The sequence below is a fragment of the Candidatus Pelagibacter sp. PS_41 genome (assembly GCF_059417725.1).
This window is the reverse complement of sequence record NZ_CM182062.1, coordinates 57,672-114,631: the sequence shown is the minus strand read 5'-3', so window position 1 is coordinate 114,631 and position 56,960 is coordinate 57,672. Positions and strand designations below refer to the sequence as shown.

Sequence of the window (56,960 nt, the reverse complement as noted above, 5' to 3'; positions counted from 1 at the left end):
TAACACCAATTCGAATAGAGCAGCCATTATTTTTGGCAGCACTTAAAACATCGTGAATTTTTAATTTGTCTCCAATATTTCCTGGATTAATTCTTAGACATTTTGCTCCATTTTCAGCTGCTTCTATAGCTCTTTTAAAATGAAAGTGAATGTCGGCTATAATGGGTACAGAAACATACTTGGTAATTTCTTTAAGTGCCATTGAAGATTCTTGATCTGGGCAGGAAACTCTTACAAGATCAGCTCCCTCTTCATGAATATCATTTATTTGTTTTATAGTAGCCTGAATATCTGTTGTCAAAGTATTGGTCATTGATTGAACAGATATAGGATTGTCCCCACCAACCTTAACATCACCTACATTGATGACTTTAGTTTTTTTTCGATGGATATCTCTAAATGGTCTAAGGCTCATTAATTAATCTAATTTAAATTCTTTATGAAGTGCTGCTACAGCTTTTTTTATTTGTTTATTAGAAATTAAAACTGAGATTTTAATTTCAGATGTTGAAATGACCATAATATTAATTTTTTTAGAAGCTAATGCTTGAAACATTCGATAAGTAATTCCAGGAGTAGTAATCATGCCCACACCAACAATGGAAACCTTCGAAACATTGTTGTCATATGAGAATTTTCTAAAAGAAATTCTTTTATTCTTTTTAATTATTTTTTCAGTCTTTTTCAAATCCTCAGATTTAATTGTAAATGTTAGATCTGTTTCTTTTCCATTTAATGATATATTTTGAACAACCATATCAACATTAATTTGATTTAGTGATAATGGTTTAAAAACAGCTGCAGCCACACCTGGTTTATCTTTAACACCTACTATTGTAACTTTTGCATCATTTTTTGTAGATGTAATTCCTGTAATTATTTGATTACTAAATATTTTTTTAGTTCTGGTAATTAATGTTCCTCTTTTTTTTTCAAAAGATGATTTTACTGAAAAATTTATATTATTTAATTTAGCATCTTGTACTGAAGTTGGCTGCATAACCTTTGCCCCAAGTGATGCCATCTCTAACATCTCATCGTATGAAATTTTAGAGATCTTTTTTGCTTTTGAATAATTTCTTGGATCTGTTGTATAGACACCATCTACATCAGTATAAATATCACATGCATCTGCATTGAAGAATTTTGCAAGCATTATGGCTGAAGCATCTGTTCCTCCTCTGCCAAGTGTTGTTATTCTACTATCTAAATTAATTCCCTGAAAACCAGTTATGATAGGAATACCACCTGTTTTCATAAAAGTTAGTATTTTAGTTTTATTGATTTTACTTATTCGTGAAGCGCTATAAGGACCTTCAGTAATTATTGGAAGTTGCCAAGACATCCATGATCTTGCTTTCAAACCTAAATGTTTAAGTCTGCCAGCAATTAATGCACACGCAGCTTGCTCACCTGATGAAAGTAAAACATCATACTCTGCAGAGTCAAAATTATTGCTTAATTCTTCTGTTTTTCTAATAAGATCATTAGTGGTTCCACTCATTGCAGAAGAAACCACAATAACATTAAGTTTTTTTCTTTTATATGAAGAAATTATTTTTGCTACTTTTTTTATTCTATCTATATTTCCAACAGACGTTCCGCCAAACTTTAATACTACAATTTTCATTGATAATTTTGTTTAATTTTTATTTGATAAAATACATCTTAATTGTTATGTCCACAAGTTATCTATTATGAATTCAATAAATAAAAAAGAAATAGAAAAATTTTCAAGAATTGCCGAAGAATGGTGGAATCCTGATGGAAAATTTAAACCTTTGCACAATTTTAATCCTATAAGAATTAAATATATAAAAGAAAATATTATTAAAGATTTCAAAATTAAAGACTTAGATAAACCTTTAAAGAATATTAAATTGTTAGACATTGGTTGTGGAGGTGGCTTGTTATCTGAGCCAATGCAAAGATTGGGTGCTGATGTAACTGCGATAGATGCTTCGAAACAAAATATAGAAGTTGCTAAATTTCATGCAAAAAAAAATAAACTTAAAATTGATTATAAAGTTAGCTCACCTGAAAAATTAAAAACTACAAATAAATTTGATGTGATTTTGAATATGGAAATAGTTGAACATGTTAATGATATAGATTTTTTTATTAAAGAGAGTTCTAAATTATTAAAAAAAAACGGTATAATGTTTGTTGCTACATTAAATAAAACATTAAAATCATATATTTTTGCAATTATTGGCGCTGAATATGTTTTAAAATGGCTTCCAATAGGGACACATGATTGGGAAAAATTTGTAAAGCCTAAGGATTTAACAGAGATTTCAAAAAGAAATAAACTATTATTAAAAAAATTAGATGGTATGCAATTTAATATATTAAATAATAGCTGGAAGGTCAGTGATGATACTTCAGTAAATTATATTACGAAATTTATTAAAACTTAATTAGTATTTTCTTTTATCCAGGGAATTACCTCGGCCTCTATTCCCTCTTCTCTCAATTCATTTATATCTTCCTTGGTAGCAGTGCCATAAATTCCTTTAGAAAATTTTTTATCTTTATAGTGGATAGATCTAGCCTCATAAGCAAAATTTTCACCAACATATTGAAAATTTTTTTTTATAAATTCTTGATATTTATTTATTGTTTTTTTGATATCTTTATATTTTTGGCTTGATGTATCAATACCAATATCTTTTTTAGACATTAGTACATTCGGTGACATCAAAGTCTTTTCAACATTTGGTGAGTTGCAAATATGACAATTGAGAAATTTTTTCTTTTTAAGTTTTTCATACTCTTTAGAAGTTGAAAACCAACTATCAAAAGTTATTTCACAATCTTTACATGCAAGCTTATATTTGATCATACTTTATAGATAATAACATAACTATTTAATTCAATATTAAATTAACTTCTATAATCTGCATTAATTTCTATATATTTTTTTGTTAAATCCATAGTGTAAGCTGTGAAATATTTTGATCCTGAATTCAGGCTAATCGAGATATCTATTGTTGAGCTCTTCATGTATGTTGCAACTTGACTTTCATTATAATTACTAAAAATTTTTCCATTTTCTACAACTTTTATATCGCCAAAATTAATTGATAATTTATTTGTATCAAAATTTATTCCTGATTTGCCAATTGCCATTATTATTCTTCCCCAGTTTGGGTCTTCTCCAGCAATGGCTGTTTTGACTAAATTAGAATTTGCAATGGAAAAAGCTACAGATTTTGCATCACTCTGAGTTTTTGATTTTAAAACACTTATTGATATAAATTTAGTAGCACCCTCTCCATCTGCAACTATTCTTTTGGATAAATTTAATAATACTGAGTGTAAAGCTTTATCAAAATTATAAAGATTTTTATCTGTAATATTCTTAATTATTGGATTTTTTACTTTACCAGTTGAAAATATTGAAACCATATCATTTGTGCTGGTATCACCATCACATGTAATTGCATTAAATGTTGTATCAATATTTTTTTTTAACAATTTGCTTAAGACATCATTTGAAAGATCTGCATCTGTAAAAATATAGCCTAGTGTTGTAGCCATATTTGGAAAAATCATTCCTGAACCTTTTGCAATTCCATATATCTTTATTTTTTTATCACCAATTTTACACTCTTCCATTGCAAGCTTTGGTTTTAAATCTGTTGTCATTATTCCTAAAGCTGCTTTTATCCAAATTGATTTATTCTGAGTGTATCTAATTTTTTTTATTAATTCTGAAATATTGCTTTTTATTTTTTTTGTAGGATATTTTTCACCTATTGTACCAGTACAACTAAAAAGTATCTCATTTGCCAATACTTTTTTGGGGAAATCTTCGTCTTCATTTTGTTTTTTTGAGAGCTGTATTGAAAGTTCTTCTGCTATTTCTTTTAGAGCCTTATAGCCTTCAGATCCTGTGAATGCATTGGCATTTCTAGTGTTTACCAAAAGTGACTTTATTTTTTTACATTTTATATTTAAGTTCCATTTTATGTTTTCTGATATTATTTTAGATTGTGTGAAAACAGATGCATAATTTGCTCCATCTCTAAAATAAAACATAACCAGATCATCTCTTGGTTTGTTGTATAAATTTGCAGAAATTGTTGAAATTGAAACTCCATCTATATGGTCTAAATCTTGAAAGTCTTGCATTTTTGACCTTGAAGCTAATGAGTTTACAAAGTTTTTTAAATTCATTGGCATATATTTAAAATATTTATTTAATACTTATATTAAAAGCTGTAATTAATTATATATCATAAAATAAGATGCTTAATCCTTTAAATTTTATCTCAAAATTCATTAAATCAAGCAATCAAAAAGAGCTTGATAGAGTTGCAAAGATTGTTGAAAAAGTTAATTCTTTTGAAGACAATATTAAAGATATTCCTGATGAAGACTTTCCTAAAAAAACAATAGAACTTAAAAAACGATTAAGTAATGGAGAAGATATAAATAGTCTTTTACCTGAAGCTTTTGCACTTGTACGTGAGGCATCTAAAAGGACGAGAAATGAAAGACATTATGATGTTCAAATAATAGGGGGTATTATTCTTCATGAAGGCAAGATAGCTGAGATGAGAACTGGAGAGGGAAAAACATTAACTATCAGTTTGGCCGCTTATCTAAATGCTCTAAACGGCAAAGGTGTGCACATTGTTACTGTAAATGATTATCTAGCAAAAAGAGATTCGCAAGAAATGGGGGAAATCTATCATTTTCTTGGGCTAACATCTGGATACATCAATAATGACCAAGATGAATATGAAAGAAAAAAGAATTATAATTTTGACGTAACCTATGCAACTAATAGTGAGCTTGGCTTTGATTACTTGAGAGATAATATGAAATTATCCAAGGACCAAATGGTTCAAAGAGGCCATGTATATACAATTGTTGATGAAATTGACTCTTGTTTAATTGATGAAGCTAGAACACCACTTGTAATTTCTGGTGCTGCAGAAGATAAAACTGAACAATATCTTGCTATTGATAAATTAGTTAAAAAACTTACTCCTAAAAATTATGAGATAGATGAAAAAGATAAAAATATACTATTAACAAATGAAGGAATTAATAATATTGAAAAAATACTTTTAAATGCTGGAATATTAAAAAATAATAATTTCTATGATCCTGAAAACTTAAGTCTCGTACATCATGTGAATCAATCTTTGAGGGCTAATCATTTATTTGAAAAAGGAAGAGATTATATTGTAAGAGATGGCTCTTTAAAAATCATTGATGAGTTGACAGGCAGAATATTAGAAGGCAGAAGATATGGTGATGGACTTCATCAAGCACTTGAAGCAAAAGAAAGAATAGATGTTCAGGCTGAAAATCAAACCCTTGCATCAATAACTTATCAAAACTATTTTAAGCTTTATGAGAAAATTTCTGGATGTACAGGAACAGCTGTGACAGAATCTCAAGAATTTTTTGAAATATATAATTTAATAGTAGTTGTTATCCCTACTAATAAAGAAATGATCAGAAAAGATTGGAATGATCAAATTTTTCGAACTGAATTAGAAAAAAATAAAGCAATTATAAATAAAGTTTTAGAATGTCATGAAAAAGGTCAGCCAATTTTAGTTTTCACTTCAAGCATCAACAAGTCTGAAATCTACTCTAAACTATTAGATGAAAAAAAAATTAAACATGTAGTATTAAATGCAAAAAATCATGAAAATGAAGCTGAAATCATCGCAAATGCTGGAAAAATGAACTCAGTTATAATTACAACAAGTATTTCAGGAAGAGGTGTTGATATTCAGTTGGGTGGTAAGAAAGGTGGTCAGCCTGATGAGGAATTACTGCAAAATAAAAATAAAATTAAATCACTTGGTGGACTATTTGTAATTGGTACTGAAAGAATGGAATCAAGAAGAGTCGATAACCAAGCAAGAGGAAGAGCTGGGAGACAAGGTGATGAAGGTAGCTCAATATTTTATGTTAGTTTAGAAGATGATCTGATGCGAATTTTTGGTTCTGAGTCTATGAATAATATTCTTCAAAAACTGGGGCTAAAAGATGGTGAAAGTATCGATCATCCCTGGATAAATAAAGCCCTTGAGCGTGCACAACAAAAAGTTGAAGCAAGAAACTTTGATATAAGAAAAAACTTATTAAAATTTGATGATGTTTTGAATGATCAAAGACACGTTATTTTTTCTCAAAGAAACAATGTGATGAATAATGAAAAAGTTTTTGATTATTCTGATGAATTTTTATTAGAGATTATAAATCATCTTATTTCTTTAAAATCTCAAAAAATATCAAAAACTAAAAATAATGAATTCAACAATCAACTAAAAACTCTAGTTGGAAAAAGCGTAAATGATGATGAATTTGAAAATCTTGTAAATTTAAATGATAAAGAATTTAAGGAAAAGATAGACTCTAAATTTATCGAAGCCAGAAATGAGAGAATTAATATGCTTAATGAAGAAAAGGCTAAAGAAATTGAAAAAAGAATTTTACTTCAGTGCATTGATTTAAATTGGAAATCTCATATCCAATATCTTGAACAATTAAGACAAGTTATTGGCCTAAGGTCTTATGGTCAAAAAGATCCCCTGGTTGAATATAAAAAAGAGGCTTTTTATCTTTTTGAAAATTTACTGAATAAATTAAAAATTGATTTTGTTACAATTTTAATGAATCTAAAAATAGTTCAAGAGCCAAGTGAAAATACAATTAAACCTATTAAGAAGCAAATTTCGAATAACCCCAAATGTTTATTGATACAAAAAAAAGATCAAAAACTATCAAGAAACGAAAAGTGTGAAGCCACTGGTAAAAAATTTAAAAATTGCTGTGGCGCTTTATAGAAAAAAAACCAGATAAGAAAACAAAACAATTGCTGCAACAAATATTGATAAAAAAATCTTAAAGTTAAAAAATTTTTCAATAAAGCTATTAAGCTTATTTTTTTTCATATTTAGTGCACTTAGATTATCTGGTTGACTTACAAAGCCCTTTGTTCTTCCAATGCTTAAAAATTTATTTTTTCTATGGCTAAAAATTTCTTCTCCACTCATATTCTCAAATTCATTCAAATTATTTGTGATTGATCTTCTAACGTTATCCAAAATTAAATCTCTATCTCGGTGTGCACCACCAATTGGTTCTGCAACGATCTCATCAATTACCTTTAGTTCAAGGAGATCTTTTGATGATAATTTCATTGCTTTTGCAGCCTCTAAGGTTCTCTTTGGATCTCTCCATAAAATGGTTGCACATCCTTCTGGAGATATAACTGAATAGATTGCATTTTCTAACATAATAACTTTATTAGATGAGGCTAGTGCTATTGCTCCTCCTGAACCACCTTCACCAATTACAACAGCTAAAGTTGGAACATTTAATGACATGCAACATTCAATTGATTTTGCGATTGCCTCTGCCTGCCCTCTTTCCTCGGCTCCAACACCAGGATATGCTCCGGGGGTATCAACAAATGAAATTATTGGGATATTAAATTTATTTGCCAGATTCATTAATCTAATTGTTTTTCTATAACCCTCAGGTCTCATCATTCCAAAGTTTCTTTCCATCCTAGTTTCAAGAGTGTCACCTTTCTCTTGTCCAATAACCAAAACTGATTTTTCATTAAACTTTGCAAACCCAGCTATTACTGATTTATCTTCTCCATAAAACCTGTCTCCAGACAATGAAATAAAATCTTCAAATAAATTATCTATAAAAAATTTTGCTTTAGGTCTATCTTCATGTCTTGCAACTAAAGTTGTTTGCCAAGGATCTAGATTTGAATAAATCTCTTGTAACTTTTCATCTATTTCTTTTTGTGATTGTAAGATTTTTTTTGTGTCTACTTCTGATAGCCCATCTTGATTATATGGATCCTTTAGTTTTTCTAATTCATTTTCAAGATTTTTTATATCTGTTTCAAAGTTTAAATAATTTTTCATAAACAACTTTATTAATATTTAATTAACAAAAAAGGCAATAAAATGTTTTAAATAATTTATATTTGACATAATCTTGTTTAAAGGTACTCTTAAATAAATCGGGAGAGACTAATAAAAATAGCGCCGAAGGAGCAACCACCCCGGAAACTCTCAGGCAAAAGGACCGATAAAAACATAACACTCTGGAAAGAGATTAAATCTCGCCGATGGAGCAAAACTCTCAGGCAAAAATACAGATGGGGTAATTATCAAGGGTGCTATGAAAGAACAATATACAAAAATACACAATCTATCAGTTTCTAATCAATTACTTAACTTCATTAATGAAGAATTGCTTAAAGATACAAATATTTCTTCTGAAAAATTCTGGGAAGGCTTCGACAAAGCAGTTCATGAGCTAGCCCCAAAAAATAAAGAACTATTAAAAATAAGAGAGGATTTACAAAAAAAAATAGACAATTGGCATATTGCTAATAAAGGCAATGAAATAAATTTAGGAGAATATAAAAAATTTTTAAAGGAAATTGATTATCTAAAAGAAATAGGTCCAGATTTTAAAATTCAAACAAATAACGTTGATGAAGAAATAACTAGTATTGCTGGACCGCAATTAGTAGTTCCAATCATGAATGAAAGATATGCACTGAACGCTGCAAATGCTAGATGGATGAGTTTATATGATAGTTTGTATGGCACAGACATAATTGAACAATCTGAAGATAGTGCCCATCAAAGATATGATCCTTTAAGAGGGGAAATGGTTATAAGATATGGAAGAGACTTTTTAAAAAAATATTTTCCTCTAGAAGATTTTGAATGGCATAATATTACAGGGTTTAAAATTGATAATGGTTCTTTAACAATATTAAAAGATAATGCTGAAACATCTTTAAAAAATAAAGATAAATTTATTGGTCATAGAGGAGAGGCCAATGACCCTTCAGCAATAATTTTAAAAAATAATAATCTTCATATAGAAATAATTATAGATCCAAATGCTTTTAGTTCTAAACAAGATCCTGCTAAAATTAGCGATATTATTGTTGAAGCTGCAGTTTCAACTATTTGTGATAATGAAGATAGTGTTGCTGCGGTTGATGCTGATGACAAAGTTATTTGTTATCGTAATTGGCTTGGACTTATGAAGGGTGATTTAAAATCAACTTTCGAAAAAAATGGAAAGACATATGAACGTAAATTAAATCCTGACAGAAGTTATATTTCTAAAGATGGAAAAAGATTAAAACTACATGGAAGGAGTTTGTTATTGATAAGAAATGTTGGACACCTTATGACTAACTCAGCAATCACTTTAAAAGATGGTTCTGAAATACCAGAAGGTATTATGGATGCCTTTATAACTTCAGCAGCTTGCCTTCACGATATTAAAAAAAAAAGTAATTCTAGAAAAGGTTCCATTTATATTGTTAAACCAAAAATGCATGGTCCTGATGAAACTGCATTTACAGATTTAATCTTTACTAAAGTTGAAGAAGTTTTAGGATTGGAAAAATACACATGTAAAATTGGAATAATGGATGAGGAAAGAAGAACATCGTCCAATCTTAAAGAGTGCATCAGAACTCTGAAAAATAGAGTATTTTTTATCAATACAGGTTTTTTAGATAGAACTGGTGATGAAATGCATACATCAATGGAAGCAGGTCCAATGATAAAAAAAGGAGATATGAAGTCTTCGAAATGGATTAATGCATATGAAAATAACAATGTGGATGTAGGACTTGCGTGTGGTTTTTCGGGTGTAGCACAAATTGGTAAAGGTATGTGGGCCATGCCAGACAAGATGAAAGATATGATGGAGCAAAAAACTGGCCATCTTAAAGCCGGAGCTAATTGTGCCTGGGTACCTTCTCCTACAGCAGCAGCTCTTCATGCTCTTCATTATCACGAAATAAATATTTTTGATCAACAAAAAGAATTGCAGAAAAGACAGGCTGCAAAGTTAGATGATCTTTTAACGATTCCAGTAGCTGATAGACCAAACTGGTCTGTTGATGAAATAAATTCTGAAATTGCAAACTCTGCACAAACTCTATTGGGATATGTTGTGAGATGGATTGATCATGGCGTTGGTTGTTCAAAGGTACCTGATATTAATAATGTTGGATTAATGGAAGATCGAGCTACTTTAAGAATTTCATCTCAACACATTGCTAATTGGGTTCATCATGGTGTTTGTTCTAAGGAACAAGTAATAGAAATTATGAAAAACATGGCAAAGATTGTAGATGATCAAAATAAGAATGATGGCGCTTATACTCGTTCTGGAAAAGGTAGCTATGAAATGATGTCTGATAATTTTGATCAATCGGTTGCGTTTAAAACAGCTTGTGATTTAATTTTTAAAGGAAAAGAACAGCCCTCTGGATATACAGAGCCTTTACTACATCTAAACAGATTGTTAAAAAAGTCTAGTCAGAATTAGTTTAAATTCCTGATCTATTTTTAAAGGCAGAATATAAAGTTCCATCATCCAGACTTTCTATCTCACCCCCAACTGGCAGACCTTGTGCTAGTTTTGTTATTTTTGTTTTAGTTTGCTTAAGACTATCTTGGATATAATAAGCTGTTGTTTGACCTTCGACAGTTGCACTTGTGGCTAATATAACTTCCTCTATATTTTCTCTAATAACTCTCTCCACCAATGAATTAATTAAAAGGTCTTCTTTTCTCTGACCAGCAGATGAAATTGTTCCACCAAGAATATGGAAATATCCTTTAAAAATATTTGAATTTTCTATAGACCATTGGTCAGCTATGTCTTCAACAACACATATTTTGTTATATTTCTCTTTTGTATTTTCACAATTATTACAACCGTCAGAGTTTGATTTTAAAGTTCCACAAGATTGACATCTAATTACATTTTTATAAACCTGAGCTAATGTATTGGCCATTGGTTTAACCAACTCATCTCTATTGTTTATAAGTTTTAGTACAATTCTTTTTGCAGATTTAGGACCTAAACCTGGAAGCTTAGCAATTAATTTAATTAATTCATCTATTTCACTAATATTTTGCATTGAATTAAAGTGGCCATTTAAAACCAGGAATGTCAAATCCACTTGTGGATTTTGAAAGTTCCTCAGATGTTTTAGACTTTAGTTCTGATTTTGCATTATTGTGAGCCGCTACGATTAGGTCTTCTATTATAACTTTATCCTCTTTCATAACTTCATCAGATAAATTTATTTTAATCATTTCGTTTTCACCATTTAGTATAACTTTTACTGAGTTGGAACCTGAAGTTCCCTCAGCCTGAATATTTTTAATTTTTTCCTGGCTCTCTTTCATTTTGGCTTCTAATTCCTTAGCTTTATTTAAAATTTTTGTAAAATCAGTCATTTTTTTTGTTATCTCTTTGCTTAATATCAATTAGCTCAGCATCAGGAAATTTTTGTAAAATATCCCTATAAATTGAAGATTTTTTTACAGAGTCAATTAACTCTTTTTTTAAATTTACTTCCTCTTCTTTTTTAGATGGCTGACCCTTTGTTTTACTTAATGTTATTATCCACCTTTCGTTTGTCCATTCATAAAGTTTTAAAGACAAGTCTTTGATAAAATCTTTATCAAGATCTTCATTAAAAGAAATTTCTATTCTTTTGTTTTCAAAACTTACAAGGTTAACATTCTTTTCTAATTCATATTTTAATTTAATTTCTTTTTTAGATGAACATAATTCCAATAGATCATCAAATGAATTTAAAAGTTTTGTCTGTAGTTTAATTTCTTTCCCCTCATCTTTTATTTTTATATCTTTTTCTTGAACAATATTTTTCATTTGACCTATTGTTTCTGCTTTGTCTTTTATCCCAAACAAATCATCATCATCTTTTGTTTGTAAAGAAGAGGCATAATTAACTTTTTCAGTTTTTTGAGATGCTTCTTCGTCATCAATATCTAATACTTGCTTATTCATTTCTTTTAAATGTGTCAGTCTAATTAAAAACATTTCCATAGATAAATGTTGATTAGAAACAATATCTAGCTCTTCCAAAGTCTTAATTGTAAATTGCCAAAATAATATTAAAGTTTCATTATTAACTTTTCCTGAGATTTCTTGAATCTTTTTAAATTCTTCATCATTTAAAGAAAAATTTGTTCCATCAATATCTAATGAATTAATATTTTTAAAATAATAAAGTAATTCTAGGAAATCATTTATAAATATTTTAGGCTCAACTCCCTGATTGTATATTTCCCTGTAAGTGTTTAAAACTTCTTTTTCTTTGCCCTCAAATATAAGTTCAAACAAAGTAATTAGTTGTGATTTATCGAAATAACCAAATATTTTTTGAGCAGCACTTAAATCTAATTCTCTATTTTCATCTAATGTCAGTAATGCTCTATCAAGTAATGATAAGGCATCTCTAACTGACCCTTCAGAAATTTTAACAATCAATTTAAGTGCATCATCTGATGCATTGCCATTTTCTTTATTTTTAATTTCTTTAATAAAATTAAATAATTCAAATGATTTAATTCTAGATAAGTCAAATCTTTGACATCGTGATACTACTGTAATTGGAATTTTTTTTATTTCAGTTGTTGCAAAAATAAATTTTAAATATTCTGGCGGCTCCTCTAATGTTTTTAACAAAGCATTAAATGCTTGTTTGCTGAGCATGTGAACTTCATCTATTATGAATATTTTATATTTAGCTGTAGTTGGACCATACCTTGAGAATTCAATAAGGTCCCTTACATCATCAACTCCTGTCTTACTTGCTGCATCCATTTCTAAAACATCAATATGATTTGAATTTGAAATTGCAGTACAATTTTCGCAAAAATTTTCTTTGCATAGGTTATCAGTGCCATTTGAACAATTTAAAGACTTTGCAACTATTCTTGCTGTGGTAGTTTTTCCAATTCCTCTAATTCCTGTGAAAAGGTAAGCATTTGGAACTTTATTAGCCTTAATTGAATTTGATATAGTTTCTGCCACCACATCTTGACCTATAAGGTCATCAAATGTCTGAGGTCTATATTTTAAAGCTAAAACTTTTGTATTTTTATTCATTTTTTTAAGGAGACTAGAACCTGAAAAACTGTCTCTACGACTGCTTCCGTTAAGATCTGGTCGGGTTCAAGCAGCATTCACCTCTAGCCTCCAAAACTATTATAGCAGTAATGTTTTCTAATCTACAAGAAAAGTTTCTAGGTTATTTTTCTCTAAATTTATCAGCCTCAAAAACACCTAGCACGTGAAAGTCTTGACAATGAAGTCCCAATTCCTCCAAAGATTTTTGAACTTTTGTATCTTCTATGTGGCCATCTAAATCACATAGAAAAAAATAAGATTCGAATGAATTCTGCTCTGGATAACTTTGAAGCTTTGTAAGATTAACACCATTAATAGCAAAACCTCCCAACGACTGATAGAGGGCAGCAGGTTTGCTTTTAAGTTTAAATAAAAAAGAGGTTATGTATTTTTTATTTTCAAAATTAGGCTGTGAAACTTCCTTTCCCATAATTAAGAACCGAGTTGCATTTCCACTTTCATTTTCAATATTGGGAGCAAGTATTTTTAAATTATAAATTTCTGCACTCAATGATGATGCTATTGCTGCTTCGCTTTTAATTTTATTCTTTGAAATATTTTCAGCAGATCCCGCTGTGTCAGCTCGAACATGCTCAACAAAGTTATTCTTTTTTATAAATTTTGAACATTGAGATAACGCCTGAGCATGAGAAAACACATCTTTAATATCACTTAGCTTACTATCAGGCTGTCCTAATAAATTATGTTCAATCTTTTGAAAATATTCGGCGTAAATATTTAGTCTGTATTTAAAAATTAAGTACTCTATTCCAATATTTCCTGTAATACGATTTGACTCTGGTACTACTATTCTAGAATCTGTCTCAGATGAGGCTTTTAAAAAACATTCATCAAATGTTTTACATGGAATAATTTTTGAATTTGGATCTATTTCTAAAGCTGCCAAATGTGAGTAAGCTCCAAAAGTTCCCTGAAAATATATTTTTCTCATTCTATTATGATTTATATTCCATAATTTTTTTTATAGCCAGATAATCCTCTTCTGAATCGACTCCTATAGGAGAATATTTTGCTAAAGCTACATTAATTTTTATATTATTATCGAGCGCTCTTAATTGTTCTAATCTATTTTTTTTTTCATTTATAGTTTGATCTAAATCTATAAATTTTTCTAATATATTTGTCTTGTATGAATATATTCCAATATGATGATAAACATTTAAATTACTTGAAGGCATACTTTTTCTACTAAAGTTTATTGCTAATGGAAAATTATTATTTACTATCTCTTTTTCTGTAAAAACTTTAACAACATTTTCATTTTCGAGCATAGCATCATCTTTTAATTTTGCAGCCAATGTTCCAATCGCTGAATTATTGTTAATCATAAAATTATTTAAATTTATGATATCATTTTTATCAATATCAGGTTCATCCCCCTGAAGATTCAATATGTAATCAATATTTTTTAGATTAAGTTTTTTATAAGCTTCAAAAATTCTATCTGTACCAGTTTTATGATGACTACCAGTTAAAATTGCCTTTCCACCATTCTTAGTTACATCCTTTAATATTTCCTGATCTTCTGTTGCAACTACCACATCACCAATATTGGCCTCCACAGCTCTTTTAAAAACATGAGAAATAATTGATAAATTATTAATTTTTAAAAGAGGCTTTCCAGGTAATCTGGATGCTGACATTCTTGAAGGAATTAAAATTAATGTTTTAACCATTATAAAACCTGTAACTTGTGCGTCTGTTAGACGCAAAATTAAAAATTAAAATTTGAGTTTTTTTTTTATTATCATGTTATATCTGCAAAATTAATTAAATATATATGGATTCGTTTGAGTTAAATAAAATAATTGCTTCAATTCTATTGGTTGCTCTTTTGGTCATTGGCTTAGGTAAACTTGCCGATGGTGTTTTTCATGTAAAACAACCAAAAAATCCAGGGTATCAAGTCGAGATTGAAAACCAGTCTACTTCTTTAGTAACACAAGTTTCTGAAGTGGAAGAAAAGATTGATATAGTTGCTATCATGGCACTAGGAGACGTGGCAGCTGGAGAAAAAATATTCAAAAAATGTGCAGCTTGTCATTCTATTGAAAAAGGTGGAGCTAACAAAATTGGACCTGCACTTTATGGTGTAGTTGGAAGTAAAGTTGGTCATGTATCAGATTATAAATATTCTAAAGCGTTAGCGACGTATGAAAAACAATGGTCATTTGAAGAACTAAATGGTTTTTTAACAAAACCAGCCTCTTACCTTAAGGGAACAAAAATGTCCTATGCTGGTTTAAGAAAAGAAACAGATAGAGCTTCTGTTATCAAATACCTAAATCAAAATAGTGATAACCCAATACCTTTACCTTAATTTTTCAAAACAATACAAAAGAATACTTTTTTGAACATGAACTCTATTGAGTGCTTGTAACCAAACCTCTGAATTTTTCCCTAAAAAAACTTCATCGGTAACTTCTTTACCTCTAGGAAGACAATGTAAAAAAGTTGCATCTTTTTTTGCAAAACTAATTAATTTAGAATTAATCTTAAAATTATTAAAAGCTCTAATCTTATTCATTTTATTTACATTGTCATTTAGTGAGATAACCTTATCTGAAAAAATCACATCTGCATTTTTAACAGCTTTTTTAGCGTCATTAAAAATGAAAATTTTACCTTTGTTGTTTTTTGCCCAATCAATTACAAATTTTTTAGGTTCATAATTTTTCGGACAAGCAATGTTTAGTTTAAATGAAAACTTAGCTGATGCTGCTATTAAACTATTTAAAACATTGTTTGAATCTCCAACCCAACAAATATTTAATTTTGAGATTGATTTTTTCTTTATCTCTTCGACTGTAAAAATGTCTGAAAGAACTTGAGTTGGATGAGATGAAGGACTCAAACCATTAATAACAGGCATTGTTAAATATTTACTAAATTCTTCAATTTTTTTATCACTATCAGTTCTCAACATAAAACCATCTCCATAGGTTGATAAAATTTTTGCAGTATCTGCTAAACTTTCACCACCTTTTCCAAGATGCAACTCATTTGCTCTAAGAGTTATGGTTCCCCCACCTAATTGTTTTATTGCTAGATAAAAACTTAATCTTGTTCTTAAACTTGCTTTTTCAAACATTTGAATGAGTAATTTACCCTTTAGAGGTTGGTCTTTATCCACATCTAAAGTATTAAATTTTTTTCTTTTTAATTTTCTTTTTTTGGCATCAGTAATAATTTTTCTTAGATCTGCTGCTGGAATGTCTTTAAGAGAGATAAAATGTTTCATTATTATTTATAAGTTGAACAAACTTTTTTAATAATATTTATAGCTAAATCTATTTCTTGTTTCTTAACATTGAGTGGTGGTAATATTCTCACTACATTTTCCCCAGCCCGGATTGTTAAAAGCTTATTATCCATTAACTTTTGAATAAATTTTGTCTGATCCCCATACAATTGTAATCCAATAAGTAAACCAACTCCTCTTACCTCTTTAATGATATTAGGGAACTTTTTTTTAATTTCATTTAACTCTTTATTAAAATATTTTGATAATTTTTTAACATTATTAAGGAATCCTTTTTTAAATATTTGATCTAATACCGCATTCCCAACAGACATTGCCAGTGGATTTCCTCCAAAAGTAGATCCATGAGTGCCCGCTGTCATACCTGATGCAACTTTTTTATTCATCAAAAGTGCACCGAGAGGGAATCCCCCTCCTATGCCTTTGGCTATTGGTACTATATCTGGTTTAATTTTTGAGTCTTCAAAAGCAAAAAAATTTCCAGATCTTCCTATGCCACACTGAACCTCGTCTAAAATTAATAAAATTTTTTTCTTATTACAAATTTTTCTCAACTCTTTTAGGCACCAATCTGGTATTGCTTTGATACCTCCTTCGCCCATAACAGTTTCAACCATTATAGCTGCTGTTTTTTTTGTAATAGAGTTCATTAAATTTTTGTGATTTCCAAATTCAAAATGATCAAATCCTTCAACTTTAGGTCCAAACCCTTCAGTCATTTTTTTTGATCCACTAGCATAGATTGCTGCTAATGTTCTGCCATGAAATGAATTTTTAATACAAAGAATTCTGTTTTTTGAAGGTTGCCCTATTGAGTAAAAATACCTTCTGGCAGCCTTGATTGCTGCTTCTGTTGCTTCAGCTCCACTGTTTTGAAAAATAACAAAATCAGCAAAAGTTTTTTTTGTTAATCTTTCAGCTAATCTTTCTCCCTCAGGAATTATGAATGCATTTGATATATGCCATAATTTTTTTGATTGTTTATTTATTGCCTTTATTAAATATGGATTAGCATGTCCTAAAGAATTAACTGCAATGCCCTGAACAAAATCTAAGTATTTTTTTCCATTAGTTGAATATAAAAAACTACCTTTTCCATATTTAAATGAAATAGGTCTTCTGTTATAGTTTTTTGCTAAAGCGCTCATTTATTAAGATTTAATTTTATAACCCTTTTTGTAAAGAAAAAAAGCTACATACCACATTAAAATACTTAGTATTAATAAATATATTAAACCTATGCTTATTGATCCATCAGACCTTCCTAAAAAACCATACCTAAAACCATCAATCATATAAAAAAAAGGATTAAGATGACTTATGGTTTGAAAAAATTGTGGAAGCTTATCAATTGAATAAAAAACTCCTGATAAAAAACTTAAAGGGGTAATAACAAAGTTGGTTACTGTAGCTGTATGATCAAACTTTTCAGCCCATAGTCCTGTTATAAAGCCCAAGCTTCCTAAAATAAATGCACTTAAAAAACCAAATATAAAAATATATAAAAAATTATTAATAGGTATTTCAACTATCAGAGAAAAAACTCCGATTGAAATGATTACAATCAAGAAACTTCTTGTGAGAGCTGCAAGTATTATTGCCATTGTGACCTCAAATGCAGACAAGGGTGCGTAAAGCATATCTACGATATTTCCTTGAATTTTTCCTATCATTAATGATGAAACTGAATGACTAAATGATTGAGTTAAAATGCTCATAGCAATTAATCCCGGGGCTAGAAAACTAATGAATGAGTAACCAAGAACATCTCCCCTATTATTTCCTAGTGCCAAAGATAATACTGATAAAAATAAAAGACTGGATACAAGTGGAGATAGTAATGTTTGTTGCCAAACTGCCATGAACCTATTGCATTCTTTAAGCCACAAACTTCTAAAACCAATCCAATTAACAAGACCAAATTTCTTTACACCAATTTGATATTTTTTATTCAATTCAACCATAAGTAATCATTTATAGGTTTTAAAAAAAACTTGTGTACAAAACAAAAATATTTATTGTTTTTTTTTAATTCTCGTGAGATCTGTATATAGTTATTAGAATTAATTAACATACTAAATATAGATTATGAGTTGGACAGAAGAAAAAGTCGATAAATTAAAAGAGCTTTGGGGCAAAGGAAGTACAGCAAGTCAAATTGCTGAAATAATTGGTGGTATCAGCAGAAATGCGGTTATTGGTAAAGCACACAGACTTAACCTATCGTCGAAAATCAAAACTCGTAATGCTTCTTCAGTTCAAAATTATGATAATAACTCAGAAGAAAATAACTCAAAGCAAAAAAGAGGAAGAAAAAGTAAATTTAAATCATTAATAATTGAAAAAGACTTTGAGCCTGAAAATCCAAAAAAACTAGAAGAACTAGACGAAAGTTCATGTAAGTGGCCTATTGGGCACCCAGAAGAAGAGAGTTTTTATTTCTGTGGCAGATCTTCTTTAAAAGATTTTTCATATTGTAAACTTCACTTACTTTATGCCTATCAACCAAAAGGAAAAAAAGAAGAGCCTGTGAGTGACAAAGATGAGGAGGCTCCTCAATATGTTGATAAGAAAATAAATACAGCTTAGCGTATTTTAAAATTTTTTTTTTATTTTTTTTTTACCCTCTAAACCTCTAATAAGAGATTTAACAATTAAATAGATTAAGAATGAAAAAATTAAAAATATTAATAAATAAATTATTTTGATCACGATCAATAAATTATAATGTTTTAGTGCTTTAATTTCTATTAAGAATTACTGGGTCTATATTTTTTTGTAGAAAATTGACCACCTTCCCTCCACATATAACAATACTTTTCAACTTCTTGGTCAAATATTTTTGAACTTGGTACTCCTAAATCAAAATTAGTTTGATATTTGCTTGAAGGAATATTGTCATATTTTAAAAGAGTCAATTGATCTATTGTCAATAATGGTTTTGGGAATAATTGAAAAAATTTTGCTGATATTTTAGCTGCAAATAAAGGCATGGATATTAAGAGCCTTTTTTTATTAATTAATACTAATAGTTTATTGAGAATTTCTTTTAAAGTAAAAGTTTCAGGCCCAACACATTCCACTATCTTTGAATGAATATTTTTTGAAATAATATAATAAATTATATCAGTTAAGTCAGAACAATGTATTGGAGTAAATTTAGTGTCACCATTGTAATAAAGTGGGAAAAATGGAAGTCTGCTTAATAAGGTCATAAAACTTGTTGTAAAGTTATCGTCAACTGAATAAACAACTGAAGGTCTTAATATTGTAGCCAAAGGAAAATTTTTTTGAATATTGAACTCACCCTCTAATTTACTTTTTGCATATTCTGAGTCTGTCGCTTTATTAATGCCCAATGCTGATAAATGAATAAATTGATTAACTTTATATTCCTTACAAAGCTTAGCTAAAATAGATGGAAAAATAGAATGAATATTTTTAAATGAATTGCCTTTTCCACTTTCATATAAAATGCCTATTAAATTTATACAAATGTCAGCTTTAGAAAATAATTTTCTTATTTTGTTTTCATCAAAAATATTAGCTTCAACAATGTCAATGTATCCAGCATTGGCTTGGGTTTTAATTATGTAGCCTTTTTGATGAAGGTTTCTAGTAACAATAGTTACTTTATAATTATTTTTAGTTAGCTTTCTGATTAAATGTCTACCTATTTGACCGCTGCCGCCAAAGATTAGACAATTTTTTGCTTTCATATATATATATTTAAAAATGAATATTGATATTAAACTTCACAAAGGGGATCTACCAGAAGATTTAGATTTAGGCAATATTATTGCTGTTGATGGAGAGTTTATGGGGCTGAACGTTAAGCGTGATCCCTTGTGTCTAATACAAATATCAACTGGTAATTCAGATGCACATATAATTCAGCTAGACCGAAAAAACTATATTGCACCTAATTTAAATAAAGTGCTATCAAATGAAAAGATTACAAAAATATTCCATTATGGAAGAGCTGATATAGCGCATATTAAACATTATCTAAAAACAGAAACTAAAAATATTCTAGATACAAAAATTGCATCAAAACTAGCTAGATCTTATTCAGATAGTCACTCTCTTAAAACTTTAATTAAAGAATTTATGAATATTGATGTTAGCAAACAATTTCAAAGTTCAGATTTTGGTGGTGAATTATCACCTGCTCAACTTAAATATTGTGCTAATGATGTTATTTATTTGCACAAAATACATGGGGAGTTAAATAAAATTCTAGTTAGAGAAAAACGAATTGATTTATACAATGATTGCTTAAAATTTTTAAAAACAAGAGTTGATCTTGATTTAGCTTTATTCAAAGATGATATATGGGCTCACTAGATAAAAAAAAAAATTATAAAAAAATTGCAAAAGAAGTAATAGACTTAGAAATAAAAGCTCTAAAAAAGTTGAAGACCTCAATAGATAGTTCTTTTAATGAAGCCATTGAGGCTATTACAAATTGCCAATCAAAAGTAATTCTGTGTGGAGTTGGAAAAAGTGGTTTAATAGCGGCTAAAATATCAGCTACTCTCTCATCTGTAGGAACACCTTCATTTTGTGTATCTGCTAACGATTGTTTACATGGTGATTTGGGCAGTATATCCAAAAAAGATGTTCTTATCCTAATAAGTAATTCTGGAAAAACAGAAGAGCTAAAACCAATAATTCATTATGCAAATAGAAATAAAATAAAATTAATTGGAATAGTTTCAAAGAAAAATTCTATCTTATACAAGGCTTCAGATATAAAACTGCTAATACCTGAGGTTAATGAAGCAGGCCTATCTATAGTTCCAACTTCAAGTACTATTGCACAGTTGGCACTAGGAGACTCCATATCAATAGCAACTTTAAACAAAAAAAAATTTAGTAAATTTGATTTTTCAAGATTTCATCCAGCTGGAAGCTTGGGCGCTCAACTAAAAACGGTTGGGGATTTAATGCTGACAAAGGATAAGATACCCTTCATAAATGAAAATCAAAATATGGCTAATGCTCTAAAAATAATAACAGAAAAGAAACTTGGCTTATTAGTTGTAAAAAATTCAAAGGGTAACACAATTGGGATAATAACTGATGGAAATATTAGAAGAATAGGTCAAAATAATTCAAATATTCATAAATTAAATGTTAAAAAGGTTATGACTAAAAATCCTATAACAATTAATATAGATACATTGGCAGCAAAAGCTTTGAGAATTATGAATGAAAAGAAAATAACAAGCTTGTGCGTTAATAAAAAAAATAATAGGAAAACAATTGGAATAATTCACATTCATAATATTCTTCAAGCGAACATTGAATAAATGAAATATAAAATAATAATTCAAATTATATTCATTATAATTTTTTTTACTATTATGTTTCTATTTTATTATAAATATTTTTCATCAAATAACGTCTCAACAATCTTACCAAATGATAACTTGGACTCTAAAGATCTACAAACAAATAATAATCTAATAAAAGATTTAACTTATCAAACTACTGACATTAATGGTAATAAATATTATATTTTTTCTGAGTATGGAGAAGTGAATGTTGCTAATTCTGAAATTATTATAATGAAAAATGTTTCAGCAAAAATTGAAATATTTAATAAAGATACCATTCATATAAATTCATTATCAGCAAGATACAATACCTCAAACTATGAAACAAATTTTAATAAAAAAGTGAAATTAAAATATTTAGATCATAAAATTTTTTCGGATAATATGGACTTGTCTTTCCAAAAAAAATTGGCATGGTTATATGAAAATGTGAATTATAAAGGTTTAGATTATGAGCTTTTTGCTGATAAGATAGAAATTGATTTAATAACAAAAAACTCTAAAATATTTGAGAAAAATACTAAAAAAGTAAAAATTATTAAAAAATAAAGATGGCAATAATTAAAAAATTTAGAATAAAATCTTTTAAAGAAAATAAACCTTTAATTAAATTAGAAAAAATTTCTTTATCCTTTGGTAAAAGACAAATTTTAGATAATATTAGTTTTAGCATAAATAGTGGTGAAATTTTAGGTATGCTTGGACCAAATGGAGTTGGTAAATCTACTTTATTCAATTTAATAATTGGTCTACTAAAACCCGATTTTGGTTCTATAATAGTTAATGGAGAAAATGTTTTAGATTATCCCATATCAGAAAGAACAAAAAAATTTAAAATTGGCTATGTTCCTCAATATGGTGGGTATTTTCATGACCTTACTTTGTTAGAAAACTTAAAAGCAGTAAGTGAAGTACTCATAGATAATAAAAATGACCGAAATACAAAAATAGATTATTTAATTTCTAGATTTGAGTTAGACTCCGTACTAAATATACAGGCAAAATTTTTATCTGGAGGTCAAAAAAAAAAGTTAGTCATTGCTATGGCATTGATGAGTGACCCCAAGGTTCTACTTTTAGATGAATGCTTTGCAGCTCTTGACGTGATGACAATTAAGATGCTTCAAGAACTAATTGTTAGTCTTCAATCTGAAAAAAATATTTGCATCTGCATATGTGATCATCAAGCAAGAGATCTTCTTTCGTGTGTTGATGTTGCAATAGTTATGTCTAATTGTAAGATTGTAGCTAAAGGTACACCATCAATGCTTATTAATGATACGAAGGCAAAAACAGCATATTTTGGAAATTCATTCAAAATTAATTAATAAATTATAAATGCCAAGCTATTTATCTATCAATAAAAGAATAGATAGTTTTAATAAAAAAATTATTGTAAGTGGTGACAAAAGTTTATCTATTAGGTGGGTTCTTTTAGCATCACAAGCTATTGGAAAATCCAAAGCTTATAATTTATTGATGTCTGAAGATGTTATTGCTGCATTAGAGGCTATAAAAAAATTAGGAATAAAAGTATTAATTAAAAAAGAATATTGTGAAATATTAGGAAAAGGTCTTAATAATTTTACATACAAGAATGGCTTAGTAATTGATGCTAAAAATTCTGGAACGCTTGGAAGATTAATATTGGGCTTATTAATCAAATCAACAAAAAAAATAAAATTAATAGGTGATAAAAGTCTCTCGAAAAGAGATTTTTCAAGAGTAACGGAACCGCTTAAAAAATTTGGTGCCAAGTTTCACTATAAGGTAAAAAATAAATTGCCTCTATCAATTATAGGATCCCATAATTCAAAAGATATCCATTATGTAGAGAACAAAGGATCCGCTCAGTGTAAAAGTTGTGTCATGTTGGCGGCGCTTAACTCATCAGGAACAACATACATAAAAGCAAAAAAATCAAGAAATCATACAGAATTACTTTTTAAATATCTTAAAGTGCCTATCAAAATAAAAAAAACAAAAAAATATGATTTCATAAATATAATCAATCCAAAAAAAATTAATGCATTTAACTATAATATTCCAGGAGATATAAGCTCTAGTGCTTTTTTTATGGTTCTTACAATATTGTCTGAAAATTCTAAACTTTTAATTAAAAATATTAACATTAACTCCTCTAGAATAGGTGTGATTACTATTTTAAAAAAGATGGGTGCTAAAATTTCATTAAAGAATAAAAGAAATTATAAAGGTGAAAAAATTTCTGATATTCTAATACGAAGCTCAAAAAACCTTAAAGGAATAAACTGTCCTTCAGAATTGAATGGTAGTGCTATAGATGAGTTTCTAATTATTTTTATTGCTGCAGCTAAAGCTAAAGGAATTTCTTACTTCAAGGATATATCTGAGCTTAATCAAAAAGAAAGTCCAAGATTAAATTTGGGATCTAAAATTTTGAATATGATGGGTGTAAAAACTAAGCTAACTAAAAGTTCAATAAAAATTTATGGTCAACCAAATTTAGAAATCACAAAAAAAATTGTTATTAAGAATTATTTAAAAGATCATAGAATTTTTATGATGAGTACTATTGCAGCTTTAACATGTGGGGGAGTATGGAAAATTCATGATAAAGATTCTATAAATACATCTTTTCCATCTTTTTTAAAATTAATCAAAAATATAAACAGTAAATCTCTATGAAATTAAAAAAAAAAATTAAAGTTGCAATTGACTCTCCAGCAGCTGCTGGAGCAGGCACCCAAGCAAAATTAATTTCTAAACATTTTAATTTATTTTATTTAGATACAGGAAAAATTTATAGATTAATTGCTAGTATAAAATTAACCCAGCCTAAAAAATATGGACACACATTAATTAAAAAGAAAATGAGCCAACTAACTATAAAAGATTTGCAGAACAAAAAGCTTTTATCTGACGAAGTTGGTACTATGGCTTCTATTATATCAAAAGATAAGAAAATAAGAAAACTTGTTCATGCTTTTCAAATTAAGAGTGCTTATCATCCCCCAAAAAAGTATAATGGTTCATGTTTGGATGGAAGAGATATTACCTATAAGATAATTCCAGACGCAGATTTTAAATTTTTTATAACAGCAAGTTCAAAAACTAGAGCGCTAAGAAGGTATAAAGAGCTAAAGAGTTCTAATAAGAAAATATTTTTTAATGATATATTAAAAAGCATTAAAAAACGTGATAAAAGTGATTATAATAGGACAATATCACCATTAAAGAAAACGCAAGATTCGATCTTGATTAATACTACAAATTTAACTAAAAGAGCATGCTTTTTAAAAATTAAACAAATTATGGATAGGAAACTCAAAGCTTAATGGAAATTTATAAAGACCTTTCAAACCCTGCATCAAAAGAATTCGAACAGCTACTTAACTCACAGTTTACTAAAACAGCAAGCCTTGAAGAAGGAAAAATAATTACAGGTGTAGTAAACAAAGTAACTGAAAACTTTGTTTTTCTTGAAGTTCCTGGTTTAAAATCTGAACCAATCCTAGATATAAATGAATTAAAAAGCATGGGTATGCTTGATAAAGCAAAAGTAGGTGAAAAAATTTCAGTACTTCTTGAGAGATTAGAGGATAAAAAAGGTGAAGTTTTAGTTTCTGCTTCTAAAGCACAAAAAATTCAGGGATGGGATAAGCTTGTTGAGGCTTATGAAAAAAATGAGCCCATAATGGGAAAAATTACAGGACGTGTTAAAGGTGGTTGTATTGTTGAACATATAGATACAGGGTCTTTAATGTTTTTACCTGGTTCACAGATATCAGATAAGCCCCTAAAAGATATTAGTCACTTAATGAATGAGCCACAAAAGTTTGCTCTTATTAAATTAGATAAAGTTAGAGGAAATGCCTGTGTTTCAAGAAGGGAAATTATTTCATCTTTCAAAAAAGAAGATAAAATTAAAATTATAGAAAAATTCAAAGTTGGAGATATTATTAAAGGTGCAGAAGTAAAAGGCTATAGTTCATTTGGATGTTTCTTCAGTGTTAATGGAGAGTTAGATGTTCTGGTTCACTTACAAGAAATATCTTATTCAAGAGTAAATCATCCTGACGAAGTTTTCACAATAGGTGAAAAACATGATTTACTTGTAATTTCTGTGGATAAAGAAAAATTACAAGTTGGTTGTTCAGTGAAACAACTTTCGAAAGATCCATTTGAAAATATATCTAACTACGAACTAAAGAAAATTTATAAAGTCAAAGTAGTTAAATTAATGGATTTTGGTGCATTCTGTGAGCTTGAAAAAGGTTTATCAACATTACTACATTCAAGTGAGTTAAGTTGGACTAAAAAAAATATATCTGCAAAAAAAATGTTTAAAGTTGGTGATGAGATAGATTGTGTAATTACTGAAATTGATAAGGAAAAAAGAAGAGTTGCGATTTCACATCGTCTAACTACTGAAAATCCATTCGAAACTTTTGAAAATAAATATCCTATTGGATCTGAGGTTGAGGGAGAAGTAGCAAGTAAAAATGAATACTCAATTTTCTTAAAAATTAATGGATTAGATATTGATGCATTTCTTCACTGCAACGACCTCACATATTTAAATAATGGTGAAGAGGAATTAGCTAAATATAAAATTGGTGATAAATTAAAGGTTAAAGTTCTAGAAGTAAAAGCTGCAGAACAAAAAGTTAGAGTTGGTCTAAGACAAACTCAGCCAGACCCATTTGATTGGTTTAATGATAAAAAAGTTAAACAAGCTATTACAGTTAAGATCATTTCAGCTGACAATAAAGGGCTTGTTGTAAGACCCGAAGGTTGTGAAATGGATTTCATCATCAAAAAATCTGCAATAGCTATTAATGCTGCAGACGCTAGACCAGCTAGATTTACTGGTGGAGAAAGAATTGATTGCGCAATAGCAGAGCTGGATTTAGAGAAAAGAAAAGCAACACTTAGTATAAAATTACTTGAAGAAATTGAGAGAAAAGATGCGTTAGAAAAATATGGTGCTGAAGGATCAGGAAAAAATCTTCCCTTCTCATCTCTTTCTGATGACTTAGAGAAAAAGAAAAAAGAAGACGAATAAAAATTGGCTATTGTAAAATCAAAACTTCTAAAACAATTAGCAAAAAACTACCCAAATTTTTTAAAAAAAGACTTAGAAAAATTTACCAATATAATTCTTAACGAGATTAAATTTGCTCTTAAACGGGGTGATCGAGTTGAGTTGAGAGGTTTTGGGGTTTTTTCTACCAATATTCAAAAAGCAAGAATATCTAGAAATCCTAAGACTGGTGAAAAAGTAAATACCCCCCAAAAAAAAACAATTCACTTTAAAATGGCGAAAGATATGTTTAAAAAATTAAACAATGAAGAATAAAAATATTTTTGTAGCCTGTGATGTATCAAGTCAAAAAGAAATATTAGATTTATTAGAATTAATTCATAAAGACATATCCGGCATAAAAATTGGGCTTCAATATATTACACAAAGAAGTCCCAATGAAATAAGAGAGCTTTCAAAATTTAATAAACCTATATTTTATGATGGTAAATTTTTTGACATTAAGAACACACTAGTTGAGTCTATTAAGTCTCTTGAGGAACTTAATGTAAAATATGCAACAGTACATTTGTTGAATGGTTTGGATGCTCTTAAAGCTGCAAATCTAGCTGCTAAAAATATTAATATAAACCTCTTAGGTGTTTCAGTTTTAACAAGTTTTGGAGATGAAGATCTATCTAAATTAGGTTTTAATAATAAAGTTGAGGATCAAGTAAAAACTTTAGTTAAGATTGCAATGGATGCAAATTTATATGGAGTCATTTGTAGTCCACTTGAAATAAAAATGATTAAATCTATTGCACCAAAACTTAAATGCTTTACCCCAGGAATTAGAATGGATGACTTAAAAGATGATCAAAAAAGAACTCTTACTGCTAATGAGGCAATCGAAGAAGGTAGTGATTGTTTAATTATTGGCAGACCTATTACTAAAGGTAACCCAAAAGAAAATTTAAAAAATATCCTTTCATCAATTAAATAAATGAAGTCTAAAATTTGTGGAATCTCAGATTCTAAAACATTAATTCATTTAACAAATCACTCTTACCCTCCTCAATATATCGGTTTCATTGTCAATTACCCAAAATCTAAAAGATTTGTTCCCTACGAAAAGCTTAAGCAAATTTTAAATGTAGATAAAAAAAAATCAAAATATGTAGCTGTATTAGTTAAACCAAATGAAAATATTCTAGAGGAAATAAAAAATTTACCTTTTGATTATTATCAGATTTATGACGCTACCCCATCTGAAATTAATTTAATTAAACAAACTTATAAAAAAAAAATTATTGTTTCTCTAACTATTAACAGTAAAGAAGATGTGATGAAATATTTAGACTACCATGATATTGCAGATATAATTTTATTCGATAGCAAGGGTTATGAAAAAAGCATGTCTTTTGATCATCAATTAATTCAAGATATTAAAATCAACAAAGAATTGATGTTAGCTGGAAATATTCAAGTTGAGGATAACCTTGAAAAATATAAAAAAATAGCTGATATTATAGATATTTCTGGTGGCCTAGAAACATCTGGAATAAAAGATATTTCAAAAATAAATAATTTTTTAGATAAAATAAAACGGGTTAATAATGAAACTTAAAAAGAAAATTCCTTTAATAGACCAGCATGATAAAAGTGGATTTTGGGGAGGAAAATTTGGTGGAAACTATATACCTGAAACTTTAAAAAAGCCTGTTGAAGACTTAACGATATTATTTCAAAAACTAAGACGTGATAAGAGGTTTCTCAAACAAAGAGATCTATATTTTAAAAATTATATAGGCTCTCCTACTTCATTTATAAAACTTAAAAACCTATCTAAGCATCTGAGAGGGGCTCAAATATATGCTAAAATGGTATCTGAGGCGAACGGAGGTGCTCATAAAATCTATAATGCAACAGTGCACTGCCTTATTGCCAAAAAGGCAGGAAAAAAATACGTCGTTGGTGATACTGGTGCGGGCTATGCTGGAAAAATGCTAAGTATGGCAGCAAAAAAATTTGGTCTTAAATGTAAAATTTTTATGGGAGCAAAGGATATAAAAAGACAAAAACCAAATGTAGATGCAATGAAAAAAAATGGTGCTGAGGTGGTACCTGTTTACTCTGGAAGTCAAACATTGGTTGATGCTGTAAGTGAGTGTATGCGTTACTGGGTTTCAAATTGTGATAATACTCATATGTGTGTTGGTTCAACTGTTGGTCCAAACATTTTTGTTAAAATTTGTGGTTGGAGTACTGCTCAAATTTCAAGAGAACTAAAAATTCAAATTAAATCAGAATTCAAAAAAATTCCAAAGAAGATTAAACTAATTAATTGTGTGGGTGGTGGAAGTTCAGCTTATGGATTTTGGAGTGAATTTATTGACTATGATAAAAAACAAATTGAGTTAATAGGTGTTGAAGCTGGTGGACCAAAAAAATCAAAATTACATGCCGCTCCTTTAACAAACGGAGCTAAACTTGGTATTTTACATGGTGCGGCTGCTTATGTTTGTCAAAACAATGAAGGTCAGATTAACGATACTGCGTCTATTTCTGCTGGACTAGATTACCCTGGCGTATCACCTATTCACTGTTTTTTAAAAGATACCAAGAGAGCTAGATACACATCAGCAACTGATGAGGCTGCATTAAATGCTTATCAATTAGTCACAAAACTTGAAAAAATAAATCCTAGTTTAGAACCAAGTCATGCTTTTGCAGAAGCTATAAAAATTGCTCCTAAATTAAGTAAAGATACAATTATTATAGTAAACTCGTGTGGGGATGCAAAAAAAGATCGTGATATTTTAAAAGCAAGATTGGGGAGAATTAAATAGTATGTCTTTAATTAATCTTGCATTTAAAAAAATTAAAAATGAAAAAAGACCTGCATTACTAACTTACACAGTAGCTGGAGATAACACTAAAAAGAAATCCCTTGAGATACTAAAGTCAATTGCAGCTTATGCTGATATTTGTGAGATAGGGTTTCCACACAACACTCCAATTGCTGATGGGGGTCAAATACAATCTAGTGCTTATAGGGCCTTAAAAAATGGAATTAAAATTAAAGATGTTTTTTCAATTGTAAAAGACTTTAAAAAATTTTATAAAACTAAACCTGTAATATTGATGGGTTACTATAATATGATCTATCAATATGGAGATAGTAATTTTATAAATATTTGTAAAAAAGTTGGCGTTGATGGATTAATTGTTGTTGACCTTCCCTATCCTGAAAATAAAGAATTTGCAAAAAAATGTAAAAAAAAAAATATTAGTTTTATTCAGTTATTATCCCCAACTACCTCTACTAATAGGATGAAACAAATTGTCAAAGACTCACATGATATGGTCTATTATATAAGTATGCTATCAACAACAGGTGGTAAACTTAAAGTTTCACCAAAAGTTATTCTGGATAGATATAATAAAATTAAAAAATTAAATAAAAATAAAAATATTGTAATCGGATTTGGAATTACTGAAAAAACAATAGCATCACTGCGAAAAGCCGATGGATTAGTTGTGGGTAGCGCTTTATGCAAAGAAATATCAAATTCAATAAAAAAAAGACAAAATCCTGTCACAAATGTAACTAATATTGTAAAAAGATTAAAGAATAAAATATTATGAATTGGATAAAAAAAACTTTACGTTTTGGTGAAAAAATAAAAACAATTATTAAGCAACGTGCCAGTAAAGCTGAAATTGCTAACAGTGATTGGACCTCATGTTGTAAAGGACCAATTTTAAAAAAAGATTTAGAAGATAATTTATGGGTTTGTCCCTCTTGTAATAAACATCATAGAATTAGTCCCCGTCGAAGATTTGATATAATTTTTGGGAAAAATAATTATGAAGTTTTAAAAACTCCAATACCTCAAGACGATCCTTTAGAATGGCATGACTCAAAGCCATATAAAGATAGGTTAAAATCTGCGAGAAAAAAAACGGGTATGGAATGTGGAATGATGGTAATTAACACAAACATTCAAAGTATAAAAATGACAGTTATATCATCTGATTTTGATTTTGTAGGTGGATCTATTGGCGCTGCTGAAGGTGAAGCTTTTTTATACGGTATTCAGCATGCTATTGAGAACCAACAACCTTTTGTAGTTTTTACTTCTGGTGGGGGAATGAGAATGATGGAAAGTCTTATTTCATTAAGTCAAATGACTCGAACAACTTTAGCTATTAATGAACTTAAAAAGAATAATCTTCCTTATATAGTTGTATTAACGGACCCAACCGCTGGAGGTATAACAGCATCATATGCAATGCTCGGTGATATACATATCGCTGAACCAGGTGCTTTAATAGCTTTTGCTGGAGCTCGTGTAATCCAAGGAACCGTTCGAGAAGAATTGCCGGTTGGCTTTCAAAGAAGTGAATATGTTGAAAAAACTGGTTTTGTAGATTTAATAGTTGAAAGAAAAGATTTAAGAGAAAAAATTAGAGTATTATTATCAATATTGTTAAAGAAAAATTCTGCTATAAATTCAGCTACAAATGAAACTTCAGAAGATAGTAGAACACTTACAAAAGCTGCATCCTAAAGAAATAGATCTTAGTTTAGATCGTGTTAAAGAACTCTGTAAAAAATTAGGTAATCCCCAAGACAAAATCAAAGCTATATCTGTAGTGGGTACCAATGGTAAGAACAGCACAATTAATGCAATCTTTTCTATTTTAAAAGAAGCTAACTTCAAATGTAATGTTTACACAAGTCCTCATATTCTAAAAATAAATGAAAGATTTGTCTTCAATAATGAGCAATTAAGTGATGATGAGTTAGCTGATTTATTTGAAGAAGTAGAAAGTATCAATGAAAATAAACCCATTACATTTTTTGAAATATTAACAGCATCTTATTTTTATAAAGCTGTTCAATACCCAGATAATATTAATCTTATAGAAGCTGGCTTATTTCACCGGTTTGATGCAACTAATATACTAAAAGAAAACTTAGCTAGTGTTGTATGTTCGTGTTCTATTGACCACACAGACTGGCTACCAAAAGATGAAAGAACAATTGAAAAAATTATATTTGAAAAAACATCTACACTTTTAAATTCAAATATTATTGTAGCTAAACAAAGCGCTAAAGAGACAATGAATTGTATTAAAAAAACTATCTCTCAAAACCCATCTGGTAAAGTATTTTTTAATGATGATTTTAGTTACTCAATTAATGAAAATGGTTTCTTCTATTATGAGGATAAATTAGGTGGATTAAAACTTCCAAAGCCTAATGTTCTTGGTCAATATCAATTAGAAAATATTTCAACTGCAATAGCGACCTTAAGAACCTTGGATATTGGTATCAAGGACGAACATATTCAAAGAGGTGTTACAAAAATATCTAGCTTAGCAAGACTTCAGGAAATTAAATCTGGTAAATTAAAAGAGTTAGTTAAAAACAATAAATTAATAGTTGATGGAAGCCACAATGAAGGTGGTGCTAAAGCATTAAATGAATATCTTCAAACCTTAGATTGTAACAAACATGTTATTATTGGAATGATGGCAAACAAAGAACATGAAAAATATATCAATTACTTTAAAGATGTTTCATCTATAACCACCATAGATTTAAAAACTCAACCAAACTCTATTAGTGGAAAAGATTTAAAAGAGAAATTTAAAAGTATGCCTAATGTTCAATATCAACCAGATATTAAGCAAGCTATTAAATCGATTGATTTAAAAGAAGGTGATCTTTTATTAATTACAGGATCTTTGTATGGTGCCGCTGAAGTATTAAATTTAAATTAGATATTTTTATCTAAAAACTCTTTCATTTGACTTTCGGCCACTCCTCCAACCTTCCTGTCAATTTCTACACCTTTTTTATAAACAATAACGGTGGGCACGCCTCTTATTCCGGCAGCCGAACCTGTGTTAATTCCACCATTTTCAATATCAGCATAATAGAAACTAGCTTTATCTTTATAATTTTCAGATAACTTTTCCATAATCGGCCGCAAACTTTTACACGGCATGCACCATTCTGCAGAAAATTGCACAATAGAAACATCCTCATTTTTTATTTTTGTTTCAAATTGTTCGTCTTGAAAGTCAATTAGCATATTAGTTTTATAAATTTTTATTCTATTAATTCAATATCAAAAAGGTATTTTTTTGTTTAATTCACAAAATAGTTATGCTTGTTCATATTTTTTCTGTATTCCTTCAACAAATTCGTTAATTTCATCCAAAAACTTAAGTTTTTCCTCATCTTTTTCATTTGTGTATCTTTCCCTTAAATTATCACATTCATAATAAAATTCTTTGCATGTCCACCATTTCTCTTTTTCATCGCTTAAAATTCTTTCAGCTATTCCTCTTTTAATCGCCTTATACATATCTGGTGGTAACGTTTCTGGTGACTCTTGATATATTATTTTTTTTCCAAAACTCACCATTCTCTCATCCTCAAATTTATCTAATAATATTAATTTATCCTTCCATGACGCTACATGCCATTTTGGAAATAAAGCTGTATCTTTTTGAGGTGTAAATTTTTTGTAAATAGTTTCTTCAGCTAGTAAATCAACCTGTGAGTCAAATTGAGCTTTTTCTTCAGCAGCTTCTCGTAATGCGGTTAAAACATTTTGAGAGAATTTTTCATTACTATTTACTAATTTTGCACGCTCTTTAATTAGATCGGGATCAAGATTGCTATATGGTTCAACTTGCAGTCCATAACTTGCATCTAAAATTATAGGAGCTTTATTTGATCGTATAGTTCTTAAAAATTTTAATTTTTTAATAGCACTTTTAAGTTCAGAAATTGACATATTAAATAATGGGATCGGATCAATTTTAAGATCAAACGCTTGGCCCCACTGATAGATTGGATGAATGCAATATTTTGGGTGGAGTGGTGCTACTACAAATCTATAATTTTTACCAAAATGATATTCAGCTAATGTAAATATCTTTTCAGTTTTAAATATCGTCTCAGTGTCACTCTTGTTTGCTGTTCTTAAAAATGTATCCCAAGTCTGAGGTTGATTTTTTTTAATTAATCCTAAAACCTTAACCGTTAATTCTGCATCAAATAAAGCACTATGGGCACCACTTGATTCAAAGCCATTCATTCTAGCTAACGACTCTAGCTTCATTACAGGATTACCTTTTGCATTTATTTCAGTTTTGACAACACTTTCATCGACTGCATGAGCACCTCTTGCAATATTTAAACCATCATGTCTTTTGTTGGGAGTTGCATTGGTGATATAAGGATATCTAATTCCTCTAAAAAATTCGTTTCTTATCATCTCATCATCAAAGCCAATGTTTGACCAACCCATGAATATTGCTGGGCTCCATTTTTTAAATGTGGCTTCTAACTGAGATAACATTTGGTAGTGACTTAAATTTCCTTTAGTTAATAAATCAACACTAGTTTTGTTAACTATTAATGCCATTGCTTGAGGAACTTCTCCTTCTGGCAATCTACATCTAAAATTAAAACGATCTAATTCTTTAAAATTTGGGTCAACTAAAATACCCCCTACTTCAATAATACTTCCCCATGAAGTATTGGCTGAACTACTTTCTATATCCCAAATTGCTAAATTCATATTAGTTCATATTCTGTTGATGATAGTATTGTTCTACTTTTTCTAAAAACTTATTTTGATATTCTTCTAGTTTTTCGCCTTGAATTCTAAAGTCTTGGAATAAATTATCTACAGTACAAAGTAAAACAATTCCTTGGTTTATTTTTGAATTATGGACAACGTTATGAGCCAATGAATAAGCACCTAATTGAAGATAATAGTCCTCAATAAACTCTTCTTTTTTTGGTTTATTGGACTGTTTAAAATCTATAATAGTTTCTTGTCCTTCATACACACCTACTGCATCACATGTGCCCGCGTATTTGCCTGGATAATATAATGTTGCTTCAACACCATAAATTTCTGACAATTTTCCTTTAATACCTTGTTCGATAATTTCATCTGCCATTTTTTTAGATTTACTAGCCTCTTCTTCTATTAGCTCTAAATTTAATTGACCTAATAAGTATTTTTCTAAATGAGAATGCATTGATGTGCCTCTGCTTGAAGCATCATTTTTAATTCTATTCGCTTCTGCAACACCTACTCTTGCTTTCCAATTTGCAAGGGATGCTTTTTTTTCTTCACTTTGTGTTGCTTGTAATATGGAAGTTACCGATGGAAGTTTTTCTTGATTAACTGAATACATTCTTGAACCACTTACAATTGACCTCATAGATTTTGGATAAGTAAATTTATTATTCCATTGCATATATTTTGTTATAAGCGTTATTTAGAAAAAAAAGAAATTAATTTTTGGCTTGTTTTGAATGGTCAACAAATTTTTCTACATTTTCTGTTTGAATTGCTTTTTCGATTTGTTCAGGATCTTTAATATTCTCTAACGTTCTAGTAATTGATCTTGCGTCTGTCCCAAACTTGTCAACAACCATCATTGCTTCTTCTAATTTTTTTCTTAAAGCAACTATATTTTCAAAATGTTTTCCAAATCTTGAGCTAATTGTTTTTAAATGATCATAAATTTCTGTTGCACCTTTTTGAACCTTTAGAGATTGAAAGCCCATATGTAGTGATTGCAGATATGCTGAAAGTGTATTTGGTCCACAAATTACAACTTTATGTTTTTTCATTAACTCTTGAATTAATAATTCTTTGCTAGTTGGGTCTTGGTATTCAGTTAGTTCTTTATATAAACTTTCAGTTGGCGCATAAACAATTGCAAAATCTGTAGTTTTAGGAGGAACAATATATTTCTCATTAACACTTTTAGCTTTAGCTTTAAAAGCAGTGGCTAATTTTGCTCTGGCATCTGCAACAGCTCTTTTATCATCCGCGTCATAACCATCAGTAATAGCTTTAAATTTTTCTACTGGGAAATGACTATCCACTGGAACTAGAACATCGCCTTGAAGCTTAATTGCAAATTCAACATTTTCACTTGTGTCCTCTTTCATCTTAACATTGGTCATAAATTGAGAAGCAGGTAATAAGTCTTTAATCAGCGAATCTAATGAAAACTCTGCAAGTGTTCCATATTTTTTAACTCCAGCCAAAATTTTTGTTATACCTTCTTGGCTTTTATTTAATAACTCTACTTGGTTATTGAAGTTACCAACTTTTTCATCAACTTTTGTTAAAGCTTCTGTCATATCTTTAGTAACCCCAGTTGATAGATTGTTAAACGAGGTCGACATAGATCCTAGAGAAGTATTAATAGTAGTATTTAAGGTATCTTTTAATGAGGTGATTTCGGTTTTTAAATTTGCTATTTCTTCATTTTCCTTATTTTCACTTACATCATTAGGTTTTGATCTTAAATTTAGATAAAGAATTGAAGATGCTATGCCAACTAATATGATCAGTAAAATTACTAAGATTATATCCATGATTCTATTATATTATTTTATAGTAAAAATTTGATTAATATATTTAAATATTTACAATTAAATTATGGACTTAATCTTAGTATTCAAAATAATATTTATCATTGCAATTATCGTTGCATCCTATGCTGTAATTAGAAATCTTGATATTATTAGGATTATTTTGATTTATTGGAAAGATCTAATTCTTCGAAAGTAGTTTAACTAGTTTTTTAACTTCTGGTTTTTTTACAGATGATTTAGATATCATCATGCAAGCTACAGATTCTAAAATTTCACCATCTTTTAAAATACGTAAGTTATTAGCTTTTAAAGTCTCACCAGTTGAAGATATATCTGTAATAATTTCGCTTGATCCTGTGAAAGGATAAGCTTCAGTTGCCCCTAAACTTCCAACTAACTTAAATTGAGTAACTCCTTTTGAAAATAAAAATTCTCTAGTTAAATTTGGATATTTTGTTGCTACTCTTAGTCTTTTCTTTTTCTTATCTTTAAACTCAAATGCAATTTCTTCTAAATCTGCAACGGTTTGAACATCTATCCATGGGTCTGGTATTGCAACAACTAAAGTTGCTTTTCCAAAATTATACTTTTTAGATACGCTAACTTTATTTTGAATATTTACTTCACTCTCTTTTAATAAATCATAACCTGAAAATCCAAGGTCTAATGAACCATCTGCAAGTCTCTCTATAATCTCTCGTGCATGTAAATATAAAGCTTTAACGTGAGACAATTGTTTTATCGATCCTAATAAATCTCTTTCTCCTCGTTCAGAAATCAGATTAAATTTATTCTTTTTAAATATTTTTAGAACATCTTTTCTAAGTCTACCTTTGCTTGGAATACCAATATTAATTATATTTTTTTTCATTAGTAATTTAAATTTAAGGCAGCTCCTACTGCAGCTACTTGATTTTTTGAACCTAAATCAGAAATTAATTTATCGTATCTTCCACCGTTAATTATATTTCTATTCTTTGACTTAGACTTAATATCAATTTTAAATACCATGCCCGTGTAATATTCTAGTTGTCTTCCAAATGAAGCAGAAAAAACTACATTTAGTTTTGAAATTTTATTTTTTGAAGTTGGAAAATATTTTTGATCAACTGCTAAATTAATCTTGTTTTTTTTAAAAAATTTATTTAGTTCATTTGCAGCTTTATTAATTGGACATTTGATTTTAAGAAACTCTTTTATAATCTTTGATATATTTTTACCCTTACTAGCTCCTCTCGGGTCTCTAATTTTATTATCAAACCTTTTTAAAATTTCATTAATTGATCGACCTGCAATAACTTTAGACTGACCCTCTTTTAGCATTTTAAAATATCTTTTTTTGTCAATCTCAACGATTGTGGGATCAACATCTGAGTTAGTCTCTAATCTTTTTAAAAGATCATTAAAATATTTCTCCCTCCAAAAATGCCTTGATAATCTTAACTTCCATCGCTTTGGAATATCTAGTTTTGAAATTAACAAATTAAAAATTTCAACATTGCCAATTGTTAATGTACCTGATGTATATTTTATATTTTGAAGTGATTTTAAGGATGTATTAATGATATCTTTGTCATCATTCTTTTCATTTTTTGACCCAATGATTTCAAATCCAACTTGATCTCTAATTATAGAGTCTTTTTTATTCTGTGATTTTCTATAAGCTTGGCCACTGTAAAAAATCTTCTCTTTTCCCTTTAAATTATTTTCTAAATATCTAAGACATGATGCAATGGTTAAATCAGGTCTTAAACAAAGTTCACTTCCATTTTGATCTATGAATGAAAATATAAATTTTCTAAAGTTTTCACCTGATCTTTGAACAATATGGTTAGCTTCAATTACTGAAGGTAAATCAATATACTTAAATCCTTTAGATTTTACTGATCTAAGGATATTTTCAGATAAGTTTTTTGACTTCATTAATTAAATCAGCTTTTGGAATTGTTCGATTATTTTCACCTTTAACACCTTTAAGGTTTTTAATAGTGACTGTGTTGTCATTAAACTCATTTTCTCCACAAATTATCGCAACTGGTAATTTACGTTTATTTGCAAAGGTTAATTGTTTACCTAGATTTTTTTTGCTATCTAAAAAAATTTCAGCATTAATATTATTATCTCTTAACTGATCAACTAATTCATAATAATTTTTTAGGTATTTTTCATCCATTACACAGACTAAAACTGGTTTTTGATCCTCTATTTTAATTTGATCTAGTTGCATTAAAGCAAATAATAATCTGTCAACACCAAAACTTATTCCTGTTCCTGGAATATCAACACCTCTAAATCTTGATATCAATTTTGCATAAGCTCCCCCTGAACATATGCTTCCAATATCTACTTCTTTGCCTTTATTGTTTGAGACTTTAAAATTTAAATTAGTCTCTACAATAAAGTCAGAATAATAAGCAAGGCCTCTAACGATTGTAAAATTAGTTTTAACCCGATTTAAATTTGATCCATATCCAAGTACTTCAAATACATTTTCTAACTCACTTATTCCTTCTTGGGATAATGGATTTTTTAAAGTTTGTTTTAGTTCTTTTAAATCTTTTATTTTTAGAAAATTTAATATTTGTGCTGCTTGATCATCAGATAACTCAGCTCCTTTAGTAATGGCGCCACTTTGATCTTTTCTCTCTTTTTTTAATAAATCTTCAACTCCCTTTAAGCCAAACCCTGGTTTATCTAATTTATCGATTGCTCTGATAACTTTTATTTGTTTTTCTTCAGAAATTTTTAATTCATCAATTAAACCTTGTACAATTTTTCTATTACTCACATTGATTGTAAATTGATCTTTGTTTAAACCACAATCTGATAATGTGCTTGATATTAAATTACAAAGTTCTGCATTAGCTTGAGCAGGATTAACGTTTCCAACAATATCAAAGTCTGCTTGCATAAATTCTCTGTAACGGCCATTTCCAGCTTTTTCATTACGAAATACATTTTGGATTTGATACCGCTTAAAAATAGATGGAAGTTCTTGATTGTTTTCAGCTACAAATCTTGCAAGTGGGCTTGATAAATCATATCGAAGCGTAATACTTTTTTCACCATCTTGGAACGAGAATACATCAGACATAGGATTAGCCTCATCTTCTGCAAGAAAAGATCCTATGTTTTCACTAATTTCAAACGAAGGGGTTTCAAGAGCTTCTGCTCCAAACTTAATAAAATTATTCTCAATAGCTTTTAATAGCTTTTTTTTGAGAAGAAGTTTTTTATCCCAACGATCTTCAAATCCTGAAGGTAATCCAGGAACTAATTTATTTTCTTTATTCATTTTTTGGTACCCGGGCTGAGAATCGAACTCAAACTTAAAGTTCCACAAACTTTCGTGCTAACCGTTACACCACCCAGGCATTCCTTGTTTTTATATTATTTTTGTGTGGATTAAAAATTATATTATAAATAAATAGCCTACAGGCTATGGAAACAGATTCTATGAGTACTTCTTGAAGTCTCTCTATATGTAATATTTATAATCATGAGCATCTTTTAGACAATAAATTATAATTTTCAATACCTAAATACAAAAAGGACGTTATCTTATTTTTCAAAGATAAAACGCCCTTTAAAATATGTAATATTAAAGAACTAATCTATTTTTTTTAGATTTATTGCTGAAGGGCCTTTTGGGCCATCCTCCATCTCAAATTCTAATTTATCACCTTCGTTAAGAAAACGCATACCAGCATTTTTGACAGCGGATGCGTGAACGAATGCATCTTTTTCTTTGTCGTCTCTTTCAATAAAGCCATAGCCTTTTTTGCCATTAAACCACTTTACCGTTCCTTTTAGCGTGCTCATTTTTACTTATCCTTTTATTATTTATATGAAAAAAATTATTTTATTTTTTTAATCATTTCAATAGGAAATTAAAAAATGGATATTCAAGGTATGGTGCCTCGAGCATGATTCGCACATGCGACACAAGCCTTTTCAGGGCTCTGCTCTACTCCTGAGCTACCGAGGCATTTGTTTACCCTCTAAAAGTGATCCGACCTTTAGTTAAGTCGTAAGGTGTTATTTCGACTTGAACCTTATCACCTTGAAGTATTCTAATTCTGTTCTTACGCAATTTGCCTGCAGCATGAGCTGTTACAATATGACCATTCTCTAACTTTACTCTAAACATTGCATTTGGTAATAAATCCTCAACAATTCCTGAGAACGAAAGCATTTCTTGTTTTGACAAATTTATTTTCTCCTAATTCTTTTTTCTACTGACTTAGCGTGTCCTACTAAACCTTCGTAGTTTGCAAGTGTTATAACCGATGGTCCAAGGGTTTCAATCCCTTTTTTTGATAGGTTTATATATGAAATTCTTTTATAAAATTCATTAACACTAATGCCACTGGAATATCTTGCTGAAGAATTAGTTGGCAAAACGTGGTTGGAGCCCGCATTATAATCTGTCATAGCCATGACTGCATATTTCCCTAAACAGATAGATCCTGAATTTCTAATTTTTCCTACCATTTTTTTATAGCTCTTAATATTTAATTCTAAATGTTCGGGTGCAATTTTATTTACTGTTTCAATAATTTTTTGATCTGACTGCATGTGAATTAAAATTCCATTATTACGTAAACTATTTTTTGCAATTTGTGATCTAGGCAACTTTTTTAATTGCTTAATAATTTCATCATTAACTCTTTTAATAATTTTTTTATCTTTTGAAATTAATATGCATTGGGCAAGACTATCGTGCTCTGCTTGGCCTATTAAATCACTTGCAACCCATTCAGGATTTGAAAACTTATCACAAACAATTGTAACTTCTGAAGGGCCTGCAATCATACCTTCAATTCCAACATCTCCAAAAACTTCTTTCTTAGCTGCCGCAACATAAGAGTTTCCTGGACCAACAATTTTATCAACTTTTTTAATTTTCGTAGTGCCATATGCCAAAGCTGCGATAGCAGAAGGTCCACCTATGGAATAAATCTCTCTAATTTTACATTTTTTTGCAGCATATAATACTGCGGGATTTTGAACCCCTTTTTGTCCAGGATTAATCATGACAAGTCTTTTTACCCCAGCAACAATTGCTGGCACCGCATTCATTAAAACACTTGAGGGATATGATGCTGTAGAGCCAGGCACATAAATAGCAACCGCTTCAATGGGCACATATTTATATTCAAGCTTGTTGTTTAAATTATCAGTATAAGAAATATTTTTAAATTTTTGAAATGAATGAAATTTATAAATTCGACTATAAGCAAGATCAATTGCTTTCTTCACTTTTGGATCTAGAGATTTAATAAGTCGATTAATCTTTTCTTTATTTGGAGCAATTATACTATTTTTATTAAATCTTTTTTCATATTTTAAAATAGCTTTATCACCATTTACTTTAACATCTTTTATAATTTTAATAACTGAAGCTGAGCTAAGTTGAATTTTATTTTTTCTTTTAGATAATAAATTATCTAAAATATTATCAAAGTTTTTATTTTTACTGTCTAATATTTTAATCATTAATTAGCTTTATTTTGATCATCTAGGGTTACTTCAATTATCTCAGCTGACAATGCAATATATGCATTATTTTCAAAAATTAAATTTATTTCGTAATTTTCATTATTTTTTAAATAATCTATGCCAATTAACTCCAATTCTTCATCTGAATTGTTTTGTTTTATATTTTTAGACTTAACTTTATCTACAAATTCAAACTTGCAAATACTGTTAACTTTTTTATCTTTTTCATCTGTTTCTATTTTTAATCTATTAAGCGAGAGTAAAAAAACTTTGTTTAACGGAAGGTATTTTATGTTCTCAATCTTAACTTTGGCCCCAGAACAGCATGCAGATATTAACTGTAATCCCTCATTATCTGTAGCTATTATTTTTGATAAATATTTTTTATCCATTAGTTAATTCTCTTAATTTTAGCTCCTACTTTTCTTAACTTCTTTTCTAAGTCTTCATAGCCTCTATCAAGGTGATAAATTCTACTAATTGTTGTTTTTCCTTTAGCACATAGAGCTGCCAAAACTAATGAGGCGGAAGCTCTTAAGTCAGTTGCCATAACCTGGGCTCCTTTGAATATTGTATTTCCCTCTATTATTGCCTGATTACCTTTAACTTCAATCTTTGCATCCATTCTTTTTAACTCTGAAACGCTTTGAAAACGATTTGCAAAAATATCCTCTTTAATTGTTGATTTTTTATTTGCCTTACATAACAATACCATCAATTGCGATTGCAAATCTGTTGGAAACCCTGGATAAGGCGACGTCTTAATATTTATATTCTTAATCTTTTTATTACCTTGAATAATGATTTCATTCTTCTTTTGAATAATTTTTGCACCAATTTTTTTTAAAACATTAATTTCTGTTTTAAGAATATCCGTTTCTATTCCTGTTAATTTTAAATTACCCTGATTAACTGCTGCTGCTACAAGCATAGTGCCAGCTTCAATTCTATCAAACATTATTTTATAGTTTGACTGTTTAAAAGTTTTTATACCTATAATTTTAACCTGTCTTCTTCCGGTCCAAACAATCTTCGCACCAATACTACAAAGAAAATTTGATAAATCTTTAATTTCTGGTTCTATTGCACAATTAGACAGAACAGTTTGACCTTTTGCTAAACAAGCAGCAATCATTAAATTTTCAGTAGCGCCAACAGAAATTTTTGGAAATTTAATTTTTGCTCCTACTAAACCATTTTTAGCTTTTGCATTTATATATCCATCAACTAATTTATATTTTACACCCATCTTTTTTAATGCCTCCAAATGAATATCGATAGGTCTAAATCCTAAATTGCAACCACCAGGAATTGAAGCTCTAGCCTTTCCAAATCTTGCTAATAATGGTCCTAATACTATAATGCCTGCTCTCATTGTTGACATTAGATCATAACTAGCTTCAGCTTTTATTATTTTGTCATTTTGAATTATTAATGAGTTTTTATTTTTTAACACCTTCACTTTAGAGCCCATAGACTCTAAAAGTTTAATCATCGTCTCAACATCTTTAACCCTTGGTATGTTTGTTAAAGATATTCTTTTATCTGATAATAATGTTGCAGCTAAAATAGGAAGAGATGCATTTTTCGAGCCAGAAATTTTAACTTGTCCTTTGAGCTTTGCTGCTCCAAAGACTTCCAATTTTTTCATGATTATACTTTTGGTAAAGTTACTCCAGTTTGACCCATATATTTTCCTTTACGGTCAGCGTACGAAGTTTCGGGAGATTGATCTCCTTTTAAAAATAAAAATTGAGCAACACCTTCATTTGCATAAATCTTTGCTGGAAGTGGTGTGGTATTTGAAAATTCAAGGGTAACGGTTCCAAAAAATTCAGATTCAATAGGGGTTACGTTTACTATAATTCCTGTTCTAGCATAAGTACTCTTACCAACAACAATACACATGATGTCTCTTGGTATTTTAAAAACCTCTATAGTAGTTCCTAGAGCAAAAGAGTTAGGTGGGATAATAATATAATCAGAGCTTTTTTTAGTTACAAAATTATCTGGTGTAAACTCTTTAGGATCAACAATTGAGGAGTTAACATTGTGAAAAATTTTAAATTCATCTCCTACTCTCGCATCATAACCAAATGAACTTAGACCATAAGAAATTTTACCCTCTCTGACCTGTTTGTCTATAAAGGGAGAAATCATTGATTCTTCGACTGCCAACTTCCTTATAGATTTGTCGGAAAGTACTGACATTATTTACTTTTCTTCTTATTTTTTTTTTGAAAAATTTTTCTTTTTTTTAAATTTTTTTTAAGAGCAAGACTTAACTTCTCATTTTTTTCTTTATCATTCATTATTTATCTGGATTAGTTAGAAAATCTAATGTGATAGGTTTTGAAGCATCTAATACCTTCTCTGGCTCTTGTTGAGCTTTTGGACCTTCTTTAGCTTCTCTTTTTGCTCTTTTTTCTGCAAGCTTTTTTTCTCTCTTAGCTTGCTTTTCCATGAGCTTGTTTCCTTTAGTAGATTTATAATCGTAATGAATTCCCATAAAATTTTTTCCTTCACTAGTTATAAATCATTATATGAAAAAAATTAAGGCAATATTTTGAAAAAATGATTTATTATAAAAATACTCAATAAATACCAAAATAGCCCCTATAGTTAAATGGCATAACGTGTCCATGGTAAGGATAAATTTCAAGTTCGATTCTTGGTGGGGGCACCAGATTATTTTTTATAAAATATTTTTCTAGCAATAATTGCGGCTATTAATAAAACTCCAAAAGCAATCAATGGTATGTAAATGTCTGGTGAATATATCAGATCAGTCACACTAGGAGCTTCTAAATTTTGTTCTATAATTTTTTCAAGGCCACTTCCAATGGATACAACTAAAAATAGAGGTGGTGTTAACCCTATTAATGTCGCCCAAAAAAAATTACTTGTCCTGACATTAAAAATACAAGGTAGCACATTTGATAATGCAAAAGGAATCCCTCCGATAAATCTATAAGCTAAAAGATAAATAAATTCTGATTTTTTAAATTTAGCTTCTAAATTTTTAAATCTATTTAAAAATTTTTCTTTAATAATTTCTTTAAAAAAATAATTTCCAATAATGTAAAGAAATGTTGCTCCAATAGTCATTCCAATTAATAGAATAAAAGTTCCTAGCCACTTACCAAAAATAAAACCTGCTAAGAGCGCAACTGGTAAACCAAATCCAGCCATAACAACCCAAACTATTGTGGCTATTAAAAATATTAAAGAAATTAAAAATAAATTAGTTTGTTTTAATCCAAAAAAATAATCTCTATTATTTTTAATAAATTCATAGCTTGTTAATTCTTCAAGGGTAAATTTTGATAGGAAAAAGTATAAAAATGATGAAACTACTAGAAGATAAAATAAACCTAAAGTTATCTTAACTTTTTTTGATTTTTCCATAATTTACTTAGAGTAATATAAAATCTTCTATTTGCTATTTATACATTTAATTACTATAAAGGGCGAAATTTATTAAAAATTAAATATATCCTATGAAAAGAACATATCAGCCTAAAGTTGGAAAACGTCTTAAGAAACATGGTTTCAGATCAAAGATGGCAACTAAAGGCGGAAAAAAACTTCTAAAGAGAAGAAGAGCTAAGGGACGTAAGAATCTTACAGTATCATCTACGCAAAAAAAACCTCAGGGTAAATAATTTAAACTAAATGAAAAGCAAAATTGTTGCTCTTTCTAAAAACGAAGATTTCAAAAATTTACTTAAGAAAAAGAAAGTCTCAAACAAGTATATCACTCTTTTTTTTGGTCCCCTCGCAGATAAGGATAATAAAAAACTAAATATTAGCTTTGTAGTTAAAAAAAAACTTATCCGTGGTGCTGTAAAGAGAAATAAAATTAAAAGAAGATTAAGAAATATAATGAACGAAGCTGTAAAAAAAGTGTCTATAAACTTTAATTATTCTTACCTTGTGATTGCGAAAATAACTATGCTAAACAATGAATATGCGATAATAAAAGATACTTTATTCCAAGACATAGAAAAGATTAAGTAATGAACATTATATCAAATATTTTAATTGGCCTGATCAAATTTTATAAAATAATTATTAGTCCTTGTTTAACTCCTTCGTGTAGATATCTCCCAACCTGCTCAGAATATACAATTGAATGTTTAAGAACATATGGGCTTATTAAAGGGATCTCAAAAAGTACTAAACGAATATTTTCGTGTCATCCCATTAAAATGTTGGGTGGTGGTGAAGGGTTTGATCCAGTAATTAAAGAATTAAAGGGTAAGAAATAATGGATACAAAAAACGTAATTGCAGCTATATCCTTATCAGCAGCTGTAATTGTTTTATACTCTCTTTTTTTTCAGCCTGATCCTGCAGCTATAAAACAAAATCTAGCTGAACAAAAAAAAATTGAAAACAATACAGATACTCCAAGCTTAGATAAAAATGAAAACTTTGCAAAACTATCAAGAACAGATGCTTTAAAAGAAAATGATAGAATTCAATTTGAAAATGAAAGTGTTATTGGATCAATTTCTTTAAAAGGTGCAGCAATAGATGACTTAACTTTTAAAGAATATAATGTTGAACTGAATAAAAATGAAAAAATAGTCTTATTAAACCCAAGAAATGTTGAAAATGGTTACCTAATTGAAAGTGGTTTTGTAAGCACTAATAAAAATATTGATATCCCTGATGCTTCTTCCGTCTGGGAGATTGCTGGAAATAAAAGATTAACTAATAATAATCCTGTGAAACTAACATGGAGCAACTCTCAAGGCATCACATTTGAAAAACATATAAGTCTAGATGACCAATTTTTATTTACTGTAAAAGAAAAAATAATTAATTCATCAGATAAATCTTATAATTTTTACTCCTACGGGCAAATAATTAGAAACAAAATACCAGAGATATCTGGCTTTTATATTTTGCATGAAGGGTTTTTATCTGTACTTGATGATCAATTAATTGAAGAAGATTACGATGATATCCAGGAAAAGAAATTTACTCAAATTGCACAAGATGGATTTGTTGCTATTTCAGATAAATTTTGGGTTACCTCAGTAATACCACCAAAAGGAAAAGAGTTTAAAACAACTTTTGATTATAAAAATAAATTCAGAGCCAACTACATATCAACTAAAGGTATAGAAGTTAAAGCAAACAGCTCTATTGAAGAAAAAATTCAAATTATAGTTGCCGCTAAAAGAGTAAGTGTCATTGATGGTTATGCTGAAAATTTAGATATCAATAAATTTGATCTAGCGATTGACTGGGGCTTTATGTATTTCATTACAAAGCCTTTATTCTTTGTATTGGATTACTTCTTTAAATTACTTGGTAATTATGGTTTAGCAATTATTGCTGTCACTATTTGTATTAGATTGGCTTTCTTCCCTCTTGCCAACTTTAGCTTTAAGTCCATGGGGAAAATGAAGTTATTGGCGCCTGAAATGGCTCGTCTGAAAGAATTGCATAAGGATGATAAAATGAAATTGCAACAAGCGATGATGGCTCTTTATAAGAAAGAAAAAGTTAATCCTATGAGTGGTTGTCTACCTATCCTGGTTCAGATTCCAGTTTTCTTTGCGCTGTATAAAGTATTATTTGTTACAATTGAAATGAGACACATGCCATTTTATGGATGGATACATGACTTAAGCGATAGAGACCCAACATCTTTATTTAATGTTTTTGGTTTGATTCCTTGGGATCCACCTTCTTTCTTATTAATAGGTGCATGGCCAATAATTATGGGAATCACGATGTGGATTCAGCAGAAACTTAATCCAACACCACCGGATCCTATACAAGCTAAAATATTTATGTTTTTTCCAGTATTTCTAACTGTAATTCTTGCACCCTTTCCTGCGGGTCTTGTTATCTACTGGAGCTTCAACAACATCTTCACAATGATTCAACAATATATTGTTCAAAGAAAAATGACTATCAAAACAACATAAATGTCATCGTTAAAAGAAGAAGAATTAACAAACATCCTACCCAAAGATGGCCCAACAGTTAAAGAGGTAAAAAAATATTTAGAAAAATATAATGATGAATTTATTGTCATTAAATGTGGGGGTAGTGTTTTAATTGATCCAAAATTGTTTAAAATTTTTATTGAAGATGTTGCTGTTTTAAAAAAACTTGGTTTTAATCCCATAGTTATCCACGGTGGTGGAAAAAGGATAAACAACAAACTAGATGAGCTTAATATTAAAAGTGATTTTATTAATGGACTAAGAGTTACAGATAAAAATACTATTAATATAGTTGAAGATGTGTTGATTGAATTTAATAAAGAAATTGTCAATGCTTTAAAGGATCAATCTTGTGAAACAAAAGGGATTACTTCAAAAGAATACAATATAATAGCTGTAAAACCTGAAAGTGACAAATTAGGTTTTGTAGGTACTCCCACTCACATTAAAACTAATGTTTTAAAAGAAATTATTAAAGTTAATGAAGTACCCATTGTTGCACCATTAGGGTTAGATGAAAACAATCAAACTTTTAATATAAATGCCGATACTGCTGCAGGATCAATAGCAATTGAGTTAAAAGCTAGAAGATTAATGATTATCAGCGATGTAGAGGGCGTATTAGACAGTGAAAAAAAACTAATCCCTGAAATAAATTCTAAAAAAGCTAATGAATTAATTGATCAAAAAGTAATTTCTGGTGGAATGATACCTAAAATTAAGAATTGTCTAGATGTTGCCAGTAAAGGAGTTAAGGCCGTTGTAATAATTGATGGAAGAAAAAATCACTCACTCCTTTTTGAACTATTGTCTGATAAAGGTTCAGGAACTTTAATAAGAGAATGAAAAATTTAATTAATACTAAATACTGGCTATTCGATTTAGATAATACTTTGTATTCTGGACAAACAAAGGTTTTTTCTGAAGTTGATAAAAAAATGTCTTCTTTTATTTCAAAGAAATTTAATGTGGATTTAATTAAAGCAAAAGAAATTCAAAAAGAATACTTCTATGAATATGGAACGACATTATCTGGATTAATGAATCACAATAAAATTGATCCACATGAATTTTTAGAATTTGTTCATGATATTGATATTAGCTGGCTTCCTAAAGATGAATTGTTACGAGAAGAATTAATTAAAATTAAAGAAAAAAAATATATCTTTACCAATGGTTCTCATGCACATGTAGAAAACGTAACTAAACAACTAGGTATAGATGGGTTGTTTGATGGAGCGTTTGATATTGTTGATGCTAATTTTATTCCAAAACCAAAAATTGAACCTTATAAAAAAATAATTGAAAAATTTAATCTTGATCCAGCAAAATCAATATTGATCGAAGATATTGCTCATAATTTAGAACAAGCTAAAAACTTAGGAATGAAAACTTGCTGGCTTGAGAATGATGAAGTATTTGCAAAAAAAGATGCGGATAAACCATATATTGATTATAAGATTAAGAACTTGCCTTCTTTTCTTCAAGAAATTAATATAATAAAAGCACAAAAAAACTAACCTACTAACGATAAAATAAAACTATGAAAGAATTTGAAAACATTATCAATACAGCCTGGGACAATAAAGACTCCATCAACGGTCAATCTGATAAGTCTATATTAGATGCTATCAACCAAACGATTGAACTTGTTGATAGTGGTGAACTAAGAGTTGCTGAAAAAAATGGTAATGAGTGGGTAGTCAATCAGTGGGTTAAAAAAGCAATAATGCTAAGTTTTAGGACCCATGATATGGACTCATTGAGTGGTCCATATAGCAGTTGGTATGACAAGTCTCATTTACTAAAAGGTAAAACGTCAGGTTGGACAAAAGAAGATCATATAAAAGCTGGTTTTAGAATGGTTCCGAATTCTCCAGTTAGAAAAGGGTCTTTTATTGGAAAGAATGCAGTGCTTATGCCTTGCTTTGTAAATATTGGAGCATATGTAGATGAAGGTACTATGGTGGATACTTGGGCTTCTGTAGGATCGTGTGCACAAATAGGAAAGAACTGTCACATATCAGGTGGTGCTGGAATTGGAGGTGTATTAGAACCCATGCAAGCTAACCCTACTATCATCGAAGATAATTGCTTTATTGGAGCTCGTTCAGAAATAGTTGAAGGAGTAATTGTTGGAGAAGGATCTGTATTATCTATGGGTGTATTTATTGGTCAATCAACAAAAATTGTTTACCGAGAAACTGGTGAAGTAATCTATGGAAAAATTCCACCGTACTCAGTAATAGTACCAGGCAGCATTCCAAGTAAAGATGGTAAAGGTCCTGCTTTATATTGTGCAGTAATTATTAAACAAGTTGATGAAAAAACTAGATCTAAAACCTCTATTAACGACTTATTAAGAGACTAAATGCCAAATTATAATGAAATTACATTAGCTAAAGAGCTAATAAGATTTCCAAGCATTACACCAGTTGATGCTGGAGTAATGAAATTCTTAGCTAAAAAATTAACTGCTATTGGATTTAAATGTAAGATTTTAGAGTTTAAAGATAAAAATTCTAAACCAGTTAAAAACCTATATGCAAGATTAGGTAATTCTCAACCAAACTTTATGTTTGCTGGTCACTTAGATGTAGTACCTCCAGGAAATATAAAAGATTGGACGATTAAGCCTTTTAGTCCAGCTATTAAAAAAAATCATCTTATTGGTAGAGGTGCTAATGACATGAAAAGTGCAATTGCAAGCTGGGTTGTTGCTGTAAATAGCTTTGTATCAAATAATAAAAAAATTAACGGATCAATTAGTTTGTTAATTACTGGTGATGAAGAAGGTGTTGCAATTAATGGTACTAAAAAAGTAGTTGATTACTTAAAAAAGAAAAAAGAAAAAATAGATTTTTGTTTAGTTGGTGAGCCAACAAACCCTAATAAACTTGGTGAAATGATTAAAATTGGTAGAAGAGGAAGTATCAATGCTGAATTAACTATAATTGGAACTCAAGGTCATGTTGCATATCCTCATCGTGCTAAAAATCCATCAACTTCATTGATCAAGATACTAAACGAAATAAAAGAAATAAAATTTGATAAAGGAACAAAAGACTTTCAGCCTACAAATTTAGAGGTAACAAAAATTAATATCGATAATACAGCTGATAATGTTATTCCAAGACTTGCAAGAGCAACATTTAACATAAGATTTAACAATAAACATACATCTTCTAGCTTAAAAAATAGATTAAATAAAATATTCAAAAAAATTATTAAAAAAGATAAATCTAATTTTAAAGTAGAATATCGTGTATCAGGTGAAGCTTTTTTAACTAAGCCCAATAAAACAACTTACATGATTCAAGATGTAATAAAAAAAATTACAAAAATTAAACCTCAATTGTCTACAACAGGTGGAACTTCAGATGCAAGATTTATTAGAAAAATTGCCCCATGTTTGGAATTTGGTCTAGTAGGTAAAACAATGCACAAAGTAGATGAGGCAGTATCTATTTCAGACTTAAAAAAGCTAACAAAGATATACTCTGAAATTCTTAAAAATTACTTTTAATGATTTGCATTAAAGCAGATATCCCTAAAGAACTGAATGATATTGATGATGAATTAAAAGCTATTTATCACTCTAAAGATACAGTTTGTTTTTTTGTTTTTAAGAATAAAGAACAGCGTGATGAGTTTGTAGAAAGAACTAAAGGAATGCTAAAAGTAGAACGAGAAACTATTTATCAAGAATATCTATCTTAAATGAAAACTGGTTTAATAACCTCAGATACTTATCAAAATCATAATACAGGCGACGGTCATCCAGAGAAAATTGATAGGGTTACAGAAGTTATCAATAATTTCAAAAAATTGGATAATAAAGATTTAGTTTGGAAAAAACCGTCAAAATTTGACCGATCACTTTTAGAAATAACTCACAATTCTGATTATATAAATTTTGTAGAAAAATCTTTTCCTAAAAAGGGATTGTCTTTTTTAGATGGAGATACAATTGTCTCCCCAGGAAGTAAGGATGCCACGTCAGATGCCGTAGGTTCAATTATTACAGCTATTGATGGTGTGCAAAATAAAGATTTTAAAAACGCTTTTTGCGCCGTTAGACCTCCGGGTCATCATGCAGAGAAAAATAAAGCTATGGGTTTTTGTATCTATAATAATGTAGCTGTTGGAGCTAATTATCTCATAAATAAATACAAACTTAAAAAAATAGCAATTATTGATTTTGATGTACATCATGGAAACGGCACTCAAGATATTTTTTATGATAATGAAAAAGTTCTATATATTTCTACTCATCAATACCCCTATTACCCAGGGTCAGGTACTAATGATGAAAAAGGAAAACATAACAACATATTAAATATTCCTTTGCCAGCAGGAACAACATCAGAAGAATATTTAAATGCCTATGAATCTGTACTTAATAAAATTAAGGAATTTAAACCTGAGTTCATCTTGCTTTCTGCAGGGTTTGATGCCCATAAAGATGATCCATTGGCACAACTTCAATTAGAGTCAAAAGACTTTTATAACATTACCAAAAGAACACTTGAGCTATCAAAACAATATTGTGATGGAAAAGTAGTATCAATTTTAGAAGGTGGATACGATCTACTAGCACTTCAAGAAAGTACTGAGATGCATGTAAAAGCTTTACTAGAATTTAATTGATAATTTCTCAATACGCATTAAAGAACTCACAATGAAACTCTACAAAATTAAAAAATCTAACATCGATAAAAAAGGTCGTGGCCTATATGCTACAAAAGACATCAAAGAAGGCACTAGAATTATTGATTACGTTGGTAAAATTATTACTAAGAAACAAACGGAAGAATCACAAAAGTTTGATAATGCAAAGCCCATCTATTTATTTAATTTAAATAAAAAATACGACTTGGATGGAGATGTTTCTTGGAATACCGCACGTTTAATAAATCACTCTTGTTCTAACAATTGTGATTATAACGGGACAGGTTTAAAGTTGTGGGTAGTTGCTATAAAAGATATTAAAAAAGGTGAAGAAATTACAGCTGATTATGGCTTTGGCTATGATGAAGATTACAAACAATTTCCATGCAAATGTAAGTCAAAGAATTGTTGTGGCTATATTGTTCGAGCAGAGTCTAGATGGAGAATTAATAAAAAATTTAGCATTGGCCGACAAAAAACTAGTAAATAACTTTTTCTAAAAATAATCCCTCAGCAGGTGCTGGTGGTGCACAAAGAATTCTTTTTTTTGATTTAATAACAAATTCAAATTTTTTTAAATTCCATTTATTTTCAGCTAAGTATTTTAAACTACCTACCATTGATCGTACTTGTTGTTGTAAAAATGATTGTGATTTAAATTGTATTTCAATTCTTACCCCATTTGATTTAATCAAAACAGATTCCATAGTTTTAATTGGACTTTTTGCATTACAGCTTGATGCTCTAAAAGTAGAAAAGTCTTTAGTACCTAAAAGTTTTTTTGCTCCTTTTTTCATTAACTCAATATCTAATTTTTTTATTATGTGCCAACCTCTTTCTTTTTCAAGAGAAGGCTTACTAAATCTATTAAAAATTATATATTTATAAACTCTTTGTTTGGCAGAATGTCTTGCATGAAATTTTAGACTTCTTTTTTTAATTTTTAAAATAGAAATACCTTTATTATTTATAAAATGATTAATTGATTTTAATAACTTATCTAAATTTTGAATTTCTTTTTTGCAGTCAAAATGAGCTGACTGCTCTATCGCATGAACGCCTGCGTCTGTTCTTCCAGATCCTATCAAAACCACTTTTTCTTTTAAAAGTTTTGATAGTTTGATTTGTATTTCTTTTTGAATTGATTTTCCTTTAGATTGTATTTGCCAACCAACAAAACTTGTTCCTATATACTCTATCAAAATTTGATATCTAAACATTTGTTAATCTTGAGCCTTTTATTATTTGAGAACCAAGAACAAATTCATTAATATTTTGAGACTTTTTTCCTTGTCTTTGAATTTCAATAACTTTTATAGATTTTTGATTTCCACAGCTAATTTCTAAGTCACTAGTCATTACTTCACCTATCTCACCACTTTTAGTGCCTAATTCTGCTTTTAAAATTTTATATCTTTCTTCTTTAAAAATAAAAAAAGCTCCGGGGCTTGGGTATAATCCATTTATTTTACCAATTATATTTTCTGCATTATCACTCCATTTTATTTCACCCTCAGATTTTTTAATTTTAGATGCATATGTTGCATTTTTATGATCCTGCTCTTTAAATCTTACAGTATCATCAAGTATACCATCAATATTTTTAGATATTTTTTCTGAAGCTAAAATCGAAAGTTTTGTTGATATTGTTTCTGCATTGTCATTTTCTTTAATATCTATTTTATACGAATTACAAACAGGTCCTGTATCAAGTTTTTCTCCAATTTTCATAATACTAATACCTGTTTCTTTTTCTAAATTTATAATTGACCTTTGAATAGGGGCAGCTCCTCTCCACTTTGGTAATAATGATGCATGTATATTAATAAAACCTTTTTTGGATAAATCTAAAAAATCATTAGGAATAATTTGTCCATATGCAACTACTATAACTATATCAACATCCAATTTTTTAAAAAAATTAAATTCTTCATTATTACCTTTTAAAATTCTAGGGGTCCTACATTCAATATTTAATTCCTCTGAAATAAGATGTATTGGTGATTTATTGTATCTTTGCCCTCTTTGTGATTTTTGTGGTGGCTGCGTATAAGTTGCAGATATCAAATATTTTTTTTTATGAAGTGCTTTAAGTATAGGTACAGCAAAAGATGGTGTACCCATAAAGACAATCTTCCTTGTCATTACTAAACAATAATTCTTTTAGATTTAAATTTAGAAAGTTTTTTTATAATCATTGATTTTTTGAGTTTTGATAAATAGTCTATAAATAAAATACCCTCTAAATGATCAATTTCGTGTTGAATACATGTTGCTAATAAACCCTCTGCCTTTAATATTTGTTTTTTTCCATAATAATTTAAATATTCAACCTCACACGTTTTTGGTCTTTCTATTTCTGCAAATTGATCTGGTACTGACAAACATCCTTCTTCATATCTAGATTTATTTTCATTTTTATTTTTTATAACTGGGTTTACAAAATACAGTGGCTCTTTTTTGTTTTCATCTCTACTAATATCCATAACAATAATTCTTTTAGGAATACCAATTTGAATAGCCGCCAAGCCTATTCCAGGTGCTGCATACATTGTATCAAGCATATCATCCATTAGCTTTCTTTCTTCATCACCCACCTTTTCAACAGGCTTTGAAACTTGCCTCAAAAATTTATTTGGTTCTGTCAAGATTTGTTTTACTGCCATAATTATCTATTATTTTAGTATAATTTTTAAACTTTTAAAGGAAGAACTTTAAGCAGAATCTTATTTCTTATTGGATCAATATCTAGCTGGTTAAGAGCACTAATTATAAAATATAATGTATCATCATCAATATTTTTTAGTTCATCTCGTCCAATAACTTCAATAACTCTAAGTATTGTTGCTGCCATATCTCCACTATTTATAAATATTTGAATATCTGATGGCATTTCATAGTCATTGGGTTCATATAAAGTATTAAATTTATCAAGAACTTTTACTCCATCAGACTTTAAAGACTCAATTAAAATAATATCTTTTTTTGAGAAAAAATATTTTTTATCTTTTTTAATTTTTTTTAATAAATTGTTTACGTCTTTATTAATATCACTTAAGCCATTTTCTAATATAAAATGATTAATCAATTTTGATTGATGTAAAATTTTATTATTTATTTTAATATTACTTAATTTATTTTCTTTTTTATCAATATAATTTTGATAAAAAGTTGTGTAGTTAGATGGGACTTCTTGTTCATCAATATCACTTAAAAGATTTCTTAATTCATCAGAAAATGCGTCTTCTATTTCATCGATTTTAAACGAGTTTTTTAGTGCATTCATTAGCTCAAGTTTTTTTTCTATATCTGTTGTAATCAAAATTCCTTGATAAATTAAAGCCCTAACCTCAATAGCAGGGAGTGCTTTTGTAGATTCTTTAATGTTGAGTAGTTGATTTATCGTGAATTGAAATCTCTTATAAAGTTCAAATAATTCCTTTTCTGAATAATTGCCATCATGAGTGGCCTTTTCAATATTTGCAATTTTATCTAATTCATTAATTTCAATATCATTAATTTTATATAAAAGGTTTGATGTTGATAAATATCGCCATATTTTTTTTGCTGTTGAGTTTTTAGGTTCAAATTTAAAATCTGGGTTAGTTATATGAGATAAATGAAAATTTAAAATTGTATTTTCTGATATTTCTGTATCAGGTTCGTTGGTATAACCCATCAAATAATTAATTTTTTTTTCAAAAAACTTATCATTAAAATCATTAAGTTCTTTTTTTAAATCTATCAGTAGTTGGGCTTCTTCTTTTTTGTTATTATGAATAAGGCAATAAATATTAAATTTAGATAAATAAACATCTTCTATGGAATCTTTAATTTCAGAAAATATTTCACAAGCCTTTTTAACATTTGATTCAGACAAATAATAATCAACTAAATATTTAGTTAATTTTGAATTCTCATTGATAATTTGATTTTTTAATAGATAACTTTCAATTAATTGATAATTTGATTTTTTAATAAGCCAGTTAGACTTTATTTCTAAAAACTGTTCTTCTGTAATATTCTGCTTGGGATAATATGCATTAGTAAAAAGTAAAATATCCATTATTTCTGAAGCATCTTGAGATAAATTAAGCTTATCAATACGCTTAAAAATATTTAAAATTTGATCACCATTAGAATTAGACCACATATTTATATCTAGCCCATTTTCTTCTGGATCATATAAGCCTACTAATTTTACCTCTTTTGAGACTAAAGTTTGTGATTGCTCTATACTTAACTCACTATTACTTTGAGATTGCATTTCATAAATACTGTTCTGAGGAATTTCTTTGTCATCATCATTTTTGGTATTTAAAACTTTATTGGTATTGCTCTTTTCTTCTATACCCCAAATATCAATAGGTTCTTGTGATTGAACATTAAGACTTATAAAAAAAGAAAGCAGAAAAATTATAAAACATTTTCTATTTAACAATTTTAAATTTTTCATTTGAGATAATTTTTTCAACATCTTTGCTGGGATATGGAACTTCTATTTTTCCTAAAAACATTGTGGCAACTACAACAACAACTAAAATCAATAATACTTTAATTAATAGACCTTTAGTTCTGCTGCTACTTGTATTTTTTGTAAATTGCATATAATCTTTCATTAATTTCAAATTAAGACATATTTGTGTTTTTTCAATAAAGAAAGCTTATGGATTCAAATAAAAACATCATTTTTTTAGGAATGATGGGATCTGGAAAATCATCTATAGGAAGTTTAGTATCAAAAAAACTAAAGCTTCCATTCATCGATA

65 protein-coding genes, 3 tRNA genes and 1 riboswitch (2 of these 69 cut by a window edge) are annotated in these 56,960 nt (G+C 28.9%); of the genes, 32 read left to right on the top strand and 36 right to left on the bottom strand.

Going from position 1 to position 56,960, the window contains the following annotated elements:
• Both ispG and AC5SL8_RS00610 read right to left on the bottom strand, forming a co-directional pair.
• Positions 1-415: the 5' end (the start) of a flavodoxin-dependent (E)-4-hydroxy-3-methylbut-2-enyl-diphosphate synthase gene (gene ispG / locus AC5SL8_RS00615; RefSeq protein WP_494580070.1), read on the bottom strand. 686 nt of this gene lie to the left of the window's left edge; 415 of the gene's 1,101 nt are visible here — the first part of the coding sequence; its start codon is at positions 413-415; its stop codon lies off the left edge, out of view.
• A gap of 3 nt (positions 416-418) precedes the next feature.
• A complete protein-coding gene (locus tag AC5SL8_RS00610) occupies positions 419-1,630 on the bottom strand; it encodes an aspartate kinase (RefSeq protein WP_494580069.1) in 1,212 nt (403 codons plus the stop codon).
• 67 nt (positions 1,631-1,697) lie between these two features.
• Between AC5SL8_RS00610 and ubiG the strand changes: the two genes are divergently transcribed.
• Positions 1,698-2,420: a bifunctional 2-polyprenyl-6-hydroxyphenol methylase/3-demethylubiquinol 3-O-methyltransferase UbiG gene (gene ubiG / locus AC5SL8_RS00605; RefSeq protein ID WP_494580067.1), complete on the top strand. Its 723-nt coding sequence runs from the start codon at positions 1,698-1,700 to the stop codon at positions 2,418-2,420.
• Here the strand turns inward: ubiG and AC5SL8_RS00600 are convergent.
• Together AC5SL8_RS00600 and argJ are read right to left on the bottom strand one after the other, a co-directional pair.
• On the bottom strand, positions 2,417-2,845 hold the full coding sequence (locus AC5SL8_RS00600) for a DUF1178 family protein (protein WP_494580066.1): 429 nt from the start codon (positions 2,843-2,845) through the stop codon (positions 2,417-2,419). The two genes, ubiG and AC5SL8_RS00600, sit on opposite strands and share 4 nt — an antisense overlap.
• Before the next feature lie 41 nt (positions 2,846-2,886).
• Complete coding sequence (gene argJ / locus AC5SL8_RS00595; RefSeq protein ID WP_494580064.1) at positions 2,887-4,188, bottom strand: bifunctional glutamate N-acetyltransferase/amino-acid acetyltransferase ArgJ; 1,302 nt, start codon at positions 4,186-4,188, stop codon at positions 2,887-2,889.
• Between the two features lie 65 nt (positions 4,189-4,253).
• Between argJ and secA the strand changes: the two genes are divergently transcribed.
• Positions 4,254-6,818 (top strand): preprotein translocase subunit SecA, encoded by a 2,565-nt coding sequence (gene secA / locus AC5SL8_RS00590; RefSeq protein ID WP_494580063.1) that lies wholly within the window; start codon positions 4,254-4,256, stop codon positions 6,816-6,818.
• Here secA and AC5SL8_RS00585 read toward each other — a convergent pair.
• Positions 6,813-7,919: an acetyl-CoA carboxylase carboxyltransferase subunit alpha gene (locus tag AC5SL8_RS00585; RefSeq protein WP_494580061.1), complete on the bottom strand. Its 1,107-nt coding sequence runs from the start codon at positions 7,917-7,919 to the stop codon at positions 6,813-6,815. The two genes, secA and AC5SL8_RS00585, sit on opposite strands and share 6 nt — an antisense overlap.
• Positions 7,920-8,008: 89 nt before the next feature.
• Positions 8,009-8,095, top strand: a riboswitch (glycine riboswitch).
• A gap of 83 nt (positions 8,096-8,178) precedes the next feature.
• On the opposite strand from AC5SL8_RS00585, the gene AC5SL8_RS00580 reads away from it, so the two are divergent.
• Positions 8,179-10,365 (top strand): malate synthase G, encoded by a 2,187-nt coding sequence (locus AC5SL8_RS00580; RefSeq protein WP_494580059.1) that lies wholly within the window; start codon positions 8,179-8,181, stop codon positions 10,363-10,365.
• A gap of 1 nt (position 10,366) precedes the next feature.
• Here AC5SL8_RS00580 and recR read toward each other — a convergent pair whose 3' ends face one another.
• The 5 genes from recR to kdsB all read right to left on the bottom strand — a co-directional run bounded on the left by recR (position 10,367) and on the right by kdsB (position 14,684).
• On the bottom strand, positions 10,367-10,963 hold the full coding sequence (recR, locus tag AC5SL8_RS00575; protein WP_494580058.1) for a recombination mediator RecR: 597 nt from the start codon (positions 10,961-10,963) through the stop codon (positions 10,367-10,369).
• Between the two features lie 4 nt (positions 10,964-10,967).
• A complete protein-coding gene (locus AC5SL8_RS00570; protein ID WP_494573275.1) occupies positions 10,968-11,285 on the bottom strand; it encodes a YbaB/EbfC family nucleoid-associated protein in 318 nt (105 codons plus the stop codon).
• On the bottom strand, positions 11,278-12,966 hold the full coding sequence (gene dnaX / locus AC5SL8_RS00565) for a DNA polymerase III subunit gamma/tau (protein ID WP_494580056.1): 1,689 nt from the start codon (positions 12,964-12,966) through the stop codon (positions 11,278-11,280). The genes AC5SL8_RS00570 and dnaX overlap by 8 nt, the downstream gene beginning before the upstream one ends.
• A 142-nt stretch (positions 12,967-13,108) precedes the next feature.
• Positions 13,109-13,939 (bottom strand): prephenate dehydratase domain-containing protein, encoded by an 831-nt coding sequence (locus AC5SL8_RS00560; protein WP_494580054.1) that lies wholly within the window; start codon positions 13,937-13,939, stop codon positions 13,109-13,111.
• Between the two features lie 4 nt (positions 13,940-13,943).
• Positions 13,944-14,684, bottom strand: coding sequence for a 3-deoxy-manno-octulosonate cytidylyltransferase (gene kdsB / locus AC5SL8_RS00555; RefSeq protein ID WP_494580053.1), 741 nt, complete (start codon positions 14,682-14,684; stop codon positions 13,944-13,946).
• A gap of 104 nt (positions 14,685-14,788) precedes the next feature.
• Here kdsB and AC5SL8_RS00550 point away from each other — a divergent pair, with 104 nt between their 5' ends.
• A complete protein-coding gene (locus AC5SL8_RS00550; RefSeq protein ID WP_494580051.1) occupies positions 14,789-15,328 on the top strand; it encodes a c-type cytochrome in 540 nt (179 codons plus the stop codon).
• On the opposite strand, the gene argF is transcribed toward AC5SL8_RS00550, so the two are convergent.
• Genes argF through AC5SL8_RS00535 form a run of 3 tightly spaced genes read right to left on the bottom strand, consistent with a single transcriptional unit; the run spans position 15,320 to position 18,234 of the window.
• Positions 15,320-16,249: an ornithine carbamoyltransferase gene (gene argF / locus AC5SL8_RS00545; RefSeq protein WP_494580050.1), complete on the bottom strand. Its 930-nt coding sequence runs from the start codon at positions 16,247-16,249 to the stop codon at positions 15,320-15,322. The two genes, AC5SL8_RS00550 and argF, sit on opposite strands and share 9 nt — an antisense overlap.
• A gap of 2 nt (positions 16,250-16,251) precedes the next feature.
• The gene (locus AC5SL8_RS00540; protein ID WP_494580048.1) at positions 16,252-17,418 is read right to left on the bottom strand and encodes an aspartate aminotransferase family protein; all 1,167 of its coding nucleotides are present in this window, start codon (positions 17,416-17,418) and stop codon (positions 16,252-16,254) included.
• A 3-nt stretch (positions 17,419-17,421) separates the two neighbouring features.
• Entirely contained in the window at positions 17,422-18,234 is an 813-nt protein-coding gene (locus AC5SL8_RS00535; RefSeq protein WP_494580047.1) for an ABC transporter permease, read from the bottom strand.
• Between the two features lie 124 nt (positions 18,235-18,358).
• Between AC5SL8_RS00535 and AC5SL8_RS00530 the strand changes: the two genes are divergently transcribed.
• Positions 18,359-18,859, top strand: coding sequence for a GcrA family cell cycle regulator (locus AC5SL8_RS00530; RefSeq protein ID WP_494580046.1), 501 nt, complete (start codon positions 18,359-18,361; stop codon positions 18,857-18,859).
• Positions 18,860-19,020: 161 nt separating this feature from the next.
• On the opposite strand, the gene AC5SL8_RS00525 is transcribed toward AC5SL8_RS00530, so the two are convergent.
• Positions 19,021-19,989, bottom strand: coding sequence for a complex I NDUFA9 subunit family protein (locus AC5SL8_RS00525; RefSeq protein WP_494580044.1), 969 nt, complete (start codon positions 19,987-19,989; stop codon positions 19,021-19,023).
• Positions 19,990-20,005: 16 nt separating this feature from the next.
• On the opposite strand from AC5SL8_RS00525, the gene AC5SL8_RS00520 reads away from it, so the two are divergent.
• The 14 genes from AC5SL8_RS00520 to AC5SL8_RS00455 are packed head-to-tail and all read left to right on the top strand — an operon-like array spanning position 20,006 to position 32,410.
• Positions 20,006-20,617 (top strand): ribonuclease D, encoded by a 612-nt coding sequence (locus tag AC5SL8_RS00520; RefSeq protein ID WP_494580042.1) that lies wholly within the window; start codon positions 20,006-20,008, stop codon positions 20,615-20,617.
• A complete protein-coding gene (locus tag AC5SL8_RS00515) occupies positions 20,605-21,585 on the top strand; it encodes a KpsF/GutQ family sugar-phosphate isomerase (protein ID WP_494580040.1) in 981 nt (326 codons plus the stop codon). Before AC5SL8_RS00520 ends, AC5SL8_RS00515 begins: the two co-directional genes overlap by 13 nt.
• A complete protein-coding gene (gene lptC, locus AC5SL8_RS00510) occupies positions 21,586-22,161 on the top strand; it encodes an LPS export ABC transporter periplasmic protein LptC (RefSeq protein WP_494580038.1) in 576 nt (191 codons plus the stop codon).
• A 2-nt stretch (positions 22,162-22,163) separates the two neighbouring features.
• Positions 22,164-22,940, top strand: a complete 777-nt coding sequence (locus AC5SL8_RS00505) for an ATP-binding cassette domain-containing protein (protein ID WP_494580037.1) — start codon at positions 22,164-22,166, stop codon at positions 22,938-22,940.
• Positions 22,941-22,950: 10 nt separating this feature from the next.
• Entirely contained in the window at positions 22,951-24,279 is a 1,329-nt protein-coding gene (gene aroA / locus AC5SL8_RS00500; RefSeq protein WP_494580035.1) for a 3-phosphoshikimate 1-carboxyvinyltransferase, read from the top strand.
• Positions 24,276-24,929: a (d)CMP kinase gene (locus AC5SL8_RS00495; protein ID WP_494580033.1), complete on the top strand. Its 654-nt coding sequence runs from the start codon at positions 24,276-24,278 to the stop codon at positions 24,927-24,929. The genes aroA and AC5SL8_RS00495 overlap by 4 nt, the downstream gene beginning before the upstream one ends.
• Complete coding sequence (locus AC5SL8_RS00490) at positions 24,929-26,659, top strand: S1 RNA-binding domain-containing protein (RefSeq protein ID WP_494580031.1); 1,731 nt, start codon at positions 24,929-24,931, stop codon at positions 26,657-26,659. The genes AC5SL8_RS00495 and AC5SL8_RS00490 overlap by 1 nt, the downstream gene beginning before the upstream one ends.
• Before the next feature lie 3 nt (positions 26,660-26,662).
• Positions 26,663-26,953 (top strand): HU family DNA-binding protein, encoded by a 291-nt coding sequence (locus AC5SL8_RS00485; protein ID WP_271516542.1) that lies wholly within the window; start codon positions 26,663-26,665, stop codon positions 26,951-26,953.
• Positions 26,943-27,620: an orotidine-5'-phosphate decarboxylase gene (pyrF, locus tag AC5SL8_RS00480; RefSeq protein WP_494580029.1), complete on the top strand. Its 678-nt coding sequence runs from the start codon at positions 26,943-26,945 to the stop codon at positions 27,618-27,620. Before AC5SL8_RS00485 ends, pyrF begins: the two co-directional genes overlap by 11 nt.
• Positions 27,621-28,244, top strand: coding sequence for a phosphoribosylanthranilate isomerase (locus tag AC5SL8_RS00475; RefSeq protein WP_494580027.1), 624 nt, complete (start codon positions 27,621-27,623; stop codon positions 28,242-28,244).
• Positions 28,234-29,466 (top strand): tryptophan synthase subunit beta, encoded by a 1,233-nt coding sequence (trpB, locus tag AC5SL8_RS00470; RefSeq protein WP_494580025.1) that lies wholly within the window; start codon positions 28,234-28,236, stop codon positions 29,464-29,466. Before AC5SL8_RS00475 ends, trpB begins: the two co-directional genes overlap by 11 nt.
• A 1-nt stretch (position 29,467) precedes the next feature.
• Positions 29,468-30,265 (top strand): tryptophan synthase subunit alpha, encoded by a 798-nt coding sequence (gene trpA / locus AC5SL8_RS00465; RefSeq protein ID WP_494580023.1) that lies wholly within the window; start codon positions 29,468-29,470, stop codon positions 30,263-30,265.
• Positions 30,262-31,191, top strand: a complete 930-nt coding sequence (locus tag AC5SL8_RS00460; RefSeq protein WP_494580022.1) for an acetyl-CoA carboxylase carboxyltransferase subunit beta — start codon at positions 30,262-30,264, stop codon at positions 31,189-31,191. The genes trpA and AC5SL8_RS00460 overlap by 4 nt, the downstream gene beginning before the upstream one ends.
• Positions 31,145-32,410 (top strand): bifunctional folylpolyglutamate synthase/dihydrofolate synthase, encoded by a 1,266-nt coding sequence (locus AC5SL8_RS00455; RefSeq protein ID WP_494580020.1) that lies wholly within the window; start codon positions 31,145-31,147, stop codon positions 32,408-32,410. The genes AC5SL8_RS00460 and AC5SL8_RS00455 overlap by 47 nt, the downstream gene beginning before the upstream one ends.
• On the opposite strand, the gene AC5SL8_RS00450 is transcribed toward AC5SL8_RS00455, so the two are convergent.
• The 16 genes from AC5SL8_RS00450 to AC5SL8_RS00375 form a co-directional block, all read right to left on the bottom strand.
• The gene (locus tag AC5SL8_RS00450) at positions 32,407-32,724 is read right to left on the bottom strand and encodes a thioredoxin family protein (protein WP_494580018.1); all 318 of its coding nucleotides are present in this window, start codon (positions 32,722-32,724) and stop codon (positions 32,407-32,409) included. The genes AC5SL8_RS00455 and AC5SL8_RS00450 overlap by 4 nt on opposite strands.
• Before the next feature lie 72 nt (positions 32,725-32,796).
• Positions 32,797-34,224: an exonuclease domain-containing protein gene (locus tag AC5SL8_RS00445; protein WP_494580016.1), complete on the bottom strand. Its 1,428-nt coding sequence runs from the start codon at positions 34,222-34,224 to the stop codon at positions 32,797-32,799.
• A gap of 1 nt (position 34,225) precedes the next feature.
• Positions 34,226-34,915 carry a hypothetical protein gene (locus tag AC5SL8_RS00440; protein WP_494580015.1) on the bottom strand — a complete coding sequence of 230 codons (690 nt, stop codon included), beginning with the start codon at positions 34,913-34,915 and terminating at the stop codon, positions 34,226-34,228.
• Between the two features lie 37 nt (positions 34,916-34,952).
• Positions 34,953-36,050, bottom strand: coding sequence for a DNA recombination protein RmuC (locus AC5SL8_RS00435; protein ID WP_494580014.1), 1,098 nt, complete (start codon positions 36,048-36,050; stop codon positions 34,953-34,955).
• A gap of 178 nt (positions 36,051-36,228) precedes the next feature.
• Positions 36,229-36,921, bottom strand: a complete 693-nt coding sequence (gene hisG, locus AC5SL8_RS00430) for an ATP phosphoribosyltransferase (protein ID WP_494580013.1) — start codon at positions 36,919-36,921, stop codon at positions 36,229-36,231.
• A complete protein-coding gene (locus tag AC5SL8_RS00425; protein ID WP_494580012.1) occupies positions 36,921-37,973 on the bottom strand; it encodes an ATP phosphoribosyltransferase regulatory subunit in 1,053 nt (350 codons plus the stop codon). Before AC5SL8_RS00425 ends, hisG begins: the two co-directional genes overlap by 1 nt.
• Positions 37,951-39,345 carry a histidine--tRNA ligase gene (gene hisS / locus AC5SL8_RS00420; protein ID WP_494580010.1) on the bottom strand — a complete coding sequence of 465 codons (1,395 nt, stop codon included), beginning with the start codon at positions 39,343-39,345 and terminating at the stop codon, positions 37,951-37,953. The genes AC5SL8_RS00425 and hisS overlap by 23 nt, the downstream gene beginning before the upstream one ends.
• A gap of 4 nt (positions 39,346-39,349) precedes the next feature.
• Positions 39,350-39,424 (bottom strand) — tRNA-His (locus tag AC5SL8_RS00415).
• Positions 39,425-39,659: 235 nt separating this feature from the next.
• Positions 39,660-39,872, bottom strand: coding sequence for a cold-shock protein (locus AC5SL8_RS00410; RefSeq protein WP_271516577.1), 213 nt, complete (start codon positions 39,870-39,872; stop codon positions 39,660-39,662).
• Between the two features lie 91 nt (positions 39,873-39,963).
• Positions 39,964-40,038 (bottom strand) — tRNA-Phe (locus tag AC5SL8_RS00405).
• 6 nt (positions 40,039-40,044) lie between these two features.
• Complete coding sequence (gene infA, locus AC5SL8_RS00400; protein WP_494580008.1) at positions 40,045-40,260, bottom strand: translation initiation factor IF-1; 216 nt, start codon at positions 40,258-40,260, stop codon at positions 40,045-40,047.
• Positions 40,261-40,262: 2 nt separating this feature from the next.
• Positions 40,263-41,549, bottom strand: a complete 1,287-nt coding sequence (gene hisD, locus AC5SL8_RS00395; RefSeq protein ID WP_494580007.1) for a histidinol dehydrogenase — start codon at positions 41,547-41,549, stop codon at positions 40,263-40,265.
• Positions 41,549-41,944 carry a DUF2948 family protein gene (locus AC5SL8_RS00390; RefSeq protein ID WP_494580006.1) on the bottom strand — a complete coding sequence of 132 codons (396 nt, stop codon included), beginning with the start codon at positions 41,942-41,944 and terminating at the stop codon, positions 41,549-41,551. The genes hisD and AC5SL8_RS00390 overlap by 1 nt, the downstream gene beginning before the upstream one ends.
• Positions 41,944-43,203, bottom strand: coding sequence for a UDP-N-acetylglucosamine 1-carboxyvinyltransferase (gene murA / locus AC5SL8_RS00385; RefSeq protein WP_494580004.1), 1,260 nt, complete (start codon positions 43,201-43,203; stop codon positions 41,944-41,946). The genes AC5SL8_RS00390 and murA overlap by 1 nt, the downstream gene beginning before the upstream one ends.
• A gap of 2 nt (positions 43,204-43,205) precedes the next feature.
• Positions 43,206-43,763, bottom strand: a complete 558-nt coding sequence (gene dcd / locus AC5SL8_RS00380) for a dCTP deaminase (protein WP_494580003.1) — start codon at positions 43,761-43,763, stop codon at positions 43,206-43,208.
• 100 nt (positions 43,764-43,863) lie between these two features.
• Positions 43,864-44,061 carry a hypothetical protein gene (locus tag AC5SL8_RS00375; RefSeq protein ID WP_494580001.1) on the bottom strand — a complete coding sequence of 66 codons (198 nt, stop codon included), beginning with the start codon at positions 44,059-44,061 and terminating at the stop codon, positions 43,864-43,866.
• Between the two features lie 103 nt (positions 44,062-44,164).
• On the opposite strand from AC5SL8_RS00375, the gene AC5SL8_RS00370 reads away from it, so the two are divergent.
• Positions 44,165-44,238: transfer RNA gene (locus AC5SL8_RS00370), tRNA-Thr, on the top strand.
• Positions 44,239-44,240: 2 nt separating this feature from the next.
• Here AC5SL8_RS00370 and AC5SL8_RS00365 read toward each other — a convergent pair.
• Complete coding sequence (locus tag AC5SL8_RS00365; RefSeq protein WP_494580000.1) at positions 44,241-44,960, bottom strand: TVP38/TMEM64 family protein; 720 nt, start codon at positions 44,958-44,960, stop codon at positions 44,241-44,243.
• 92 nt (positions 44,961-45,052) lie between these two features.
• Here AC5SL8_RS00365 and rpmH point away from each other — a divergent pair, with 92 nt between their 5' ends.
• Genes rpmH through AC5SL8_RS00310 form a run of 11 tightly spaced genes read left to right on the top strand, consistent with a single transcriptional unit; the run spans position 45,053 to position 52,681 of the window.
• Positions 45,053-45,217 (top strand): 50S ribosomal protein L34, encoded by a 165-nt coding sequence (gene rpmH / locus AC5SL8_RS00360; protein WP_271516905.1) that lies wholly within the window; start codon positions 45,053-45,055, stop codon positions 45,215-45,217.
• A 10-nt stretch (positions 45,218-45,227) separates the two neighbouring features.
• Entirely contained in the window at positions 45,228-45,572 is a 345-nt protein-coding gene (gene rnpA / locus AC5SL8_RS00355) for a ribonuclease P protein component (protein ID WP_271516908.1), read from the top strand.
• Positions 45,572-45,823 (top strand): membrane protein insertion efficiency factor YidD, encoded by a 252-nt coding sequence (gene yidD, locus AC5SL8_RS00350; RefSeq protein ID WP_494579997.1) that lies wholly within the window; start codon positions 45,572-45,574, stop codon positions 45,821-45,823. The genes rnpA and yidD overlap by 1 nt, the downstream gene beginning before the upstream one ends.
• Complete coding sequence (yidC, locus tag AC5SL8_RS00345) at positions 45,823-47,499, top strand: membrane protein insertase YidC (protein WP_494579996.1); 1,677 nt, start codon at positions 45,823-45,825, stop codon at positions 47,497-47,499. The genes yidD and yidC overlap by 1 nt, the downstream gene beginning before the upstream one ends.
• Positions 47,500-48,366 (top strand): acetylglutamate kinase, encoded by an 867-nt coding sequence (gene argB, locus AC5SL8_RS00340; RefSeq protein WP_494579994.1) that lies wholly within the window; start codon positions 47,500-47,502, stop codon positions 48,364-48,366.
• Complete coding sequence (locus tag AC5SL8_RS00335) at positions 48,363-49,040, top strand: pyrimidine 5'-nucleotidase (RefSeq protein ID WP_494579992.1); 678 nt, start codon at positions 48,363-48,365, stop codon at positions 49,038-49,040. The genes argB and AC5SL8_RS00335 overlap by 4 nt, the downstream gene beginning before the upstream one ends.
• A gap of 23 nt (positions 49,041-49,063) precedes the next feature.
• Positions 49,064-49,891, top strand: a complete 828-nt coding sequence (dapD, locus tag AC5SL8_RS00330) for a 2,3,4,5-tetrahydropyridine-2,6-dicarboxylate N-succinyltransferase (RefSeq protein WP_494579990.1) — start codon at positions 49,064-49,066, stop codon at positions 49,889-49,891.
• A complete protein-coding gene (dapE, locus tag AC5SL8_RS00325; RefSeq protein WP_494579988.1) occupies positions 49,892-51,046 on the top strand; it encodes a succinyl-diaminopimelate desuccinylase in 1,155 nt (384 codons plus the stop codon).
• Positions 51,046-51,240 carry a hypothetical protein gene (locus tag AC5SL8_RS00320; protein WP_494579987.1) on the top strand — a complete coding sequence of 65 codons (195 nt, stop codon included), beginning with the start codon at positions 51,046-51,048 and terminating at the stop codon, positions 51,238-51,240. Before dapE ends, AC5SL8_RS00320 begins: the two co-directional genes overlap by 1 nt.
• Entirely contained in the window at positions 51,241-52,170 is a 930-nt protein-coding gene (locus tag AC5SL8_RS00315; RefSeq protein WP_494579986.1) for a histone deacetylase family protein, read from the top strand. It begins immediately after the preceding gene.
• 31 nt (positions 52,171-52,201) lie between these two features.
• Positions 52,202-52,681: an SET domain-containing protein gene (locus tag AC5SL8_RS00310; protein WP_494579984.1), complete on the top strand. Its 480-nt coding sequence runs from the start codon at positions 52,202-52,204 to the stop codon at positions 52,679-52,681.
• Here the strand turns inward: AC5SL8_RS00310 and truA are convergent.
• Genes truA through AC5SL8_RS00285 form a run of 5 tightly spaced genes read right to left on the bottom strand, consistent with a single transcriptional unit; the run spans position 52,671 to position 56,810 of the window.
• Positions 52,671-53,411, bottom strand: a complete 741-nt coding sequence (gene truA, locus AC5SL8_RS00305; RefSeq protein ID WP_494579982.1) for a tRNA pseudouridine(38-40) synthase TruA — start codon at positions 53,409-53,411, stop codon at positions 52,671-52,673. The two genes, AC5SL8_RS00310 and truA, sit on opposite strands and share 11 nt — an antisense overlap.
• Positions 53,404-54,336, bottom strand: coding sequence for a methionyl-tRNA formyltransferase (fmt, locus tag AC5SL8_RS00300; protein ID WP_494579980.1), 933 nt, complete (start codon positions 54,334-54,336; stop codon positions 53,404-53,406). Before fmt ends, truA begins: the two co-directional genes overlap by 8 nt.
• A gap of 2 nt (positions 54,337-54,338) precedes the next feature.
• Positions 54,339-54,857, bottom strand: coding sequence for a peptide deformylase (gene def / locus AC5SL8_RS00295; protein ID WP_494579978.1), 519 nt, complete (start codon positions 54,855-54,857; stop codon positions 54,339-54,341).
• 26 nt (positions 54,858-54,883) lie between these two features.
• Complete coding sequence (locus AC5SL8_RS00290; RefSeq protein WP_494579976.1) at positions 54,884-56,647, bottom strand: hypothetical protein; 1,764 nt, start codon at positions 56,645-56,647, stop codon at positions 54,884-54,886.
• Positions 56,622-56,810 (bottom strand): hypothetical protein, encoded by a 189-nt coding sequence (locus tag AC5SL8_RS00285; RefSeq protein WP_494579975.1) that lies wholly within the window; start codon positions 56,808-56,810, stop codon positions 56,622-56,624. Before AC5SL8_RS00285 ends, AC5SL8_RS00290 begins: the two co-directional genes overlap by 26 nt.
• Before the next feature lie 47 nt (positions 56,811-56,857).
• Here AC5SL8_RS00285 and AC5SL8_RS00280 point away from each other — a divergent pair, with 47 nt between their 5' ends.
• On the top strand, positions 56,858-56,960 hold the 5' portion of the coding sequence (locus AC5SL8_RS00280) for a shikimate kinase (protein ID WP_494579973.1). It continues 410 nt past the right edge of the window; 103 of the gene's 513 nt are visible here — the first part of the coding sequence; it begins with the start codon at positions 56,858-56,860; its stop codon lies beyond the right edge, outside the window.

Coding starts and splice junctions, on each gene's coding strand:
- truA (WP_494579982.1), bottom strand. CDS start 53,411: ATGTTTAGATATCAAATTTTGATAGAGTATATAGGAACAAGTTTTGTT.
- dapD (WP_494579990.1), top strand. CDS start 49,064: ATGAAAGAATTTGAAAACATTATCAATACAGCCTGGGACAATAAAGAC.
- AC5SL8_RS00505 (WP_494580037.1), top strand. CDS start 22,164: ATGGCAATAATTAAAAAATTTAGAATAAAATCTTTTAAAGAAAATAAA.
- argB (WP_494579994.1), top strand. CDS start 47,500: ATGTCATCGTTAAAAGAAGAAGAATTAACAAACATCCTACCCAAAGAT.
- AC5SL8_RS00475 (WP_494580027.1), top strand. CDS start 27,621: ATGAAGTCTAAAATTTGTGGAATCTCAGATTCTAAAACATTAATTCAT.
- AC5SL8_RS00410 (WP_271516577.1), bottom strand. CDS start 39,872: ATGAGCACGCTAAAAGGAACGGTAAAGTGGTTTAATGGCAAAAAAGGC.
- AC5SL8_RS00365 (WP_494580000.1), bottom strand. CDS start 44,960: ATGGAAAAATCAAAAAAAGTTAAGATAACTTTAGGTTTATTTTATCTT.
- AC5SL8_RS00315 (WP_494579986.1), top strand. CDS start 51,241: ATGAAAACTGGTTTAATAACCTCAGATACTTATCAAAATCATAATACA.
- dnaX (WP_494580056.1), bottom strand. CDS start 12,966: ATGAATAAAAATACAAAAGTTTTAGCTTTAAAATATAGACCTCAGACA.
- aroA (WP_494580035.1), top strand. CDS start 22,951: ATGCCAAGCTATTTATCTATCAATAAAAGAATAGATAGTTTTAATAAA.
- AC5SL8_RS00515 (WP_494580040.1), top strand. CDS start 20,605: ATGGGCTCACTAGATAAAAAAAAAAATTATAAAAAAATTGCAAAAGAA.
- AC5SL8_RS00540 (WP_494580048.1), bottom strand. CDS start 17,418: ATGAGCGCTTTAGCAAAAAACTATAACAGAAGACCTATTTCATTTAAA.
- fmt (WP_494579980.1), bottom strand. CDS start 54,336: ATGACAAGGAAGATTGTCTTTATGGGTACACCATCTTTTGCTGTACCT.
- murA (WP_494580004.1), bottom strand. CDS start 43,203: ATGAAAAAATTGGAAGTCTTTGGAGCAGCAAAGCTCAAAGGACAAGTT.
- recR (WP_494580058.1), bottom strand. CDS start 10,963: ATGCAAAATATTAGTGAAATAGATGAATTAATTAAATTAATTGCTAAG.
- hisG (WP_494580013.1), bottom strand. CDS start 36,921: ATGAAAAAAAATATAATTAATATTGGTATTCCAAGCAAAGGTAGACTT.
- AC5SL8_RS00425 (WP_494580012.1), bottom strand. CDS start 37,973: ATGAAGTCAAAAAACTTATCTGAAAATATCCTTAGATCAGTAAAATCT.
- argJ (WP_494580064.1), bottom strand. CDS start 4,188: ATGCCAATGAATTTAAAAAACTTTGTAAACTCATTAGCTTCAAGGTCA.
- kdsB (WP_494580053.1), bottom strand. CDS start 14,684: ATGGTTAAAACATTAATTTTAATTCCTTCAAGAATGTCAGCATCCAGA.
- AC5SL8_RS00520 (WP_494580042.1), top strand. CDS start 20,006: ATGAATATTGATATTAAACTTCACAAAGGGGATCTACCAGAAGATTTA.
- yidC (WP_494579996.1), top strand. CDS start 45,823: ATGGATACAAAAAACGTAATTGCAGCTATATCCTTATCAGCAGCTGTA.
- AC5SL8_RS00440 (WP_494580015.1), bottom strand. CDS start 34,915: ATGCAATGGAATAATAAATTTACTTATCCAAAATCTATGAGGTCAATT.
- AC5SL8_RS00290 (WP_494579976.1), bottom strand. CDS start 56,647: ATGAAAAATTTAAAATTGTTAAATAGAAAATGTTTTATAATTTTTCTG.
- AC5SL8_RS00535 (WP_494580047.1), bottom strand. CDS start 18,234: ATGGTTGAATTGAATAAAAAATATCAAATTGGTGTAAAGAAATTTGGT.
- AC5SL8_RS00450 (WP_494580018.1), bottom strand. CDS start 32,724: ATGCTAATTGACTTTCAAGACGAACAATTTGAAACAAAAATAAAAAAT.
- yidD (WP_494579997.1), top strand. CDS start 45,572: ATGAACATTATATCAAATATTTTAATTGGCCTGATCAAATTTTATAAA.
- AC5SL8_RS00390 (WP_494580006.1), bottom strand. CDS start 41,944: ATGGATAAAAAATATTTATCAAAAATAATAGCTACAGATAATGAGGGA.
- AC5SL8_RS00445 (WP_494580016.1), bottom strand. CDS start 34,224: ATGAATTTAGCAATTTGGGATATAGAAAGTAGTTCAGCCAATACTTCA.
- AC5SL8_RS00285 (WP_494579975.1), bottom strand. CDS start 56,810: ATGAAAGATTATATGCAATTTACAAAAAATACAAGTAGCAGCAGAACT.
- dcd (WP_494580003.1), bottom strand. CDS start 43,763: ATGTCAGTACTTTCCGACAAATCTATAAGGAAGTTGGCAGTCGAAGAA.
- AC5SL8_RS00335 (WP_494579992.1), top strand. CDS start 48,363: ATGAAAAATTTAATTAATACTAAATACTGGCTATTCGATTTAGATAAT.
- AC5SL8_RS00580 (WP_494580059.1), top strand. CDS start 8,179: ATGAAAGAACAATATACAAAAATACACAATCTATCAGTTTCTAATCAA.
- AC5SL8_RS00610 (WP_494580069.1), bottom strand. CDS start 1,630: ATGAAAATTGTAGTATTAAAGTTTGGCGGAACGTCTGTTGGAAATATA.
- trpB (WP_494580025.1), top strand. CDS start 28,234: ATGAAACTTAAAAAGAAAATTCCTTTAATAGACCAGCATGATAAAAGT.
- argF (WP_494580050.1), bottom strand. CDS start 16,249: ATGAAACATTTTATCTCTCTTAAAGACATTCCAGCAGCAGATCTAAGA.
- dapE (WP_494579988.1), top strand. CDS start 49,892: ATGCCAAATTATAATGAAATTACATTAGCTAAAGAGCTAATAAGATTT.
- AC5SL8_RS00525 (WP_494580044.1), bottom strand. CDS start 19,989: ATGAAAGCAAAAAATTGTCTAATCTTTGGCGGCAGCGGTCAAATAGGT.
- AC5SL8_RS00320 (WP_494579987.1), top strand. CDS start 51,046: ATGATTTGCATTAAAGCAGATATCCCTAAAGAACTGAATGATATTGAT.
- def (WP_494579978.1), bottom strand. CDS start 54,857: ATGGCAGTAAAACAAATCTTGACAGAACCAAATAAATTTTTGAGGCAA.
- AC5SL8_RS00375 (WP_494580001.1), bottom strand. CDS start 44,061: ATGGGAATTCATTACGATTATAAATCTACTAAAGGAAACAAGCTCATG.
- AC5SL8_RS00460 (WP_494580022.1), top strand. CDS start 30,262: ATGAATTGGATAAAAAAAACTTTACGTTTTGGTGAAAAAATAAAAACA.
- secA (WP_494580063.1), top strand. CDS start 4,254: ATGCTTAATCCTTTAAATTTTATCTCAAAATTCATTAAATCAAGCAAT.
- AC5SL8_RS00585 (WP_494580061.1), bottom strand. CDS start 7,919: ATGAAAAATTATTTAAACTTTGAAACAGATATAAAAAATCTTGAAAAT.
- rnpA (WP_271516908.1), top strand. CDS start 45,228: ATGAAAAGCAAAATTGTTGCTCTTTCTAAAAACGAAGATTTCAAAAAT.
- AC5SL8_RS00560 (WP_494580054.1), bottom strand. CDS start 13,939: ATGAGAAAAATATATTTTCAGGGAACTTTTGGAGCTTACTCACATTTG.
- AC5SL8_RS00490 (WP_494580031.1), top strand. CDS start 24,929: ATGGAAATTTATAAAGACCTTTCAAACCCTGCATCAAAAGAATTCGAA.
- hisS (WP_494580010.1), bottom strand. CDS start 39,345: ATGAATAAAGAAAATAAATTAGTTCCTGGATTACCTTCAGGATTTGAA.
- AC5SL8_RS00550 (WP_494580051.1), top strand. CDS start 14,789: ATGGATTCGTTTGAGTTAAATAAAATAATTGCTTCAATTCTATTGGTT.
- lptC (WP_494580038.1), top strand. CDS start 21,586: ATGAAATATAAAATAATAATTCAAATTATATTCATTATAATTTTTTTT.
- hisD (WP_494580007.1), bottom strand. CDS start 41,549: ATGATTAAAATATTAGACAGTAAAAATAAAAACTTTGATAATATTTTA.
- AC5SL8_RS00310 (WP_494579984.1), top strand. CDS start 52,202: ATGAAACTCTACAAAATTAAAAAATCTAACATCGATAAAAAAGGTCGT.
- AC5SL8_RS00455 (WP_494580020.1), top strand. CDS start 31,145: ATGAAACTTCAGAAGATAGTAGAACACTTACAAAAGCTGCATCCTAAA.
- pyrF (WP_494580029.1), top strand. CDS start 26,943: ATGAAGAATAAAAATATTTTTGTAGCCTGTGATGTATCAAGTCAAAAA.
- AC5SL8_RS00570 (WP_494573275.1), bottom strand. CDS start 11,285: ATGACTGATTTTACAAAAATTTTAAATAAAGCTAAGGAATTAGAAGCC.
- AC5SL8_RS00600 (WP_494580066.1), bottom strand. CDS start 2,845: ATGATCAAATATAAGCTTGCATGTAAAGATTGTGAAATAACTTTTGAT.
- trpA (WP_494580023.1), top strand. CDS start 29,468: ATGTCTTTAATTAATCTTGCATTTAAAAAAATTAAAAATGAAAAAAGA.
- AC5SL8_RS00495 (WP_494580033.1), top strand. CDS start 24,276: ATGAAATTAAAAAAAAAAATTAAAGTTGCAATTGACTCTCCAGCAGCT.
- AC5SL8_RS00435 (WP_494580014.1), bottom strand. CDS start 36,050: ATGGATATAATCTTAGTAATTTTACTGATCATATTAGTTGGCATAGCA.
- rpmH (WP_271516905.1), top strand. CDS start 45,053: ATGAAAAGAACATATCAGCCTAAAGTTGGAAAACGTCTTAAGAAACAT.
- ubiG (WP_494580067.1), top strand. CDS start 1,698: ATGAATTCAATAAATAAAAAAGAAATAGAAAAATTTTCAAGAATTGCC.
- AC5SL8_RS00530 (WP_494580046.1), top strand. CDS start 18,359: ATGAGTTGGACAGAAGAAAAAGTCGATAAATTAAAAGAGCTTTGGGGC.